This is a genomic window from Muricauda brasiliensis, from assembly GCF_003057865.1.
Taxonomy (GTDB): domain Bacteria; phylum Bacteroidota; class Bacteroidia; order Flavobacteriales; family Flavobacteriaceae; genus Flagellimonas; species Flagellimonas chongwuensis.
The window spans coordinates 57,672-115,342 of record NZ_QBTW01000015.1; the positions used below are offsets into that span (position 1 = coordinate 57,672).

Sequence of the window (57,671 nt, forward strand, 5' to 3'; positions counted from 1 at the left end):
TTTTCTTGCATTTGTTGACATTACTTCGGATGTGATACCCAATGCAGGCAACAATACGATATATACTTCGGGGTGACCCAAGAACCAGAACAAATGCTCGTACAATACGGGTGATCCACCTTGGTAGTGCAACACCTCTCCCTGAATAAAGATATCCGATAAAAAGAAAGAGGTTCCAAAGCTTCTATCCATGATCAGCAACAAAGCTGCTGATAACAATACAGGGAAAGAAATAACACCGATAATTGCCGTTACAAAGAAAGCCCAGATAGTCAATGGCAAACGTGTCATGGACATCCCTTTTGTTCTAAGGTTGATCACCGTTACAATGTAGTTCAATGAACCCAATAATGAAGAAGCGATAAAGATGGCCATGGATACCAACCAAAGCGTCATACCCATACCAGAACCTGGCTGCGCCATTGGAAGCGCACTCAATGGTGGATAAATGGTCCAACCTGCAGCTGCGGGGCCTGCCTCTACGAACAATGAAATAATCATGATGACAGATGATATAAAGAACATCCAGTAAGAAATCATGTTCATAAATCCGGAAGCCATATCCCTAGCGCCAATCTGCAATGGAATCAAAAGGTTACTAAAAGTACCACTCAATCCCTGTGTCAACACAAAGAATACCATTAAAGTACCGTGGATGGTCACCAATGCCAAATAAATATCGGCATCCATAACACCATCCGGAGCCCATTTTCCCAGAACAGCCTCAAAAATCCCGAAAGACTCGCCCGGCCATGCCAATTGCATTCTAAACAACAATGACATAGCAATACCAATGAATCCCATGATTAGACCGGTAATCAGATATTGCTTGGATATCATCTTATGGTCCTGACTGAAAATGTATTTTGTGATGAAAGTTTCCTTATGGTGATGTCCATGATCATCGTGGTGATCATCGTGACTTACATGGGCTACTTCAGACATATTCCAATTAATTTTTCGTTATTCTTTTAAGTTGTTTGTTACTCTTCCGAAGCGGATTCTTCTAATTCAACATCTGCCTCTTCATCTGTACTGGCTACTTGCTCTTCGGCTTCTGTTTCTGCTTCATCAACCATTACAGATTCTTTAAAGGTTTTCTGCTCGGCCATCCAAGCATTGAATTCCTCTTCGGTCTCCACTATAATCTTCATCTGCATGTTATAGTGAGATTTTCCGCATATTTTATTACACAACAATATGTAATCGAATTCCCATGGATCATCGCCTTTTTGAGCACGTATGGCATTGGTTCTTTTTACCTTATCCACAACATCAGGATTCAATCGCATCTCTTCTGTTGTCACTGTTGGTGTAAATGAAAATTGTGTAATCATACCAGGAACACAGTTCATCTGAGCTCTAAAATGAGGCATGTACGCAGAGTGCAATACATCTTGAGACCTCATTTTAAAGTTCACTTTTCTGCCAACTGGCAAGTGTAGTTCTTTTACAATGATATCGTCTTCCGCGTTAGGGTCAGATTCATCAATACCCAGAACATTGGCATTGGCAATATCAATCAACCGAACATTGGCCTCGCCCAAAACGTTGTCATCTCCTCCATATCTAGCTGTCCAGTTAAATTGCTGTGCATACAGTTCCACAATCAATGGGTCATCATCTTCGTTGATATCCATAATATTGGTCCATGTGTACAATCCCCAAAGGATTAGACCTGCCAATACTATCACCGGAATAATGGTCCAGATAAACTCCAATCTGTCATTATCTGCAAAGAAAAGTGCTTTTTTACCTGTTTCTCCCCTGTACTTGTAACCAAAGTAGTGCAACAATGCCTGTGTAATGGTCTGTACAAAAAAGATTATTGCGAAAGAGACCCACATTAACTGGTCGTAGTCACCACCATGTTCGGATGCCGCCTCTGGCAAAAGCATTTTATAATACTTGGCAAAGCTGAAAATTGTGATTCCGTAAATAAAAATGAGAAACGCAAACAACAAATAACCGTTGTTCTTGTTATCGGAATCGTTAGCTATCTCAGTGCGTTCTGTTTTAGTTTGCGATAGTTCAAAAATCTTGGTCATCTGCCAAATCGCAATCGCAACCAGTACTAAAACAGTAAATGTTAATAATGCAGTCATCGTATATCTATCTAAGACTTAAATCGTAATGTATTAATAATGAAAATGTCTACTCTCCTCTATAAATGGATTTCGTTTGGGCTGTAAAGGTGCCTTTGTCAAAGCGGTAAACACCCAGTAAACGAACAGACCTCCGAAGAACAAAATACCACCAATTTCTGGTAGACCAATAAACCATTGGTCACCAACCGTTGCAGGCATTATCATATTAAATATATCCAAATAGTGGCCAAAAAGCACCACAATACCGGTCATGATCACAAACCAGTTGATTCTCTTGTAATCACTGTTCATAAGCACCAATAACGGGAACACAAAGTTCAGTACCAACATTCCGAAGAATGGAAGTTTATAATCTTGGAACCGTGCCACATAATAGGTAACCTCCTCAGGAATGTTTGCATACCATATCAACATAAACTGTGCAAACCATAAATAGGTCCAGAAAATACTGATACCGAACATAAACTTGGCCAAATCGTGAATATGGCTGTTGTTTACATCCTCTAAATATCCTTTTGATTTAAGGTAAACGGTTACCATGGCAATCACCGTGATACCAGATACGAACATACTTGCGAACACGTACCATCCGAACAAGGTACTGAACCAGTGTGGATCAACACTCATAATCCAGTCCCAAGACATCATGGATTCGGTTACAAGATAGAATACCAAGAAACCGGCAGACCATCTAAAGTTTTTTACAAAGTTGGTATTGTCATTCGATTCATCTTGTGCCAAAGACAATTTTCTTGAATACTGACGGTAGAAAATCCATCCGCCCAAAAATATTGCCGCTCTGATCAAGAAGAAAGTTGGATTCAAATATCCTGCTTTTCCTTGCAATAACTCGTCATGGGCAACCACCTCAGAATCCATCCACACAAAAAGGTGGTTCATATGCATTGCTGAAAGCAATAGAATTACAAATACAATAATTCCTCCAGGCACCAAGTAAGCGGTAATCCCTTCCATAACCCTAAAGAGCAATGGGGACCATCCTGCTTGGGCTGCGCGCTGTATGGCATAGAAAGCCAAAACGCCAAGAGAAATCATAAAGAAAAAGAAGGCTGCTACATAAAGAGCGGACCATGGCCTGTTTTTCAACTGGCTCAACAAATGCTCATCGTGCGAAGAATCGTGTTCCTCACCGTGAGCGGCCTCTGCTCCATGTCCTTGATCACCATGGCTTTCGGCGGCTGCTTCTGCATGTCCTCCTCCATGACCATCATCGTGCACTGCTACCATGGCCTTGGCTTCTTCCACCGTTGAAGGGGCAGATATAAAACCAATTACAAGGAAAACGAATCCAAGCCCCATGGCGATGAAAGATCCTAGTCTAAGTTTGTTTGAAAAGGTATACATAGTTTCTTCTTATCCTATTATTTTGTTAGGTCTTCCTTTAACTTCATCACGTACTCGGACACTTGCCACATTTCTTCTTCGTTGGCAAATTGTGAGGCATAAGAGCCCATCGAGTTCAATCCATAATAAATAGTATGGTAAGTGGTTCCTACCGTAATATTTCTAGCTGGATCATCGTAGCTGGGAACACCCAATATTTTTTCGTTCTTAACAAGATTGCCTTGACCATCTCCTTTTGGTCCATGGCAAACGGCACAATAAATTGCGTATAGCTCCGCTCCTTTTACCAAATTTTCCTCATGTTTCAAGGAATCCAATGGACTTGTATTCAATCTTGCTAGTTCCTTACCTTCCGGAGTGTTTTCAAACTCATAGGGCATGTATCCTCTGGAAATGGTTCCTTCCGGTGGCAACATGGCTTCGGTCCCATCGGGGAACAATCCGTTATCCACACCTTGATAGGCCTCATATCCTACAGGTTCGTACATGTTTGGCATGAATTGGTAGTTTGGACTGTTCTTGTCCGCGCAAGATGCAGCGAAGATAACCAGTACCAAAACAACACTTATTTTACCTAATTGCTTCATATTATTAAGACTCCTTTTCTGTAACTTTTACTTCTACCGCTCCTGTTTCCCACAACAACTCGGCAAGTTCATTTTCGTTATCGTGTAAACCGATTTCCATCAAAAAGTGATCATCGGTCGTACGTTTATCAGGGTTCTCGGCTTTTTTGAACGGCCACATTCTACTTCTAAGGTAAAAAGTGATCACCATCAAGTGAGCTGCAAAAAACACCGTAAGCTCGAACATGATAGGAACAAAGGCTGGCATATTTTCCAAGTAACTGAAACTTGGTTTACCTCCAATATCCTGAGGCCAATCCTCAATCATGATAAAGTTCATCATAACTATGGCGACGGTTAGCCCCAAACATCCGTAAAGGAAGGATGTAATAGCGATTCGTGTATCCGCCAATCCCATAGCCTTGTCCAACCCGTGAACCGGGAAGGGAGTGTACACTTCTTCGATATGATGGTGCTCTGCCCTAACTTTTTTTACGGCATGCATCAACACATCATCGTCGTTGTAAAGTGCCTGTATAACTTTTGACGCCATAATTATTTTTTATCGTTTAACAACTTTGCTTGACCAGCCCAATCATCGCGTTGTGCACGCCCTGGGAACCTTCCAGTAATCGAGTCTAGCAAATCATATTCTCTTTCGGTCATTCTTGCGACCTGGGCATAGGTAAATATGCCAATTTCGTTCAAGGTACGCTCCATTTCCGGGCCTACTCCTTTAATCTTTTTAAGGTCGTCCGGTGTTTCCGTGGTGGAATCAAATGTTCCTACTGCACTAAGCAATTCATCAACCCCTACTTTATCTCCTACCATTGGTGCAGGTTCGCCCATTAAAACATCATCAGTTATTGGCTCGCTATAAGTAACTGTTCTATTCACACCTTGTGGCATTACGTATAACGGCTTACCTGAATCCCTAAGTGTCTTATATTTTTCTCCGGATGCTTTCAAGATTGACTTTACCTCTGCCTGAGCAATTACCGGGAATGTTCTGGAATACAACAGGAACAATACAAAGAAGAATCCGATGGTTCCCACAAAAATTCCGATATCTACAAATGTTGGGGAGAACATGGTCCATGAGGATGGCAGGTAATCCCTATGCAATGAGGTAACAATAATCACGAAACGCTCGAACCACATCCCTATGTTTACCACAATAGAGATAAAGAAAGAGAACATAATACTGGTACGTAATTTTTTGAACCACATGAACTGAGGCGAGAACACATTACAGGTCATCATGGACCAGTAAGCCCACCAGTAAGGCCCTGTAGCCCTGTTCAAGAAGGCGTACTGTTCGTACTCAACCCCAGAGTACCAAGCAATGAACAACTCCGTGATGTAGGCACATCCTACAATGGAACCTGTAATCATGATTACGATGTTCATCAACTCAATATGCTGTACTGTAATATAAGCTTCAAGACTACACACTTTTCTCATAATGATCAAAAGCGTGTTCACCATGGCAAATCCAGAGAAAATCGCACCGGCAACGAAGTACGGTGGGAAGATGGTAGTGTGCCATCCTGGAATTACAGAAGTAGCAAAGTCAAACGATACGATGGTGTGTACAGAAAGTACAAGTGGTGTTGCCAAACCGGCCAATACCAAGGAAACTTCCTCGAAACGCTGCCAGTCTTTAGCCCTACCTGTCCAACCGAAGCTCAACAAGCTATATATTTTCTTTTGAAATGGTTTTACCGCCCTGTCACGGATCATGGCAAAGTCAGGCAATAGACCTGTCCACCAGAACACCAATGATACAGAAAGATATGTTGAAATCGCAAATACGTCCCAAAGCAATGGTGAGTTGAAGTTCACCCACAAGGAACCAAATTGGTTAGGAATAGGAAGTACCCAGTACCCCAACCATGGACGACCCATGTGGATAATCGGGAATAAACCAGCCTGAACAACCGAGAAAATGGTCATCGCCTCTGCAGAACGGTTGATCGCCATTCTCCATTTTTGGCGGAAAAGCAAGAGTACAGCTGAAATCAGTGTACCTGCGTGACCAATACCTACCCACCATACAAAGTTGGTAATATCCCAGGCCCAGTTAACGGTTCGGTTAAGTCCCCAAACCCCAATACCCGTGGAAACGGTATAAATGATACATCCTAGACCCCAGAGGAATGCCACTAATGCGATGGAAAATACAATCCACCATTGCTTATTGGCCTTTCCCTCAACCGGACGGGCAATGTCCACTGTTACATCGTGGTATCCTTTGTCTCCGACCACTAAGGGCTTTCGAATAGGTGCTTCGTAATGCGACGCCATAATTTATCTTCTAGTTACTTCTTTTATTGATTAAGCCTCGTTGGTGTTTCTAACTTTAACATGGTAGAACACGTTTGGTTTTGTTCCTACATGCTCCAACAGATGGTACATTCTGTCATCGTTCTTCAACTCTGCCACTTTACTGTCATGATCATTGATATCTCCAAATACCATAGCTCCACTGCTACAAGCTGCAGAACATGCTGTCTGGAACTCACCATCTTTGATGACTCTTCCATCTCTCTTGGCATCCAAAATAGTCTTTTGGGTCATTTGGATACACATAGAGCATTTTTCCATTACACCTCTTGAACGTACGTTCACATCCGGGTTGATTACCATTTTACCCAAATCGTTGTTCATGTTGAAGTCGAACTCGTCGTTGTTATTGTACAAGAACCAGTTGAACCTACGAACTTTATACGGACAGTTGTTGGCACAATATCTCGTACCTACACAACGGTTATATGCCATATGGTTTTGACCTTGTCTACCGTGAGATGTTGCCGCAACCGGACAAACAGTTTCACAAGGAGCGTGGTTACAATGCTGACACATTACTGGCTGGAAAGCAACTTGTGGGTTGGCAGATGGGTCTTCCATCTCCCTGAAACCACCAAGAGAACCTTGATCACCCCAAAGGCCGTCCATGTTTTCCTTCTTCTCATTATCTTCTTCAAAGGTCTCCTCAGAAGAATAGTACCTATCAATTCGCAACCAGTGCATATCTCTGGAACGACGCATTTCGCGCTTTCCAACCACGGGAACGTTGTTCTCTGCATGACATGCTATAACACAGGCACCACAGCCGGTACATGCGTTCAAATCGATGGACAGGTTAAAGTGATGCCCAACGCTTCTATCAAATTCTTCCCAAAGGTCCGCATCCGGAGAAGTCACAGGTATTTCATTGTGATTCAAAGTTACGTGCGGCATCGGGTTCCACTCTGCGTGGTCTTTGGTATTGAAAATCTCCAAGGTAGTTTCCTTGATAATATCTCCTCTACCCATCAATGTTTTATGCGACTGGATACAAGCAAACTCATGCTCCCCTCCAGTTTTCTCAACGGTTACAGATTGCACATCGGAGAAATTGCTATACAAAGCGTAAGCATTAACTCCCGTTGCCATCTCTTCCTGCATACCGGCCTTCTTACCATAACCGTAAGACAGACCAACGGTACCAACAGCTTGACCCGGTTGAATGATCACTGGAACATTTTCCAACACTTTTCCATCCACGGTCAATTTAACGTAGCTACCATTTACTCCACCATCAGCCTCAATACTATTCTCAAGACCCCAAGCTTCGGCATCTGCTTTGGAAACGGTCAAATAGTTGTCCCAAGATACCCTAGAAATTGGGTCAGGGAATTCCTGCAACCAAGGGTTATTGGCCTGACGACCGTCACCCATACCCGTTTTAGAATACAGTACCAACTCGGTACCGGAACTTGTTGAATTCACCAAAGAGCGAATTGCAGAAGCAATTGGAACAATCTCTGGCTGAACCTCTTCGGTATCTTCCTGAGAAGTTGTTTGCGGTTCAGCTCCTTCCACTACAGCAACACTTGCCGAGGCAGCGTAAACACCATCCTGCAAAGCTTTGTTCCATGAACCACCTTGAAGCATATCCGTACTCCAAGTTTCTTTGATGTATTCGTAATATGTTTTCTCAATGCCCATCCAGGCCAAAAGTGCTGTTTGAAACTGTCTCGTATCAAACAACTCCCTAATGGCTGGCTGCATTAAGCTAAATTCTCCTTTTTTGAATTCGGCATCACCCCAAGATTCCAAATAATGCGAAGCTGCAGCAACATAAGTAGAAGCCTGAGCCGTTTCATCATTATTAAAAGCAAAGTCAACCGACACATCTACCCGCCCAAGTCCAGCGAGGAACTCATCGGCATTTGGCAACGTGTAGGCTGGGTTAACACCATCCATAATCAATGCACCAACACGACCCGCATTCATGTCCGCAATAAGCTTGTTCACTTTTGCAGCATCACCTTGACGCACATATTTTGGTTTGTCTGTATCGAAAGCCTCACTGCCCAACAATTTATTGATTGCCAACACAACGGTCTGTGCATTCTCATCATTAAGACCACTTACAACAACCGCCTTGCTACCAGCTTTTCTGATTTCCGCTGCAACTTTATCCACAGCTTCATCAACATCAGATGTTCCGCCACCAACATTGCTGCCGTTCAACTTACCGTACAATTTGGCAAGGGCAACTTTCTGCTGGGTCGGCGTCATTGGATATCTCTTGTCCGCATTGGCACCTGTCAAAGACATATTGGCCTCCAACTGCACATGTCTGGACATTTTTCCGTTTTTGGGAACACGACCTTTGGCATAACCAGAATCATATCCTCCTCCTTGCCAATCCCCAAGGAAATCAGCTCCGAAAGAAACGATTAAATCAGCTTTTTCAAAGTCGTAGTCGGCCAAGGCACGCTCACCGTAAGCTTTACTATATGCATTTAACGCGGCATCTTCGGAAATGGCATCGTAAACTACATGGTTTACATTCTCCCCGTAAGCCGCTTTAAACTCAGATATCAATTTTGTTGTTGAAGGACTGGCATAGGTCTGCGTTAACAGCACCACTTGCTTGCTAGAGCCTTTTAACCCATTCAATTTTGCCTTAACCGTAGCATCCAAGACCTTCCACTCAACAGGCTCACCATTGGCCATTGGCCCTTGAACTCTTTTGCTATCATACAAAGTCAAAACAGAAGCCTGCACTCTTGCATTGGCACCGCCATTAACTTTTGCATCGGTATTGTTTTCAATTTTGATAGGCCTTCCCTCCCTGGTCTTCACCAAGATGCTGGCAAAATCAAAACCGTCCGCAATAGTGGTAGCATAGTAGTTTGCCACACCCGGAACAATGTTGTCCGGCTGAACCACATACGGAATCGATTTATGAACCGGGCCTTCGCACGCCGCAACAGTTGCAGCAGCAGTACTGAAACCTACATATTTCAAGAAATCCCTACGCGATGTGTTCGATTGGGACAAATTCTCCTTGTCCCCCAAAAACTCATCAACGGGAATCTCTTCGGTAAACTCGTTGTTTCTTAGCGCCTCAACAATGGAATCGTTCGGATTCAACTCCGCTTCACTTTTCCAATATTTTTTGTTTGATGCCATACGATATATCTGAGATTATCTTCTTTTAATTCTTAATAGTGACACTTTCCACATTCCAGACCACCCATCATTGCAGCGGTCACTTCCTCAACTCCATACTTTTTAGCCAACTCTTCGTGGATTGCTTCGTAGTATGCGTTACCCTGAATCTTCACATTGGTTTCACGGTGACAGTTGATACACCATCCCATAGTTAATGGAGCATGCTGCTCAACGATTTCCATTTCCTGAACAGGACCGTGACATGTTTGACAGTCAACACCAGCTACGGAAACGTGCTGTGAGTGGTTAAAGTAGGCAAAGTCGGGAAGATTGTGAATCCTAACCCACTCCACTGGCTGGCTATTGCCGGTGTAGCTTTGGTTTTCTTCATCCCAACCCACTGCCTTGTATAGTTTTTTGATCTCTCCCGTGTAGAACTCGTTGGTATGACCGGCAGCCAAATCTTCGGCCGAAGGACCTTCAGCGGTTCCTGTGTATTCGTAGATAGATTTATGACAGTTCATACAAACATTCAAGGAAGGAATCCCAGAAGTTTTTGAAACTCGTGCAGAAGAGTGACAGTACTTACAATCCACACCATTGTCGCCAGCGTGAATCTTATGAGAGAAGTGAATTGGCTGAACAGGAGCATATCCTTGATCAACACCCACCTGCATTAAATAACCGTAAGCAAAATACGCACTGCCCAACAACAAGAAAACAACTGTCACCAAAACCAAGAACTGGTTTTGAACAAATGCTTTCCAAATGGGCAAACGCTTTTCTTTCTCTTGTTCCAGAACAACACCATTGGCCTCCGCAATTCTGCGCAAGGTCTTGTTCACCAAAATCAACATAACGACCAATAGAGCGAAAACCAATGCCAAAGCACCAAGGATCATCTCATTGGAAATACCGGAACTTGAACCACCTGAACCTTCACCGCCTGCTGGAGTTGCACCAGCCGCCTGGGCAGGAGCCTTTGGAGGGGCAGCGGTATAGGCCAAAATATTGTCAATATCCTCATTGGACAATGTTGGGAATGGCGTCATGGCCGCCTGATTGTACTCTGCGTAAATTTTGTTGGCATAGGCATCTCCAGATGCAATTACCGCTGGACTATTTTTAACCCATGCGTAAATCCATTCTTTGTCCAAACCTTCATCCTCGGCCAACCTAGCCTCCACATTTGCCAATGCGGGACCTGTCATTTTCCTGTCCAAGGAGTGACATGCAGCACAGTTCTGATTAAAGAGTTGTTTTCCTTTTACCGGATCACCATCAACAGCTTCTGCAGTCTGTTCTGTTGCAGCATCGGTCGTTGCCTCGGCTTCTTCCTGTGCATAAAAAGATGATGAGAATAATAGGAGAGTTAAACCTAAAACTTTTGAAAATAGATGGCGGTATAAAACCTTTTTCATATTCGTTAAATTTCTATCGAAATCTTTGGCACGATTCTTTCTATTGAGTTTGAGAGCAATAGCTTTTTACCCTACCAAGAATGGCAACAAAAGTAAGACATACAGTCATTTTTTGAAATCTTAAGGTATTCATAACTCTTAATTTATAAAGATTCTAAATAACTTGCGCTCGACTTGGTTAACCTTTAATAATCTACATTTGCAATAAGCATAAATCATACAACGAGTAAATAACATGAAAACGGCTGTTTATAGCGCAATTCTAATTGCTTTTACAACTCAGGTATTGGCCCAGGACGGACAGGTAACTATTCAGCAGGACCCGAAAATAAATGAGCTGGTAAAATTGTACACCAAGGTAAATGCCAACACGGGATATTATCAAATCCAAGTAGGTTTTGGCAATTATCAGAAAGCACAAGACCTATTAAGTCAAGTTGAAATTGATTTTCCTGATTGGTATTCCAAAATAGAGTTTGAATCCCCGACCTACCGCGTTAGATTGGGAAGGTTCAAAACCAAATTGGAGGCCGAAAGAAAATATTTAGAGGTTCGGAAAAAATATCCGGATGCCATGCTCCTAAAACCCGAGCAAAAGGCATTATAACCACAAAAAAAATCCCGCTCAACAGCGGGATTTTTTATTTATGATTATTATCATTTACAGTTTTTTCTTCACTGCAACTTCTTGGAAGGCTTCCACTATATCACCCTCCCTAATATCATTGTAGTTCTTGATCTGCAATCCACAGTCGTAACCTTTAGCTACTTCTTTGACATCGTCCTTGAATCTCTTTAACGAGGCCAATTCACCTGTGTAGACCACAACACCGTCACGAATCAACCTGATACGGGAGTTCCTGAATATTTTCCCACTGGTGACCATACAACCTGCAATTGTTCCAATTTTGGAAATCTTAAAGGTTTCCCTGATTTCTGCATTACCCGTAACCTCTTCTTTCATCTCTGGGGACAACATGCCTTCCATCGCATCTTTAAGGTCATTGATGGCATCATAGATAATGGAGTACATCCTGATATCGATTTCTTCCTTATCCGCAATGGATCTAGCGTTGCCCATAGGTCTTACGTTAAATCCGATAATGATAGCATCTGAGGCACTAGCCAACAGCACATCCGATTCGGTAATGGCACCTACACCCTTGTGTATGATGTTTACCTGTATCTCGTCAGTTGATAGTTTTTGGAACGAATCCGTCAAGGCTTCTACGGAACCGTCCACATCACCCTTAAGAATAATGTTAAGCTCTTGGAAGTCGCCCAATGCGATTCTTCGTCCAATTTCATCCAAGGTAATATGACGCTGTGTCCTTACAGACTGCTCACGCTGCAATTGAGAACGTTTGGCCGCAATCTGCTTTGCTTCACGCTCATCTTCCAGCACGTGGAATCTATCACCTGCCTGTGGCGCTCCATCCAATCCCAAAATGGAAATTGGCGTGGATGGACCAGCACTATCAATATTGTGCCCTCTTTCATCATGCATGGCCTTTACCTTACCACTGCAAGTTCCAGCAAGTACATAATCACCTATCTTAAGGGTACCTGTTTGCACCAAAATAGTGGCCACATACCCCCTACCTTTGTCCAAGAAGGCTTCTACAACTGTTCCCGATGCCAACCTGCCTGGATTTGCTTTCAACTCCAATAGCTCAGCTTCCAACAACACTTTTTCCAAAAGTTCCTTGACACCTTGCCCTGTTTTGGCAGAAATATCATGGGACTGCACTTTACCTCCCCAATCTTCCACCAATAAATTCATCTGGGCCAATCCTTCTTTGATTTTATCAGGGTTTGCCGTTGGTTTATCCACCTTGTTGATTGCAAACACTATTGGCACACCAGCTGCTTGCGCGTGACTGATTGCCTCTTTGGTCTGCGGCATGATATCATCATCCGCAGCAATTACAATAATGGCAATATCCGTAACCTGAGCACCACGGGCCCTCATCGCGGTAAACGCTTCGTGACCGGGTGTATCCAAGAAAGTAATTTTCTGTCCATCTTCCAAGGCAACCCCATAAGCACCGATGTGCTGTGTGATGCCCCCGCTTTCCCCTGCGATTACATTCTCTTGACGAACATAATCCAGTAAGGATGTTTTACCGTGGTCAACGTGTCCCATTACGGTAACAATCGGTGCACGGGCCTTCAAATCTTCTGGGCTATCCTCGACCTCCTCAATGGTTTCTTCGATTTCCGCAGTAACGAATTCCACCTCATAACCAAATTCATCGGCCACAATGGAAAGTGTTTCTGCATCCAAACGTTGGTTGAGCGTCACCATGATACCAAGGGACATACATGCCGAGATAATCTGTGTCGTAGAAACGTTCATCATGGTAGCAAGCTCGTTCACGGTAACAAATTCCGTCACCTTCAAAATCTTGCTGTCCAATTCCTGCTGTTCAAGATCCTTCTCCGTTTGCTGACGGTGCTGATCCCTTTTCTCCCTACGATATTTTGCTCCTCGACCTTTACTGGATTTACCTTGAAGTTTTTCAAGGGTCTCCCTTACTTGTTTTTGTACTTCTTCTTCTGTAGGCTCTACTTTAGGTGCATTGGAACGCTGTCCCTTTCTACCTTGTCCCGGCCTATTATTATTTCGATTACCACCACCCGCTTGAGGGCCGTTCTTTACAATTCTTCTACGTCGCTTTTTACGATCTCCTGCATCGGATGAAGCTCCAGCTTTATTTCCTTTTTGAGCCTCTTCCTTTTTCTTTTTTACTGGTTTTTTAAACTGCGAAAGGTCTATTTTATCCCCCGTAATCTTAGGTCCGGAAAGTTTTTGATAATTCGTCTTTATGGTACCGGATTCAGCACTTTCAACTTCTTCCTTAGGCTTTTCAGCTTCTGCCTTTTCCTCCTTGACCTCAGGCTTTTTAACTTCCTTCTCAACGGTCTTTTCAGGTTCAGCAGCTTTGGGTTTTTCAACCTCTTGAACCTTTTCTGGCTCAAGTTTTGGCGCTTCTTGCTTCTCTGGCTCTTCTTGCTTTGGCTCCTCCTTTTTGGGTTGCTCCGGCTTTTTGTCCAAGTCGATTTTACCCACGGTCTTAGGTCCGGCAAGCTCCGCCTTTGCTTTCACCACTTCTTGTTCGGCCTCTCTTTTCTCCTTGGCCAACCTGCGCTCTTCCTGCTCCTTCTCCATACGGATCCGGATAGCCTCCTTTTCTTTGCGCTTTTCTTCACCAACTTCCTTAGAAGCGACCTTTTTACTCTTATCCGTTTGGAACTCATCCAACAGAACTTGATACACCTCATTGGATATTTTAGTGGTAGGACGCGCCTCTACCTCATGCCCTTCCGAGGCTAGGTAATCGACTGCCCTATCCAGTGAAATGTTCAATTCTCTGAGAACTTTGTTAAGTCGTATTGTTGGATTTTCTGCCATAAATAATTTTACTTCCCTAAATTTTCGCTGCTAATATAAGCCTAATCTTCAAATTCTTCCTTGAGGATGCGAACGACTTCTTGAATTGTTTCAACTTCTAAATCGGTTCGCTTCGCCAAATCTTTTACATCTTGTTCCAGAACGCTGCGTGCGGTATCCAATCCTATTTTCTTGAACTCTTCGATTACCCAGCCTTCGATTTCATCAGAAAACTCGGTCAACTCCACATCCTCCTCAACACCTTCACGAAATACATCTATTTCATAACCAGTCAGTTGACCAGCCAAACGTATGTTATGCCCACCTCTACCAATTGCCTTGGAAACCTCCTCCGGCTTTAGGTATACTTGTGCTGTTTTTTTCTCATCGTTTAGTTTAACGGATGACACCCTCGCAGGACTTAGAGCCCTTGTGACCATCAATTGTGGATTGTTGGTCCAATTGATCACATCAATATTTTCATTGCCCAATTCCCGTACAATCCCATGGATTCTTGAACCCTTCATACCCACACAGGCACCAACAGGGTCAATCCTATCATCATAGGAATCCACCGCAACTTTCGCTTTTTCCCCTGGAATACGAACTGCTTTTTTTATGGTTATCAAGCCATCGAAAACTTCCGGAATTTCTTGGAAGAACAATTGCTCCAAGAAAATCGGCGATGTTCTGGACATGATAATGGCCGGTTTGTTCCCTTTAAGTTCCACACTTTCGATGATTCCTCGAACGTTATCTCCCTTTCGGAAAAAGTCGGAAGGTATCTGCTTTTCCTTTGGAAGGATGATTTCGTTTCCTTCATCATCCAACAAAATTACAGCACGATGTCTGATATGATGCACCTCAGCGGTGTATATCTCACCTTCCAAATCTTTAAATTGCTTGTAGATGGTGGTATTGTCGTGCTCATGTATCTTGGATATCAAGTTTTGGCGCAATGCCAGAATAGCTCTTCTCCCAAGATCAATAAGCTTTACCTCTTCGGATACATCCTCCCCTACTTCAAAATCGGGCTCGATTTTTCTAGCTTCGGACAAGGATATTTCCTCGTTGGGCTCTTCCACCTCCCCATCTTCAACCACCACACGGTTTCTCCATATTTCCAAATCCCCTTTATCGGGGTTGATAATGATATCAAAATTGTCGTCAGAACCAAACTTTTTCTTTAACGCACTTCGGAAGACTTCTTCCAAAATCGCCATAAGGGTCACCCTGTCAATAAACTTATCGTCCTTAAACTCCGAAAAGGATTCGATGAGCGCTAGGTTTTCCATTTTCTACTACAATTAAAATTTTAATTTAACTTTTGCCTCTTGAATGTCAGAAAAGGCGATTTCCTGCTTTTTCTGTACTGTAACTTTTCCTTTACCCACGGGTTTGGGCTCACGAGCCTTCCACTCCAAGGTAATGCTATCTGTCGAGGTCGCCACCAATGTACCTTCCAATTGCTCGGAGCCGGTCTTGACCTGTAATTTTCTTCCAACATTTTTATTGTACTGACGGGGCAACCTTAACGGCGAAGTAGCTCCGGCCGATGTAACCTCCAAGGAAAAATCCTCTTCCTCGCGATCCAAATTATGTTCAATGGCCCTACTAATGTTCATACAGTCTTGCAGACTCACCCCTTCATCACCATCCAAAACCACTTTGATACTGTTGTCGCCGCCCATTTTAAAATCTACCAAGAACAAGGAAGAGTGCTCTTCCAACGCCTTGCCCAGCAACGATTCCACTTTATCCTTCAACATAAAAATGAGAAATAAGTAATAAAAGAGGGGACTCAAGGTCCCCTCATGAATACTTTTATATCCGTTCAGTTTTGCAAATATACAATAAATAATATCGCATGTGCAACCCCATCCCGAACAAAAATAAGTTGCCCCCTATCTATTTTTCAATGAATTACCACAATCAAGAGAAAGAAAAGGAATTATCTATGGTCTACTATGTTGTGTCAAAAAGCCAATATCGCTACCCATTGGCACTCTATTCTCCAGATATGATCATGTTAACACTCCTTTTACAACCGTTCACAACAAATATTTTGAAGCCTCCGTGCACCAGTTAATTTTGTGCAACATTGAAATAAACACATGGGCACAACCTCGTTCTTCAATAAAAAGATGAATCATTTTCCCAGTGGATGGATGCTGATCTTGGCATTTTTCCTATTGGGAACCTTTCTTTCATTTTCACAGACCACCATATGGAGCGAAAATTTTAACAGCTACTCCGACAACATACAATCAGGAACGGCAACAGGCCCTTCCGCCACAGGATGGACCACAAACCTAGGAAATAGATTATCCGTAAACAACAATGCTTTAAGAGGAAGAAACCTTGACGCAGAAGGTATTTGGCAAGTGAACCCTATAGACATATCCAGCTACGATTTCGTATCCTTTAGAATGGAAACTCGGGTGAACGACCAAAGTCAGATGGATAATGGAAGTGACTATTTCATTGGCGAATATCGCATTGACGGAGGTTCTTGGCAACAATTTGTAAACGTATCCGGCTCCGCATCCAACCCATTGAGCCCATCTTATACAGTAAACATCCCTTCAACAGGCAGCTCGAGTCTACAAATTAGGGTCCGTATGATGAATCATGATAACGTGGAACAATATTTTATTGACAACGTTACGGTTCAGGCCGCTTCCGGACTCTGCAATGGTGAAGTCGATTTTGAGTTTTACGACAGCTCCCCATCGGGAAGCACCGTAGACAATATTCCGACAAGCGGCTTTCTTGGCTCGGGCACTTTTACCAGTTTTGACGTGGACGCCCTTCAAAATCAAGAGGACCCCGGGGATACCGACAATTTCAGTATCAGATATACAGGATTTATCCAAATCGATACACAGGGAACCTATACTTTCTACACTACTTCCGATGATGGCTCAAAGTTATACATCAACGGGACCCAAGTGGTTAATAACGATGGTGCACATGGCTCCCAAGAACGTTCGGGTACCATAACTTTATCTCCCGGACTTCACGATATCACCGTGCTATTCTTTGAAAACGGCGGAGGGGAAAATCTATCGGTAGCATATCAAGGGCCTTCTATAGGCAAACAAAACATTCCTTTTTCCAAATTATACTCCACTTGTAGTGTCGGGGCTTCCGACCTTGATGGTGACGGAATTGACGATGTAACCGATATCGATGATGACAATGATGGCATCCTCGACACCAACGAATGTGGAGGCGCCAGCGGAAACTTTGTTCAAACGGCGACCAATGTGCAATATTTTAGAGACCCATCCAATGCGGAAGGTAACCCAGGCATCTCATATGCCTATAACTCCACATCTACCTATGAAGGTCAATCCATTATATCATTTCAGTTTGCCAACCCAATTCCAATAGGAACCACAGTAAGTGTATTCTTATCTGCAGCCTCGGGCACTTGCGATATGCAGATTCAGTATTCGAACGGCAATTATTTGGCTGCCGCGAATGGGATTCCTTCGGGGTCCATTACAGAAATAACCTTTAATGTTTCGCAAAGTAATTTTCAATCCTTTAGGGTAATGGCATACCAAACAGGAGCTAGAGTTCACGGTGCCAGTTATGGCGGCACAGTTGATTGCACAACGGTTGATACAGATGGCGATGGTATTCCAAACTATCAAGACTTGGACAGTGATGGAGATGGCATACCGGACAATGTGGAGGCTCAAACATCTTTAAACTATATAGCACCTTCGGGGATAGATGCCAATAACAATGGTCTGGACGATGCCTACGAAAGTAGCGGAATCACCCCTGTAGATACCGATGGGGATGGAGTACCTGATTTTATGGATTTGGATTCTGACAATGACAGCACCCCGGACACAACGGAAGCTGCCCTAACCCTTTCAGGTTCTGACAGTGACGGTGATGGTTTGGATAATAATATCGACACTACAACCGGATACGCCGACCCAGGAGGAACCATAGACAATCCACTGAGCACCAATGGTGGCTCTTTGATATTGCCAGATTCTGATGGTGATGTTGCCTCAGGAGGGGATTTGGATTTTAGGGACGATACTTTTGACGATAACGACCCACCATCCATAACCGCAACCGGAAACCAAACATTTTGTCCAGGCGACCCAATTCCCGTGGTAGAAAGCGTAGAAATCACAGATACCGACAGCAGTACTTTGGACGCTGTTTACATCCAAGTAACTTCCAACTATGATGTTTCCGGGGATGTTTTGAGTTTAACCGGAACACACCCTAACATTACAGCCAGTTGGGACACTTCGGAAGGAAGACTTTTCTTGGAAGGCCCGGCAACATTGGCCGAATTTGAAGCTGCTATAAGCGATGTTGTATTTCAAACCACAGCTACGGTAAGCGGCGGCGACACTCGGACATTTTCCATAGTAATGAACGAGGCCAACTATTTGGAATCGACAGGACACTATTATGAATACGTGGCCGCAGAGGGAATCACATGGACAGCCGCCAGGGATGCGGCCGCGCTAAGAACATTCTATGGCCTACAGGGGTACTTGGCAACAATCTCTGTTCAGGACGAATCCGACCTCTTAGGCTCGCAGGCACCGGGAGCGGGATGGATAGGGGCCAGTGATGCCACAACCGAAGGAGATTGGTATTGGGTAACCGGACCTGAAGCAGGAACTCTGTTTTGGAGAGGCGGCGCAGGGGGCACAGCATTTGGATATGAATTCTGGAACTCAGGGGAACCCAATAATTCCGGAGATGAAGACTATGCACACATTACAGCGCCTGGCGTTGGATTACCTGGATCCTGGAACGACCTATCCAATACCGGTGCAGCCAGTGGCGATTATCAACCCAAAGGATATTTGGTAGAATATGGCGGTATGCCCGGCGACCCGCCATACCCAAATTTGGCGGCGACTACAACAATAACGGTAGAAACGGAAGCACCCACAGCTAGTGCTCCCTCGCCCATTGCAGTAAATTGTACCTCGGATATTCCAACACCAGATATAACTATAATCACAGATGAGGCCGATAATTGCGACCCGAACCCTACAGTTACATTTGTGAGCGATGTAAGCGATGGTGGAAGCAATCCTGAAATAATTACTCGAACATACAGGATTACGGATGAGGCAGGAAACACTTTTGATGTTGAACAGACAATCACCGTAACTCCATTTACCATTTCCAGCCAACCAACGGACCAAACCGTAGTTATCGGAAACAATGGTGCTTTTTCCGTTACCGCAAACAATGTTGACACCTACCAATGGCAGGTAAGTACGGACGGCGGAAGCAACTTTGCACCTATCGTTGACGGAGCTGAGTATTCGGGAACCCAGACAGCGAACCTTACTGTAACTGCTCCGGATTCCTCTAAAAACGGCTATGTCTACCGAGTACTTGTATCGAATTCTGCAGGAAGTTGCACACCGCTCGAATCAAACCAAGCAACCTTGACAATGAAAGCTGGCAGAGTGATAACCAACCGAGGCATTACCTATCGGGTGAACAACAATTAGCAAAGACAGAAACAATACTTTTTTAGACTGATTTTTGGCTTTTCTTCATGAAGAAGAAAACACCATATCTTTACCATATGGTACTTTTAAAAAATCCAAAGGTCAAGCACTACGTGAAACGCATACTGCCCTTTGGGATTATTTGGCTGGTCTTGAGCTGGTTTATACTGCTCATAGAGTCCATGGCCATGGGTTATGAAAATCAACGACCAGAAACGGACATCACCGTTACCTGGAACATTCTCCTTTTTGCCTCCATAGCCGTTTTTTTGGTAGGTATGGTAATGGGCACTGTGGAAGTATTTTGGCTGAGCAAGCTTTTTAAAAACAAAGCATTTTGGAAAAAAATCCTTTACAAAATGGGGTTTTATCTTCTTTTTATGCTTGTCATCAATTTAGTGACATTTCCTATTGCAGCGAGCATAGAGCTTGACTCCACCCTTATGGACGCGGAGGTATGGCAAAAATTTTCAAATTATATTGAGAGCCCTACCTTTTTAAGCACAATGGTCTCCCTAACATTTAGCATTTTTGTTTCCTTACTTTATTCAGGTATCAGCGAACATCTGGGACACAATGTCTTGCTCAACTTTTTTATGGGAAAGTACCATCGGCCCAAAGAAGAGTTCCGTGTTTTTATGTTTTTGGATATGAAATCTTCCACCTCCCTCGCTGAACAACTGGGACACAAAAAATATTTTCAATTTTTAAGCGATTATTACAATCAACTATCCAATGCGATAATTCAATGTAAAGGAGAAGTGTACCAATATGTGGGCGATGAGATTGTAGTTACTTGGGAGAAAAGCGATGGCTTACAGAACAACAACTGCATTCGCTGTTTTTATGCTATGAAACAGTCCCTGCTAAAAAAGTCGACCTATTTTAAAAATACCTACGGCATAACCCCCTCATTTAGGGCAGGACTGCATCTTGGACAAGTGACCACGGGAGAAATAGGGGCCCTTAAAAAAGAAATCTTCTTTACCGGCGATGTTCTAAATGTTACCGCACGTATCCAAAAACTGTGCAAACCCTTGAAACAGGATATTATCGTTTCCGAACAACTGGCCGAACAACTTAAGGGTAACGGACTGAGTTTTGAATCCTTGGGAAGCACGGAGCTAGAAGGTAGAAAAAAAACTGAAAAACTCTTTGCCCCTAAGTTTACTTCATGAAAAATATCGGGTCAGTTTTGGGTTAAAAACCAAAATTCCTCCAAATATTTAGAACTTGATTTTAACTCACCAGTTTCAAAGATCAATAATTTACCTTCATCCTGATTGTAACTGCTCCACTGTGGCAACCCTTCTCCATTGGGATTTCCCGTTTTGACAAAATTAATCCAGTAAGCAGACATTTGGTCCTCAAGCTTGCGTTCCTCGGTTTGCCACGACCTGTCCCATTGATCTAGCGTATGTAATGCGAACGGCACTTCAGAAGTATGGAAGGCTCCGTAATTTGGAAAACCCGGTTTATCAGTAGGGACATGGGTAAACTCATATAACCAAACATTCCTGTCCATATATGTTCCCAACAAGTAAGATGGCAATCCGGCAAAGCTCAGAAGGTTCATTTTTTGTTGTGATTGAAGTGCCTCTTCATTATTTCCGGCAGGAAACATTTTTAAAAACTCATCGGAATTTGCGCCAAATCTTTCATTGGCCATCGATGTGAAACTTTCCTGCGTCACCTCGCCCATAGGCAAAAGGTTGGCATCACCGGTCACCCAGCCAGTCAGCACTTCAACCTGATTTTGCTTGCCTGTTTTGAAATGTTCAAACAAATCTTTTGGCAAAAAATAGTCATCCAACACCACCCTGAAGCGACCTAAATTGTTGTTAATGCTCAACTCCTGTAATTGTGCCGCGGGCATTGCTCGTAATTCGTCAATAGAAGTAGCATTTACCGATTCCATAAACTTAACACCCTGTTCTTCCGCCGTTGCTAAATCTTGCATTAAACGACCACCCAAAATGCCCCCACTCTGACAAATGGCCTTGTTGAAATATCCGCTTGCCAATGGAGAAGCAATTTGAGCATTCACACTAAACGACCCCGCAGACTGGCCCGCAATCGTCACATTGTTCGGGTCGCCACCGAAAGCGGCAATGTTTTTCTGAATCCATTTCAGCCCTTCCAATTGATCCATAAAACCATAATTGCCCGATGCTCCGTGACCGGATTCTTCGCTCAATTCTGGATGGGCCATAAACCCGAGCACTCCTACCCTATAATTCAAACTCACGAACACTACGCCTTGTTCAGCCATTTGTTGCCCATCATAAATATCACAATTGGCACTTCCTGAACTTAATCCGCCTCCATAAATCCAGACAAACACAGGCAATTTTTCATCATGTGCCTTCGCTGGCGTCCATATATTGAGATAAAGACAATCTTCGCTCAATGGTTCGGGCTTGGCAATAAACTCTTCTGTCCAGCATAAAAAGGGCTCTGGTGTATTTTGAATGGGACTAGGCCCAAACTCTTTGGTTTGTTTTACACCTTTCCAATTTTGAACAGGCTGTGGAGCTTTCCACCGTAATGCCCCAACTGGCGGCTCTGCAAACGGAATTCCTTTGAATATGTGAATATCTTCATTTGAATATCCTTCCACTTTGCCATTTTGGGTCTCTACTATGTTTTGACCATAACCTGCAAAGGATACAGTAATGAATAGGAAAATTAGCTTTCTCATGAGGTTGAAATGATTTGTTCTCACTGCAAAAGATACTGCTTTAAGAATTATGGGGGAAATTTCAATGCTTGGACAAATACAATGAACCCCGTAAATTTAAATTTACGGGGTTTTTTATTGCTATTCAGATGCTTTGCCCTGCTAAGAGGTTATTTCAATATCGCCATAATATTCTTTTGACTTTTCGTCCTGCCAAACATAAAGGTTTAAAAAACAATCATAATTCCATGGTGGCTCAAAACCAAAAAAGCTTGGATAAAAATTAGGATCATCTCCATCCTCCCCTTGGTAGTATCGCGGCTTTCCAAAAAAGTATTCATCTGGAAGACTGCCAAGATGATCATATAAAGTGAAGCTTCCTGCTTCTTTTTGTAAAAGCCCCTCCAGCCTTTCCAGGATATCTGCTCCCATAATGGTGGCTAGATGGCAATCTGAATATTTATCTTTGGCTTTGATCCACCACCCAATAAGATCCTCCTGCATATAAAGTTCCTCACTCTTGCCTCTTAGGTCCATTACTTGAGACTTTCCATATTCATCCCCATTAGGGTATTCCCGTATTTTTAAATCATCAACAGGGCCGTCATAAAAAAACACCTCAGATTCCACACCGTCAACATCTACAAAAAAATAATAAATCCCAGAGTCTTTGGGAACCTCGTTAAAAATGTCATGTGGCTTAATTTCGGCTAGATTGAACTGGCCCGCAAATATCATATCCTCAGGAAACTCCAACGAATCCGGCAGATGCGGGAGCCCGTACAGTTTTGTGGTTCCCAATGGCACCTCTTCTTCAGAACCATACATTTCAAATTGTGGAACCAAATAATACTTCAACCAATTTTTAAGGTAGTCTTTGAGACTTTCGGAACTCAATTCGGTCCCGGCGCTTTCATTGAAGGCCTCAATGTTCGCTTCGTTAAAGTCAAAGCCATCTATCGCAGCTTTTGCTTTTGCCAATACATTCATGCGTTTTTGTATTATAAGTAGATTAATAAAAGATTTGGGGTAAATGCTGCATTTCTGAAATAAAAGAATGATTCAAGTACAGCTTTGATGAAGACCTCCCAGTTCAATCTTCTCAAGTTTTGATGGCAAACAAAAATTGAACACACATTCCTTTCGACCGCTATCACCGTCCTCGTCATCATCAAACTCGTCATCATCAAACTCGTCATCATCAAACTCGTCATCATCAAACTCGTCATCATCTGCATCATCCGCATCATTGAAACGGGATAAATTAACTGATAAAGAATCCGTAGAAAAGAGAACCGGTTCTCCATCATCCTCACCTTAATGGCACTGGGGACGACCAAAAAAGAATTCATCAGGTAATTGCCAATCATAATCACAAAAATTAAAATCGCCAAGTTCTTCTTTCATTGCCTCAACAAATCGATTACCATTATCTCCCAAAATTTCTTTTAAATTAAAATGGTGTTGATTAACAAAAAAAATGCTTTCAGATACCTTATTGAAATCAAAGACCTTAGATGAGTAACGATTCCCCCCTCCATTCGGAATTTCACGAATCTTTAGCTGGTCTGTTGGGACATTGGTATAATACACTTTTCCTACAACACGTAGATCGTCCCCGTGCTCAATCATGAAATCTTCATGGCCTTTTTCTCCCCAACCTATAGAATCCTTTACCCCGACTGGATGGCCTACATCCTGACCATCTGCAGATGTCACAAAAAAATAGCACATACCGGTATCAGCGGGAAGCACATTATAATGATCGAAAGGTTTTAGTTGTTGAAAATTGAACTGACCCAAAAAAATTTCATCTTCCAATGGTTCTATATCATCAGGAAGGTGAGGTGACCCATACAGTTTTGTAGTACCCAAGGGAACGTTTTCCTCTTTCCATTCAGTATACTTATCTATCAACAGATAAGAATTGGAATAAAACTCAATATCCTCTTTGAGATTTTCTAAATTAATTTTCTTTTTCCTGTTCTGATTATACTTGTTCAGAATTTCGTTGAAATCAAAGTTGTCCAATACAACTTTTAATTTTTCATTTGGGTTCATACGCTTTTGCATTTAATAGATTAATAAAAGATTTGGGGTAAATGCTGCGTATATTTTTCAAATATGTAATTATTTTTTGAATGGTACAACCTTAAATATCAAATTACTACCAACAAAGTACATTGACAGTTGTATAAATTTTGATTGCATGTTGAAGAAACCTTCAAATCCACATTCGTTTTAAAAAATAGTTTAAAAACGAATCAAAATAAGATTTAATTTCGGCCCCCAAATAATGACACTAGATCAGAAAGTTCGATTGGTTGAAACGTTATTCGACCAATTGGAGCTAGAGACCCAACAGTTTCAGGAAAAATCGAAACTTGGCTGTGTTTCTGGTTGTGGAAAATGTTGCACCTACCCCAACATTGATGCATCACCATTGGAGTTTTTACCATGGGCATTTCAACTATTTTTATCGGGCAAAGCGGAAGAGGCACTGGACACACTAAGTTCCTCTACCGGGCAAACTTGCTTTTTGCTGACACCTGTTTCCATCTTAAGCAAAGGGCACTGCGGCAGTTATCGCCACAGAGGGCTTATTTGCCGGCTATTTGGATACGCAGCAAGCAAAGACAAATACGGCAATTTGCGTTTGGCAACCTGTAAAGTCATCAAGGAGGAACAGGCTGACAATTATCAAAAAACAAATAAGGCCATTGCCGAAGGGCTATATGTTCCGGTTTTTACGGATTACTACATGCAGCTCAACCAAATCGATTTCCAATTGGGCTCTAGAATAATGCCTATTAACAAAGCACTAAAAATGGCTTTGGAGGAGGTATTGCAATATTATACCTACAGGCCTGTCCCCAATATGGACAGGCAAATTGTATAGATACATTAAACCAAGAAAAAAGCCCCTTAAATCATGCGATTTAAGGGGCTTTTTGTTGGCCTACAAGGACTCGAACCTTGAACGACTGAACCAAAATCAGCTGTGTTACCAATTACACCATAGGCCAGTACCATATAAAAGCTAAATTTGATTCAGCTTTTGAGCGTGCAAATTTAAAACAAACTTTGGTTTCAACAAATATTTTTGATAAGAATACTAGCTATTTTTATTGAACATGGGTGTTAAAGGTTTTCCAAAAAGGGCTAGGCTTCTGTTCTAGATTTACTAAATTCGCCACAATTCGGTTAATAACCAACTCTTATGTTTGCAAAAGACTTCAAAAAATGGGATACCATCCTTGGGTGGGTTTCCTTTGCTATCGCATTTATAGTATATGCCCTTACCGTTGAACCCACAGGAAGTTTTTGGGACGCGGGGGAATACATTTCCACCTCCGCAAAGTTGCAAGTAGGGCACCCGCCGGGAGCACCCCTATTACAGATGATCGGTGCCTTTTTTGCCATGTTCGCCTTTGGCGACCCCACCAAGATAGCACTTATGGTAAATGCCGTATCCATTGTATCCAGTGCTTTTGCTGTATTATTCACTTTCTGGACCATTACCAACTTAACAGGAAAGTTGGTTGCCAAAAAGAATGAAATGACCGATAGCAAGGCTATTGCCATCCTTGGCAGTGGATTGGTCGGAGCGCTTGCATTTACATTTTCGGATAGTTTTTGGTTCAATGCCGTAGAGACAGAAGTGTATGCCATGGCCAGTTTTATGATGGCGCTATTGCTCTGGTTGGGCCTAAAATGGACCGATAACTTGGGCGACCCCAGAGGCCACCGATGGCTCATGCTCATCTCTTTTGTGATAGGTCTTACCTTTGGTATACAGTTCATGGGCTTCTTGGCGATTCCTTCCATTGGATTGCTCTACTACTTCAAAAAATATAAAACCACGACGGTAAAAAACTTCTTGCTCGCGAACATCATCGTCGTAGCAGTACTCATCTTAGTCTACAAATTCTCCTTGACCTACGTTCTGGAACTATTTGGGTGGAGCGAGGTATTCTTTATCAATGAAATTGGGCTTCCATTTAACTCAGGGTCCATCATTATGGGACTTTTGTTTGTTGCGGCCTTCTATTTTGGTTTGAGGTACACCCGAAAACACAATTACTATAATGCCAACATTGTAGTGCTTTGCCTAATGTTCCTTATCCTAGGGTTCTCTTCTTGGTTGATGCTTCCCATACGAGCAAATGCAAAAACCGTGGTCAATGAGAACAACCCGGCTGATGCCCGTGCGCTTTTGGCCTACTACAATAGAGAGCAATACCCTGGCGTGGACAGTCCTATTTACGGAGCCTATTATTCGGATACCTTTGCAACTTCGGGAGAAGATAGGGATGATAGCCCGAAGTACGAAAAAGACTTGGAAACGGGTAAATATGTCATCGTAAACCATTACAAAGGAGCTATTCCAGGCCCCAACGAAAAGCACGTAGGATTTTTGCCCAGAATGTGGAGCGATCAACACGCCGAAAATTATATGAAATATTTTGGCGCCTTGGAATTCAAGATAAAATCGGAATATATATCCAATAATGATCTTCGCCAGGCGGTAAACCAATTCAAAACAGCCTATTCGCAAGGAGAACTGGATACAGAACAATATATACGTTTTTTAAGGGAATTCGGTGAATATATTGAGGTGCAGCCCCCTACCCTTTGGCAAAACGTAGAATACCTTTTCGATTTCCAGTTCAGCTATATGTACATGCGTTATTTCATGTGGAATTTTGTTGGGAAGCAAAACGATATGCAAGGTAGGTACGATGAAAATGGCAACTGGTTGAGCGGTATCAATTTTATAGATAGTATCCGGTTGGGCAGCCAAGACAACCTTCCGAGCGACTGGAAAAACAACAAGGGGCGAAACACCTATTTCTTCCTACCGCTATTGCTCGGAATTTTAGGTATTGTCTTCCAAGTTTCCAGAAATCCCAAACAGTTTTGGGTACTCTTCGTGTTCTTCATGTTCACAGGACTTGCCATTCAGTTTTATACCAACCCATACATCTTTCAACCTAGGGAAAGGGATTACTCCTTGGTAGGATCCTTCTATGTGTTCTGTATATGGATAGGTATCGGTGTATACGGGCTGTTTGAAGAATTCAAAAAATTGGTTTCGTCCAAAATAGCGGCCCCGGCAATCACAACTATATGCCTTTTGGCCGTGCCGTTGTTAATGGCCTTTCAAAACTGGGACGACCACGACCGGTCCCATAGGTACACTGCCCCAGCGACGGCAAAAGCTTATCTAGATTCCACGAAAGAAGATGCAGGGGCCATATTGTTCACCATTGGGGACAATGACACTTTCCCTATTTGGTACGCACAGGAAATCGAGAAATACAGAACCGATGTCCGCGTAGTGAACACAAGCCTTTTTGCAACAGATTGGTACATTGACCAGATGAAACGAAAGGCCTACGAAAGTGACCCTATACCATCGCAATTAACGCATGACAAGTATAGCTACGGAACCAGGGACGCCATATATTACCAGGGCATCACCGACAACAGGTGGGACATTAAGGACTTTATCGATTGGGTGGATAGTGATAAGCCCCAAACCAAGTTCAGGCATATACTCACAAATCAAGGAGCTGATTTAAGCAATTACTCAGAAAGCACTTTGGATATTGTGTACTATCCTACCAATAAGATTAGGATTCCCGTCAACAAACAAAATGTATTGGAAAGTGGCCTTGTCAAAGAGAAGGATTCTGCCTTGATCGTGGATTATATCGATATTGACCTGCCAACCGGTGCACTTCCCAAGAACAGGATATTAATGTTGGACCTCATTGCCAACAACGATTGGAAACGTCCCATCTATTTTTCAGGCGGTAGTTTTGATAGTGCCGAATACATTTGGATGAAGGATTATCTGCAACTCGATGGACTTGTGTACAAATTGGTACCCATCAAAACACCAAACCGAAATTCCTTTGAAATGGGCCGAATCGATTCCGATTTAATGTACGACATTGTCACGGATTGGGAATGGGGCAACTCGGGAAGCGATGACATTTACCACGACCCCCAAACGCGGTCACAGGGACTTTCTTTTAGAAGCAATTTGGCCCGCCTGATGGAAACCTTGATTGCAGAAAACAAGATTGACAATGCCAAGGATGTAATCAATATTGCCATGGAAAACATGCCTGTGGAGCATTATTATTTCTATGCCTTTGTGGAACCGTTCGTGGATGGCTATTATAAAGTAGGTGAAACGCAAAAGGCGCGTGAACTTTTTGGCAAGCTCAAAAAGGTCTATCAGGAACATTTGGAATACTACGCCAACATTCCTTTGGATGAGCAATACGATAAGATAGACGACATCCTATCCGATATGCAGGCCTACCGTAGAAACATTGATATCCTCATAGAAAATGGAGATAAAGAATTGGCAGAGTCGGAAACGATTATCTTCAACGAGTATATTGACAAATTCTCTCAATTTGTGGATGAAGAAGAGGATGTAATGGATGAATCAATTCCCCCGATAGACCCGGACATGGAAGGTTCCGTTCCAATCGATGCACCGGACAGTATTCCAGAGTCCATAATTCCAGAAGAAGAATAGCATAAAAAAAGCGAGGTAAAAACCTCGCTTTTTTTATTGAATATATTCATTTAAGATTCCAATCAGGGTATTGGCATCTTGCTCTCCGCTTTGCCGCCAGACCATCTCTCCTTTTTTGTATATCATCAAAGTGGGCAACCCTTTAATGCGGAGTGCCTGTGAAAGTTCCTTGTTCTTGTCCACATCAATTTTTATCACCTTTCCCTTATCGCCAAGAGCCGCAGCAACATCGCTCAACACTGGGTGCATAGAGGTGGACTGCTCGTTCCATTCCGCATAAAAGTCTAATAAAACTGGGACCTGTAAATCTATAAGTTCTCCGAATTTGGACATGTATTCTAAGGTTTACAGTCAAAAATAAGAAAAAAGTTGAATGTTTTACAGCCTTTCAATGCTTTGGACATTGCTCCACTCTAAATTGTGATGGGCGCCATCCTAATTCCATTACTCATTAAGTTCAAAATCGTCTTGGAAAACTACTTTTCCCTTTCCATCGGTAAGTTCAACAAAATCAATGGACCCGGTTCCCTCAAATACATAGGAAAGACCTACAATGTTTCCAAGGTCCTCCAGATAATTTTCAGAATAGGCTTCCTCCCCATTCAACAATATGGTGGCTTTCTTTCCCACAACCTTTATCTCCAAATCATTCCATTCATAGAGGTCGGTTCCCAATTTGGAGAGGTTATTATCCTTCCCGGACTTGTAAATTTCACCCAATTTATAGCTGGCCCCCGTTTCACATCCGTTTCGGACAAGCTTAGCCGAAAATACATGTTCGGTGGTAATCAATAAAACATTTACCCACGGACAATTGGATTCCAACGCCTTGTCCACTTTGATTTTTGTTTTGAATCCAAAGTTATTGGAAGAAACCCCATAATCATCGCTATGCGAAATGCGAGACATAAAATAGCGGGAAGTATCCAAACCTCGTTTTTTGAGAAGTTCCAATGAGAGGCTTAGCTTTCCTTCTACAATAAAGGTTTCCCCTTTAAAATCAATAAACCTGTCGTCAGACTCAGAATAATATACGTGGGGCTCCCAACCATCACTTAAAATATGGACCGCTTGGGTGGCGACCACCTCATCATTGGCAATCAATTTGGCTCGGTGGAAACCACTTTCATAATAGATTGAAGCATACACCTCCTTTTTGGGGTCGATTTTTTCCTTGCGCCAGGCATTCCAAGATTGTTGGATAAAAAAACTATCAGCTTCCACATGGCTCAAATCATACTCGAAAATAAACGTATTCGGAACACCTTTGGCAACCGTTTTGTCAGCACTAAAGCCCACGGGGCCCTCAATTTTTACGTTTGAAGCCCCACTTTCTCCAAAAGAAAACACCATCACGGTCAAAATAACCGCCACTACCGATACTGCCAAATAAAAGGGCCATTTGCTTCTTTTTGAACCCTTCTCTTCTTCAACCTTGGCTTTTTGATGCTGAATCTTAAAATCCTGCCAGTTTTTATAACCAAGCACTTCCACAAGGGCGTTCAAGGTAGCGATTTGAGGCTGTGTTTTATAAGTACCCTTCCACACCCGTTTTAAAGTGGACAAACTGATGTAGTACCCGGTATGCTCCTCAATATAAGATGAAAGCTGCTCCAAATCCTTCTGGGTATATCCATGTCCATTGCCGAAGGAAAATTTCTCTTCGAGCAATTTTATACACAATTCGATATGGTAATTATCAGGGCTTTTCATAGCATACTCGAAGATATTAATATTCGCCCAAAATTGTTCAGTTTTCGGTAAATGACCGAATTTTGAACTCGATTTGGTCTCCTTTTGCTTGCTATTGAAACTTGAAGCGAGGTTAGTTTTGAATTTCAATCAAAAAGCAAACACGATGAAATCTTTAAAAACATTTTTTTTACTCATTTTTTTCTGGACCATTTCTTTTTCAATTTTAGGACAGGTCAACAAAAAACTTGATGACCCTAAAAGTTGGGAAGTGCATAATAGAGAAGTTAGTTTTAACAACGGTGTTATCCACCTCAATAGTAATCCAGGGGACGGTATTTTATGGTTGAAAGGCTCCGATTTTCAGAACGGTACCATTGAACTCGACATCAAGGGAAAGAATAAAATCGGTGCAAGTTTCGTTGGAGTGGCCTTTAACGGTAAGGACAATTCAATTTTCGATGCCGTTTACTTTAGGCCCTTCAATTTTCAAAATCCAGAGAAAAAAGAACATATGGTACAATATATTGCCATGCCGCATTTAGACTGGAAAACCTTACGAGAAGGCCATCCTGGAAAGTACGAGACCCATATTGCCCCTGCTCCTGTTCCCAATGACTGGTTCCACGTAAAACTAGAAATCAATTATCCAAAAGTGGAAGTATATGTGAACCGTTCCCCAACACCGACCTTTACGATCGAAGAGCAAATCAATGTTAGTGGCCACGGAAAAATTGGATTGTGGGTAGGTGAAAGCAGTGAGGGGTGGTTCAAAAACATTTCCATAAAGCAGAAGAAGATGGAAAACTATACCCGTATATTAATGGATGTCGTCCATAATCAAGTGTTTTGGAACGACCCCAAATCCATGAAGTTGGAGAATGAAAAAATCGGGCGGGTATATATGATGACGGAGGAATTGTTCAAAACATCAAGAGCCATAAACGCTACCGTGGATTATGCGAAGGGCGAAATTGATTCAAACATGTTGTCGGACATCGACATTCTTTACATCCATATTCCCAAGAAACAGTACACCAAAAAGGAAGTCAAGGCCATTCACAGGTTTATCGATGATGGTGGAAGCCTATTTATCATAATGGACAGCGACTACTGGTCATCATTGAACGACACCAATGTTAATGATATTATTACCCCATATGGTATTCAATATGGAGGCGCCATTCCTGACAAACTAGCGGGCGGGCATACCATAAAAGGAGAAATTCATGACAAACCTTTGAAAATATCCTATCATGAAGCCAGAAAAGTAATTGGCGGAACACCTTTTGTCTATGGAGATGAATTGGGTAAGGCGTATCCTGCGGCTGCCTACGTAAAGACGAAAAAAGGAGGGAAACTAGTGGTCATGGGCGAAGCCATGGTTTCACTTTATATGACCAGCTGGCAAGGCGTGGACGATTATCAATGCCAAGAATTTATGCAAGATGTCTTTAGTTGGCTTAAGAAATAGCCGTTCTATACCACTCCCCTCTTCTTAAGGGTAATTACGGAAATCTCGGGCCAGATGCCAAATCGGCCCGGGTATCCTATAAATCCAAACCCTCTGTTCACGTTGATGAACTGCTCCATTTCCTTATAAATACCCGCCCAATATTTGTAGCGCCATTTAACGGGGCTCCATTTTACCCAACCTGGTATTTCCACGCCAAATTGCATGCCGTGGGTATGTCCGCTCAAGGTCAAATGAAAATGGTAATCGTCGTGTATCACAACATCTTCCCAATGCGAAGGATCGTGGCTCAACAATATCTTAAAATCATCCGGTGAAACACCTTGTTTCGCCTTTTGCAGGTCACCTGCCTTTTTAAAGCCACCCCTGCCCCAGTTCTCCACTCCTACCAAAGCAATTTTATGCCCATCTTTTTCCAAAAACCGATTCGAGTTCAATAGCAAATCAAAGCCCATTTCCTTTTGCATGGTTTTGAGATATTCCAAATTCTGCTCTTTTTCTGCTTCGGTATCCCAAACGGCATAATCTCCATAATCGTGGTTACCCAAAATGGAATACACCCCATCTTTGGCGTTCAAGCGGGAGAAAACCTCTTTCCAAGGCTCAAGCTCTTCAGATTTTAAATTCACGATATCTCCAGTAAAGAAAATCACGTCGCTTTTCTGCTCATTTACCAAGTTTACACCATACTCCACTTTCTGGTAATCGTCAAAACTACCACTATGCACATCGGAAATCTGGGTGATTTGATAATTGTGGAACGCATCTGGCAAATCATCAAACTCGAGCTCATATTTAAGCACTTGGTAATTGTATTTTCCTCGGTACATACCATACAACAATGCTCCGAAAGGCAAGGCTGCCAAACCAAGGGCAATGCCACTAATGAATTTCCTACGTGAGGGCAAATAACCAGCATCCGAGTTGGACACACCTGCAATTTTATTGTAGCCAAAAGCAAGCACACGGACAATATCCTCCAGCAACAAAAAGAAACCCAACACCAAGGCCAACAAAAAGAATGCGGCAAAAATGGTTCCCGCAACGGCCGCGGTTCCTTTGAAGCCATCCCCTGGATCATAGGTCAATACTTTGATGGTCAAAAATATCAAGGCTCCTAAAAAAAGTATGATATAGGTCCAATGCAACAACGGACTTTTGAAAAGGGTACGGAATGCTTGAAAGCCATAAATGGCCAAAACCAGGTACAAGATTGCCAAAACGATAAATCGGGACATACACTATTTTTTGCAAAATTAGAGCTAATCTACTACTTAGCAGTAGCTTTTAATATTATTTAACGGCGTGAACAGTGGAGGTCAGTGTTTTCAAATTCGAAACAGCCACCTCATCTTCCACTAAATGTTTGGCGGAGTTCATGCTGATTTTGCCTTCCAAATCCACTCGGTTTCCAAACGAGGTTCCAGAACAATGAATGGCTTGTAGGCCAATTTGTTTAAATTTTGATGCATTATTGGGCGACACTCCCCCCCCGGCCATAATCGTCATGGATGTTTCTTTTTGCCAAGTTGCCAATTTTTTGATTCCGTTCTCCGCCGAGGCCTCCCCACCCGATGTTAAAATGGTCTGCACTCCCATCGCTTCAAGCTGTTGGATGGCTTCCAAAGGTTCGGCCACCCAATCAAATGCTCGGTGAAACGTGAAATGCATCGGTTTTGCCAACTCCACCAAAACTTTTGTTCTTTCAACATCCACGGAGAAATCCTTCATCAAAATTCCGGAAACAATACCATGCACTCCCAAATTCTTGCAAGCCAAAATATCTGCCTTCATCACTTCAAATTCGGTTTCGGAATAGGTAAAATGTCCACCTCTTGGCCGTATCAAAACATGAACGGGAATGGACAATTCCCTTGTCACCAATTGAATCAACCCGGCAGATGGAGTTATACCCCCAACACCAAGTTCCGAACAAAGTTCAATCCTATCCGCTCCCGCCCTCTCCGCATTCTTTGCCGATTCCAAGGAATTGGCACAAACTTCTACCAGCATATTGTATATTTATAACCCCTAAAATTAAACATACCAACTCATGGAACGACGCAAATTCCTTAAAAATTCAAGTCTGTCCGCTGCAGGGCTTGTTTCCGCCACCACATTAGTGTCTTGTAAAACGGAACCTAAGCCAGAAGTAGCACCGGCTACCACAATTCCAAAACCAACAGCGATAAAGCCTATTGTGGTATGTACTTGGAATTTTTTCAACGCTTCCGAAAAGGCATGGGAAGTCTTAAAATCAGGGGGAAATGCACTGGATGCCGTAGAGCAAGGGGTTAGGGTCGAGGAAGCTGACGAAACCAATGAAACGGTAGGCAAGGGTGGGCGCCCGGACCGCGATGGCAATGTGACCTTGGATGCCTGCATTATGGACAAGGACGGTAATTGCGGGTCGGTGGTCTGTATGGAAAATATAGCCCATCCGGTTTCCGTGGCACGAAAGGTGATGGAAGAAACCCCACACATTATTTTAGCGGGCAAGGGTGCTGAGAAATTTGCTTATGAACAGGGTTTTAAGAAAGAGGACCTATTTACCGAAAGCACAAGAAAGCAATACGAAGAGTGGTTAAAAACCTCTAAATATGAGACCACCATCAACATTGAAAACCATGATACCATTGGCATGTTGGCCATTGATGACAATGGCGATATTGCTGGTGCGTGTACCACAAGCGGCATGGCCTACAAAGTTGCCGGTCGTGTCGGGGACTCCCCTATTATCGGTGCAGGACTGTTTATCGACAATGAAGTGGGGGGCGCTACTGCTACCGGTGTTGGCGAGGAAGTCATCCGTACGGTAGGCAGTTTTTTGATTGTGGAACTCATGCGTCAGGGAAAAAGTCCACAAGAAGCCTGTGAGGAAGGTGTTAAGCGCATCATGAAAAAAAATGAGGGCAGAAAAGATTTCCAGATTGGGTTCTTGGCCATCAACAAAAATGGAGAGACCGGTGGTTATTGTGTACATCCCGGATTTACGTATCGAGAGTATTCGGATAATGGTCACCACAATCGTGAGGTGACAAGCTTTTATGGATAGGCCTTAGACCCAAGACCGCTTCGCTGTTAGATTCAAGAAGCAGGACGGCTTGTTTCAACTATCTCGGCTCCTATTTCCCTTTTCTGAAATCTGATATCTCAATTCCCGCATCTTTTAATCGCAATTCGTACATTTAAAAATTCGTACTTCTAATTTTATACTTCAAAAAAAAATAAAATGTCTGACCAAAAAAGACTATTCCTACTAGACGCCTACGCGCTTATTTTTCGTGGTTACTACGCACTAATCAAAAACCCAAGGATAAACTCCAAGGGAATGGATACTTCCGCGATCATGGGGTTTATGAACTCTCTTTTTGATGTGATCAAACGCGAGCAGCCCGACCATTTGGCCGTTGCCTTTGATAAAGGAGGAAGTGTGGAGCGTACCGAAATGTTCGAGGACTATAAAGCGAACCGTGACGAAACGCCCGATGCCATCCGTATCGCCGTGCCCTATATCCAACAAATTTTACAGGCCATGAAGATTCCAATCGTGGAATTGGAAGGCTACGAAGCCGACGACCTCATCGGAACGGTCGCCAAACAGGCCGAAAAGGAAAACTATAAAGTTTTTATGGTGACGCCCGATAAGGATTTTGGACAGTTGGTAAGCGAAAACATTTTTATGTATCGCCCCGCAAGAATGGGCAACGGTATCGAAATCTGGGGCATACCTGAAGTACAAAAACGTTTTGGCGTTAAGCGCCCCGAACAGGTAATCGATTACTTGGGGATGATGGGCGATGCCAGTGATAACATTCCAGGCTTGCCCGGTGTTGGTGATAAAACGGCTAAAAAATTTATTGAGCAGTTCGATTCCATGGAAGGTTTGTTGGCCAATACCGACCAGCTTAAAGGCAAGATGAAGGAGAAAGTAGAAGAGAATGCCGAGTTGGGAAGATTGTCCAGAAAATTGGCCGAAATCAAAATTGATTGTGATGTTCAGTTCCATGCGGAAGATTACGAAATGTGTCCGCCCGATGCAGAAAAAGTTCAAGAGATTTTTGAGGAGCTTGAATTTCGTAGATTGAAAGACCAATTCATCAAACTATTTACCGAAGAGGCCGAAACCCCTACACAAGTCACCAGTACAAAAACGGCCAAAGAGGAAGCTCAAGTGGCCGGAAGCGGTCAATTTACCTTATTTGGCGGCGACCCTACCGAGGCCGCAGCAACCCTTAAGGATGTGAATAGCCGTATGACGATTGGTGACGTTCCCCATTTTTATCAGAATGTAAAAAATGGATTGGGTATGGAGCTCTTTTTGGACATGTTGATGAAACAGTCATCGGTATGTTTTGATACGGAGACCACCTCCCTCAATCCGTTGGAGGCCGAGTTGGTAGGAATTGCGTTTAGCTGGTCTCCCGGCAAAGGTTTTTATGTACCCTTTCCGGACAACAGGAACGATGCACAACCCTTGATTGAAAAACTACGTCCATTCTTTGAATCGGAAAATATTGAAAAAGTGGGCCAAAACTTAAAGTACGACATCAAAGTGATGAAAAACTATGGTGTGGAGGTCAAGGGCAAACTGTTCGATACCATGTTGGCCCACTACCTTATCAACCCGGATATGCGGCACAATATGGATGTGCTTTCCGAGACTTATCTCAATTACACACCCATTTCCATCACCGAACTCATAGGCAAAAAAGGCAAGAACCAACTCAGTATGCGCGATGTTCCATTGGAAAAACAGACCGAGTATGCCGTGGAAGATGCGGATGTCACTTTCCAACTTGGCCTAAAATTCACCCCGGAACTCAAAGATGCACATACCGACAAGCTGTTCTCCGATATCGAGATTCCTTTGCTTCGCGTATTGGCGGACATGGAACTGGAAGGTATCAATTTGAACGAAACTTATCTAAAAGACCTATCCACGGCGCTTGAAACCGACATTGCCGAACTGGAAAAGAAAATCTACGAAGATGCCGGTGAAGAATTCAATATAGCTTCACCCAAACAATTGGGCGATATCCTCTTTGGCAAACTAAAGCTGGTGGACAAACCCAAAAAGACCAAAACCGGTCAGTTTTCCACATCGGAAGATGTGCTGTCCTATTTGGCAAAAGATCATCCTATCATTCAAAATGTGTTGGATTACCGGGGATTGGCCAAACTAAAGAGTACCTACGTGGATGCGTTGCCGAACGAAGTCCAAAAAAAAACAGGACGGGTTCATACGGATTACATGCAGACCGTAGCCGCAACGGGCCGTTTGAGCAGCAACAATCCAAACCTTCAGAACATACCTATCCGAACCGAGCGCGGACGCCAAGTGCGAAAAGCGTTCATCCCTCGTGATGAAAATTACATATTACTGGCTGCGGATTACTCTCAGATCGAGTTGCGAATCATCGCTGCATTGAGCGAAGAGGACACAATGATCTCTGCTTTTAAAAATGGAGAGGACATTCATGCTTCCACCGCTTCCAGGGTATTTAACGTACCGATAGATGAAGTGACCCGCGAGCAGCGTAGCAATGCCAAAACAGTGAACTTCGGAATTATTTACGGGGTATCGGCTTTTGGATTGAGCAACCAAACAGATTTGAGCCGTGCCGAGGCCAAGGAACTTATTGATACATATTACAAAACCTACCCGAAGTTGCGCAATTACATGAGCGAACTTGTGGATTTTGCCCGCGATAACGGCTATGTGCAAACAGTATTGGGCCGCCGTAGATATCTAAAAGATATTAATGCTGGGAACCAAGTGGTACGAGGCGCGGCCGAACGCAATGCGGTGAACGCCCCCATCCAAGGGAGTGCGGCGGACATTATTAAAATTGCGATGATCAACATCCATAAAAAACTGGAAGAAGGCAAATACAAAACAAAAATGTTGCTGCAGGTGCATGATGAATTGGTGTTCGATTGCTACAAACCTGAACTGGAAGAAATGAAGGAACTCATTAAAACCGAAATGGAACACGCCTACGAGCTATCCGTGCCGTTGGATGTGGAAGTAGGTATTGGTGAGAATTGGCTGGAGGCTCACTGAGCCTTGGACTAATTAAGAAATACTTTTACAAAAAAGCTCTTAGAGTTATGAAAAAAATCCTTTTATCAATTTTGTTTTTGAGTGCAAACGTATTCGGACAAAACTCCCATAAAATGGGATTTCAAGAAAGTACTCCTTACATTTCGGACTATCCTGAAGGAATCTATTTAACTAAAGAAGATTTCATAAAAAAGACTCCAAGTCCAACTACCAAAGTTTATCCTGTTAGTTTATATGGCAGAGAAGAACTTCCCAAAATAATGAAAGTACACAACTGTTATTTTTTTGACAGAAGTAATTCTAAAAAAATTAAGAATGCATTTGCAATTTCATTTGAAGGTGGACTATATTTTCAAATCAAAGCAATTTTAAAGAATCGGAATAAAGAAGATAAAGCTCAAAGTTCAAACCAAGCAAATTCATTTGTTAGAACTATTATGGGTGGTGAAAATTATCTATACACCGAGGCGGAGTTAGAAAACAAATGGGCTGCAGGTGCTGCTGCTAACCTCGGTGCTGCGGGAGGAACAATTTACCCAGAATTAATTAACGGAAAAGGAATAGTATGGGACTTTAAAAATACTGAATTCAATATTTTCAAATCCTGTAAAGACTATAATGAATTTATTGGAGACAAGTTGCTAACTGCTGTACAAAATTGTGAAGAGCATCAACCGGACATGCTGGAAGTGAGGGAGGCCATTTCAGAAATTAAATAGTCTCATCTATGAACTAGATTGCTAAAACTAAGGTTTCTCAATTCCAAGAAAATCGTAAGACCATTTCTTAAATCATATATTCAATTAAGAAGTCAAAGTGAAACCCTCCAAACTCATCCTCCCCATCATCGTGGTATCTCAGTTTTGCTGCACTTCGCTTTGGTTTGCCGGCAATGGGGTCATAAGCGATTTGGTGGTCACATTTGGATTAAGTGATGGCGCTGTGGGACATTTAACCTCAGCGGTACAGTTCGGGTTTATCGTTGGCACGCTTATCTTCGCAGTTCTATCTATAGCCGATAGATTTTCACCATCCAAAGTATTTCTTTGTTGTGCTATTTTAGGAGCACTTTTTAATTTAGGGGCTATTTGGAACGGAAATACTATTACAAGCTTACTCATCTCCCGTTTTTGTACTGGATTTTTCCTTGCGGGCATCTACCCCGTAGGTATGAAGATTGCCGCAGACCATTTTGAGAAAGGTCTGGGAAAGTCGTTAGGGTTTTTGGTTGGCGCCTTAGTGGTCGGAACTGCATTTCCACATGTATTAAAGGAAATGACCCATACCTTTTCATGGAAGGCCGTTTTGATGGCTACTTCAGCACTTGCCATCTTGGGCGGTACCTTTATGCTCATCCTTGTCCCGAATGGGCCCTATCGTAAACATGGTCAACAGGTGCAATTATCTTCTTTTTTAAAAGTGTTTCAGAATAGTAGGTTTCGTTCTGCGGCCTTCGGGTATTTTGGACACATGTGGGAATTGTACACCTTTTGGGCTTTCGTCCCGATCATGTTGCAGTCCTATGCCCTGTTGCATCCGCAAACCATGTTCAACATTCCATTGCTGTCCTTCCTGATTATAGGAATTGGTGGTCTGGCCTGTGTTTTAAGTGGATATCTCTCTCAATCAATCGGGACCAAAAAAGTGGCTTTTGTGGCACTCCTACTTTCATGTATCTGTTGTTTGGTTTCCCCATTCCTATTTGGTCAACCCTCTACAATCCTATTTATTGCTTTTCTAATGTTTTGGGGCATGGTGGTAATAGCGGATTCGCCCCTGTTTTCTACTTTGGTCGCTCAGAACGCATCCGCGGAAATAAAAGGAACGGCGCTAACCATTGTAAACTGCATCGGGTTTGCCATCACCATAGTAAGTATTCAATTGCTCAACGAGCTTAGAATTGCGACAAGTTCCAATTGGGCGTACATGCTTTTAGCCTTGGGCCCCATTCTTGGACTTCTGGCCATGGCTTCAAAAGGAAAGAATTCCCTTAAAGGTTGAAGGCACATTATTTCATCAAATAAATTCCTATCTTGAAACGTCCTTTTCGACACATTTCAACATCATCAAACTCAACTGCACTACATGAAAACCATTCAACTTCTTTTGCTTTTGGCCCTAGGTGCCATTGCAAGCTGTGAGAATCCGGCATCGGAGGCCGAAGAAACCACCGAATCCTCGGAAACTATAGAGAATTCTCAATCCGAACGTGAGTTTTATCAAATTAAAATCTACTCCTTCGACACCGAAGAGCAAGTAGCCACCGTGGACGAATATTTGAAAAATGCCTTTATGCCCGCCGTAAAAAAACAGGGTATCGACAAAGTCGGGGTGTTCAAATCCCGAATCTCAGAAACGGACACGGTTCAAAAAACTTTTGTTCTTCTACCCTTTAAGAGCTTAGAGCAATTCCAAGAATTGGATACCGAACTTTTGAAAGATTCAACATACACTACGGCAGGTACTGCCTACATTGACGCCAATTTTGACAATCCACCATACGCCCGCATCCAATCCATTATCCTGAAAGCCTTCCCCAACATGCCCAAAATGGAGGTGCCCGATTTGGACAGTCCCAGATCGGAACGCGTTTATGAACTTCGGAGTTACGAGTCCGCAACAGAAAAATACTACCGCAACAAGGTAGATATGTTCAACGCCGGAGACGAAATCCCGCTGTTTGACCGATTGGACTTTCAGGCCGTGTTTTACGGAGAAGTACTTTCGGGCGCCAACATGCCCAACCTAATGTACATGACCACTCATGCAGATATGGAAACCAGAAATCAACACTGGGATGCCTTTGTGAATGCTCCCGAATGGAAAGAATTGATCGCCATGCCCAAATACAAAAATAATATGTCGCATATAGATATGTGGTTCCTCTACCCTACCGATTATTCAGACTATTAGAACACCAAATGGTAGAACTGATTTACTTCACTGGTAAGCATTGCGGTGTCTGTAAGGTATTAAAACCAAAACTGTTGGGGGCTGTTCAAGAAAATTTCCCAGCAGTCCAAATTCGGGTAGTTGATGTTGAAGAGGAAATCGAATTTACAGGACAGTCCATGGTCTTTACTTTGCCCGTTGTGATACTTAAATCAAACGGTAGGGAAATGTATCGGTTTGCCCGTAGTTTTTCGGTGTACGAGGTATTGGATAAACTTAGAAAACCAACATCATATAATTCTAATAATCAATTAATTGACAATTATTTCTAACCTGATAAATTTTCCATCAACGAATCGAACAATTTTATACCTTCAATCCTCTTTTTAAAAGGTTTATAATGATTCATCCAGATACAGAACTTAGATTTATCAGTAATGAAATTGGTTATGGTGTTGTCGCTACAAAGCTCATTCCAGCCGGTACCATTACGTGGGTCCATGATAAGTTGGACCAAGAATTTTCTCCACTGCAATTACAACAAATGGAGCCCATTTATCAACAAATCCTAGATACCTATACATTTAGAAACAACAAGGGCAATTACATTCTCTGTTGGGACAATGGCAGGTATGTTAACCATAGCTTCAACTCTAACTGCCTCACTACGGCCTACGATTTTGAAATAGCCATCCGGAACATTCAACCCGGAGAACAATTGACAGACGATTATGGCTACCTTAACATTCCGTTGCCTTTCCGGGCGGCCGATGAAGGAACCCGCAGAAAAATTGTTTACCCCGATGACCTATTAAAATACTATAAGGTCTGGGACAACAAAATCAAGAAAGTCTTTGGGAACATCACCAAACAGCAACAACCCCTTAGACCTTTACTCGATGATGAACTGTGGAACAGAATAAGCCGTATTGTAGAAGGAAAGGAGGAAATGGAATCCATTTTGAGCAATTTTTATCATAGCACTCCCGCAGAAAGTACGGTATAAAACTAAAAAAGGCACCGATCGGTGCCTTTTTCATTCTTCTTCATAGCATTGATATTCAATTGCCAAAACTATTGGCCAATCGTGGTTTTTGACTTTTGCTCCCAATAAACAAATCCGTAAGCGGTTTAAAGTGTCGCTTCCACTGGTAGGGAGCAAAGTCAAACCACAATTTAACTTCGGGTGCATTGTTCTCCTCCACAACAAAACCATCTTCGATATTAAAATCCAATCGGTTAAAGGTGTTGGCGGATTCCTCCATCCCATCTTGGTAAATAAATTTATTGCCCCATTGCGCCATATAAAAACGAAACGCAGTGTATTTACCTTTGGGCAAGGAAAGAACGCTCTTGGAACGTATAAAGTTCCCAGATGCGATACCCTTGAACGTTACCGGGTTTTGACCGGGAAAATCTATTATAAAATGTTCTTTACCTTGTTCATCTATTGCTGAAAACCTGGTAATATTCAATGTCATTTCTGAAACATGATAAGCTGTTGCGGCCTCATTGGACAAAATCAACTCTGCGCCTTTGTTCTCCGAACCATACCAATCGGCAAGGACATTCGGGGTGTAAGGTGCTGTTGACCATATTGTTGGATAAAACATATTCTTTTTCATAGCAATTGTATATCAAAAGTTATACAGGTACAAAGTTGCGGCAGTTTTCCTACCCTAACGTCCAATAGATTATCCAGTTTATATGCTCCATTAACCCAAAAACCTAATTTTAAGATTATTTTTAGTTAAAATGACATAAAATCTGTATTCAAATAAATTACCAGGCTATCTTTCAGAGGTATGAAAGTCAATTACATTTTTCTGCTCTTGGCCTTGGTCGCGGAAATTGTTGGGACCATTGGTGGCTTTGGCTCTTCGGTGTTTTTTGTGCCGATAGGGAATTTTTATTTTGATTTTTACTCGGTTCTTGGCATGACGGCCATATTTCACCTCTCCAGTAACATCAGCAAAATATTTCTATTCAAAAAAGGGCTGGACAAAAAACTGTTGCTCTATATCGGTGTTCCATCGGTGCTATTTGTCGTTATTGGGGGGTTTCTATCAAAAATAGCCGATAGTGCTATCCTTGAAATTGTATTGGGTGTTTTTCTTGTTATTTTCAGTTTGTTGTTCCTCATCAAAAGTGAGATTATTGTACTGCCCAATAAAAAAAACTCGATAATCGGAGGTGCGCTATCAGGCTTCTCGGCAGGACTTTTGGGGACGGGCGGTGCCATTCGAGGGTTGACCATGGCCGCCTTCAATTTGGAGAAAAGTGCCTTTATCGCCACCTCGGCTTTTATCGATTTTATGATTGATTTCTCCCGAACCTTCGTCTACTACGGGAATGGCTACATAGGAAAGCAAGAGCTGATGTACCTGCCATTTTTGTTCGCGATTGGATTGATTGGCACCTATTTGGGAAAAAAGATACTTCATTATATTCCCCAAGAAAAATTCCGCAAACTCAGTTTGATTTTTATCTTCCTCATCGGTTTGGCGACCATCATCAAACTGGTGTTCGATTATTGGGGTTGATCCTCTTCGTAGTTATCCCCAATTTTATCCAAGACCTTTAAAAATATTTCAAATTCTGTTGGATCCACATCTTTTACGGCCAATTTTCTTAAGGCCAATGCACTGGGAAGTGTGAGGTCAAGAATCTCGTGTCCTTTTGGGGTCAGTTCCAGTTTAAAACGTTTTTGATCTCCATCAAACCGGGTCTTGGAAATCCAACCTTTTTTTTCCAATCCGCCAATAACACGGGATGTAGTGGCACGGTTACGAAAGTTTTCATTTACAATATCACGCTGGCTGGCATCATCCCCCATTTGATATATCTGGTAGAGAATCACCCATTGCTCAATGGTCGTATCCACCCCAAGTTCATCGAACTTTCGCAGATATGCCTTTTGAATTTTTCGGAGCACCAAATCCAAATGGAACCCCATTCCCTGTATTTCATCGATACGACTGAGCATTTATTTATTTGGAATAGTCACAAAAATAGGGAATCAGATTTTTTTATGTCCAACAAAGATGGTCCTGTCAATTTTAACTCAATTTTCAGCCTTCAAAATCAATTTGGTATCCCAAAATTATTATTTTTGTTGTAGATGCAACAATAATTTAAACTAAACAATAAAATATAGATATCATGGAAACATCCACTATTCCCAAGGGAGTAAATACTACCGAAGATTTTATGCCCATAAACGGAACGGACTACATCGAACTATATGTAGGCAATTCCAAACAAGCGGCACACTTTTACAAAACTGCCTTTGGATTCCAATCCTATGCGCAAGCCGGTTTGGAAACCGGACTTAAAGACAGGGAGAGCTACGTAGTGGTTCAGGACAAAATCCGTTTGGTGCTTACTTCACCCTTAAAAAGTGGAACAGAAATAGGCAAGCATATCGACAAGCACGGTGACGGTGTCAAAGTGGTCGCCCTCTGGGTGGATGACGCTACAGTTGCCTACAACAATGCCATGGAACGCGGCGCCAAATCGTATATGGAACCCAAGGTTGAAGAAGACAAAAATGGAAAAGTAGTCCGAGCTGGAATTTACACCTATGGTGAAACCGTACATATTTTTGTAGAGCGCAAGGATTATAACGGAACTTTTCTTCCCGGATTTAAAAAATGGGAAACACCCGACTACAATCCAGAGCCAACAGGTCTAAAATTCGTGGACCACATGGTGGGCAATGTAGGATGGAACAAAATGGACCATTGGGTGAAGTTCTACGAAGACGTATTGGGGTTCAAGAACATCCTTTCTTTTGATGACAAGGACATTTCCACCGAATACACCGCTTTGATGAGCAAGGTGATGAGCAACGGAAACGGAAGAATCAAATTCCCTATTAACGAGCCAGCCGAAGGTCAAAAGAAATCACAGGTAGAAGAATACTTGGATTTTTATGAAGATGAAGGCGTTCAGCACATTGCCGTGGCCACGGATGACATCATCCAGACCGTTCGAGACCTTAGAAGTCGTGGGGTGGAGTTTCTAAGGGTTCCAGCAACTTATTATGATGCGGTAACCGACCGAGTCGGTGAAATCGATGAGGACATTGCTCCGTTAAAGGAATTGGGAATCTTGGTAGACCGTGATGACGAAGGGTATCTGTTACAAATCTTTACCAAGCCCGTAGAACCAAGACCAACCATGTTCTTCGAAATTATCCAAAGAAAAGGCGCACAATCCTTTGGAAAAGGTAACTTTAAAGCATTGTTCGAAGCCATAGAGCGCGAGCAAGAGCTTCGTGGCACATTGCATTAATCATAGTTAAGAGTGATGAGTTATGGGTTATTGAATTTCAGACTCATAACTCATAACTTTAAACTCAAAACTGAGAAAAAATGCCTATATATCATAAACTCGGGAAAATTCCGCAAAAAAGGCATACCCAATTCAAAAAACCCGATGGCAGCCTCTATTACGAGCAGCTTTTTGGCACTATCGGATTTGATGGCATGTCCTCACTGTCCTACCATGTTCATAGACCAACACAGGTCAAGGAAATTGGAAAGGCTTTGGACGTAAGTCCCAAAATTGCGGTAGAAAAAAATATTACCAGTCGCAAGTTCATTGGTTTTGATGTAGCTCCCAAAGATGACTTTTTGGAATCGCGAGAAACGCTTTTAGCGAACAACGACGTTCATGTAGGTTTGGCGGCACCAAAAAAATCGGTTACGGACTATTTCTATAAAAATGCCGATGCGGACGAAATGCTCTTTATCCACAAAGGGTCCGGAACATTAAAAACCTTTTTGGGAAATATTCCGTTTGAATACGGGGACTACCTCATCATTCCTCGCGGGATGATCTATCAAATCGAATTTGACATGGAGGACAACCGCATTTTGTATGCCGAGTCTTTCCACCCTATTTATACTCCAAAACGATATCGAAACTGGTTCGGACAACTGTTGGAGCACTCCCCTTTCTGCGAGCGGGACTATAAGCTGCCACAAGACCTTCAAACTTTTGACGAAAAGGGAGAGTTTTTGATGAAAATCAAAAAACAGGGCATGTTGCACCAATTGGTCTATGCCACACATCCTTTTGATGTAGTCGGTTGGGATGGTTATAATTTCCCTTATGGATTTTCAATTCATAATTTTGAACCGATTACGGGCCGCGTGCATCAACCGCCACCAGTACATCAAACTTTTGAGACCGGTGCGTTTGTGGTGTGTTCCTTCTGTCCAAGACTTTATGATTATCATCCAAAATCCATTCCCGCACCTTACAATCACTCCAATATTGATTCTGATGAAGTACTGTATTACGTGGACGGTGATTTTATGAGCCGAAAAGGCATAGGGCCCGGTCATATCTCTTTACACCCCGCGGGCATTCCGCACGGGCCACACCCAGGCACTTACGAGGCAAGCATCGGCAAAAAGGGCACAGAAGAATTGGCAGTGATGATAGACACCTTCAAGCCTTTACAGGTTACGGAAAACGCCCTCAAAATTGATGATGGCAAGTATTATAAATCGTGGTTGGAGTAAATTTGATTGTTTTACAAGTCATTTCGAAATGAGCAGAGTGATTGAGAAATCTAAAATTCAGATTTCTCACATTCGTTCGAAATGACCAAAAAATAGATTCTTGCAGGAGCAGGAATGATGCAAACAACATGCAATGATCATAGAAATACCTGAAAACTCAGATTTTTCAATTCACAATATTCCCTTCGGGATTTTTTCCACCAAGGATAGAAGTCCGCGAGTAGGTGTTGCCGTTGGCGAACATATTTTGGATTTGGCCGCTGTCGCCGAATTGGAAGTGTTCGACTTCAATACGGCGTTACTGGAAAAGGATACCTTAAACGACTTTATTTCCCTTGGGAAGGAAATCACCTCACGGGTACGCAAAAAGATTCAATATTGGTTAAAGGATGACGAATCTGTTTTGGCAGGAAAGCCCGAACTCTTTGTGAAGAGATCGGAAGCCCAAATGCATATGCCCGTCACGGTGGGGGACTACACCGATTTTTATTCCAGTTTGGAGCACGCCACCAATGTGGGCAAAATGTTCCGCGATCCCGAACATGCCCTATTGCCCAATTGGAAACATATTCCCGTAGGGTATCACGGCAGGGCAAGTTCCATTATTGTCAGTGGACAACCCATTCATCGCCCTAAAGGACAGACTATGGCCAACGGTGCGGATACCCCAGTTTTTGGTCCCACCAAACGTTTGGATTTTGAATTGGAAATGGGTTTTATCTGTGGAAGGGAAACCCAATTGGGCGAATCTGTATCTACTAAAGATGCTGAAAATTATATTTTTGGATTGGTATTGTTCAACGATTGGTCGGCTCGCGATATTCAAAAGTGGGAATATGTACCTCTAGGACCGTTCTTGGCCAAGAATTTTGCATCGTCCATTTCACCGTGGGTGGTTACGCTGGAAGCTTTGGAACCTTTCAGGACCAATGGTCCCAAACAGGAACCCGAAGTACTTCCCTATCTTCAATATGAGGGAGAAAAGAATTATGATATCGACTTGGAAGTAGGCATCAAACCGGAACAAGGCGGAGAAACCACTGTTTGCTTTAGCAATTTTAAACATATGTACTGGAACATGGCCCAGCAACTGGCCCATCATACGGTAAACGGGTGCAACATCAATATTGGTGATATGATGGCCTCCGGAACTATATCAGGTAAAGAGGAAAACAGTTTTGGCTCCATGCTCGAATTGTCTTGGGGAGGCTCTGACCCTATCAAACTAAAAGATGACAGTGAACGAAAATTCATAGAAGATGGTGACACGGTAACCATGCGAGGTTACGCTCAAAATGGCGATATTAGAGTCGGATTTGGCGAAGTGACGACCAAAGTGCTTCCCGCTAAAGAATAAATACAGTTTCAGATGTCACATGGAGCGCAGTTGAAATGTCATCTGAAATTCAACCATATCTCGACTGCGCTCGATATGACAAAACAAAATCAATCTAAATGATCAAAACCTTAGACCCAACTACCATACCTCAACCCGAATTGTACAGTATTCTATCGACAGCGGTGGCACCCAGGCCCATTTGCTTTGCCAGCACCGTGGATGCCGAAGGCAACGTCAACCTGAGTCCGTACAGCTTTTTCAATGTATTCAGTTCCAATCCGCCTGTGATGGTATTTTCCCCGACACGAAGCGGCAGGGACAATTCCTTAAAACATACCCATCAAAATGTGGTGGAAGTGCCCGAAGTGGTCATTAATGTAGTGAACCATAAAATGGCGGAGCAGATGTCGCTCTCCAGCACGGCCTACGACAAAGGCGTGAACGAATTTGTGAAGGCAGGTTTTACCGAAGTGCCCAGCGTGAAAGTTAAGCCGCCACGTGTGGGCGAGGCTCCCGTATCTTTCGAGTGCAGCGTTCTAGAAGTGGTTGAGATTGCCCAAACTCCGGGAGCAGGAAACTTGATTATCGCCCAAGTAGATATGATTCACATCAATGATGAGTACCTTACAGATGATGTACTGGATACCGAAAAATTGGATTTGGTGGGTCGTATGGGTGGCAATTGGTATATCCGGGCCATTAAAGAATCCTTGTTTGAGATTCCGAAGCCCATCCGTACCCACGGCATTGGCGTGGATGCTCTGCCCAAGGGCATTAGAGAAAGCGATGTGCTCACTGGAAACAATCTGGGAAGGTTGGGGAATTTGGAACAATTGCCTTCCTCAAATGACATTAAGACAATTGTTGAGTCCGAGGGAATACAAGATAAATCAAAAACTGAACTCCATACCTTAGCCAAACAACTATTGGAAGATGGCGGTGATACGTTAAAGGCGATGGCTTATTTATTGTTTGGGGAAAATATGTAGTATAGAAATGTCCATTTTTGCTAAATATGGACATTTTATATATTTTTGAAGAATCAATAATAGGTTTGCCATGAACATCAGTTTCACAAAAAAACAGGAAGAATATATTGCCCAACAAGTTGCGACTGGAGAATATCAGAACAACAGCGAAGTTATTCGCGACGCTTTACGTTTGCATAAAGTGTATAGGGACAAGGTTATCAATGATCTTAGAAATGAGATAGAGAAAGGTTGGAATGCACCTGACAGCCCTAGAACAATGGAGCAAATCATTGCGGCAAAAAAGAATAGATGACAGCCAACTACGTTCTGTCCCAAGAAGCAGATAATGATATCGAGGATATTTTCGAATATGGTGAACTCAAATTCGGGACTCCCCAAGCCATTGAATATTTAATCGACATGAACAGTCACTTCGAAGTGATAGCCAAAAATCCAAATATTGGAATAGAAAGAAAGGAAATCAGGAATGAATTGTTCAGTTTTCCCTATAAATCACACGTAATTTTCTATCGTAGGATGCGCGGATATGTACGTATCATCCGAGTATTATACGGTGGAAGGGATTTAATAAAAATCTTGACTTGATGTCAAATCAAAAAATGAAAAACGACATAACATCCATTTTTAAACCTCATTTAGTACCCAAAGAGGTGTATAAAGGTGGAAAAAACATTCCACCGACCGATAAAAAAATATATAAGCTATCCTCCAACGAGAATCCACTGGGTGCATCGCCAAAGGCGGTGGCCGCGATGAAAGCTGCTTTGGAAAAGATTGATATCTACCCCGACCAGACCGATATTCGTTTACGGGAAGCTTTGGTCAAAGATTTTGATGTCCAATTGACCACCGACCAATTTTTGTGTGGGAATAGCGGGTCAGAGGTCATTGATATAGTACTCCGGGCCTTTATCAACGAAGGGGACGAAGTGATTTTTTCCAACCCCTGCTTCCTGCCCTACTCCGTTTTTTCGAGATGGTATGGCGCCCATCAAGTCGATGTGCCTCTCTTGGCTCCCAACTACGATTTGGATGTGGAAAGTATCTTGAACGCCATCACGGAGAAGACCAAAATCATTTTCTTGACCAGTCCCAACAATCCTACGGGAACTTACATTCCCAAGCCGGTCATGGACGATTTTATTTCCCGTGTTCCCAAGGATATTGTGGTGGTGTTCGATGAAGTGTACCGCCATTTTGCGGATGCTGACGATTATGTTACTGCATTGCCCTATGTCTTGGAAGGTCATAACGTAATCGGGCTCAATAGTTTTTCCAAAACGTACGGATTGGCTGGCCAACGTATCGGGTACGGGTATACCACGGCAACCATTGCCAATTATGTACGCTTGATTCACAAGCCTTTTTTACTACCATTAACCTCTATTGAGGCTGCTATTGGAGCTTTAAACGACACCGAATTCATTGAAAAAACCGTAAAAACGGTTTTGGAAGGTAGAATATATGTTTCCAAGGCTTTTGATGAATTGGGTATCGAGTATTGGCCAAGTCAAGCCAATTTTTTCATTATTGATCCGCCATTACCCGAAATGGAATTCACAGATAAAATGATGGAACAAGGAATCATGGTTCGACCTGTTTCACAATTTGGTGCTCCCGGTAAGGTGCGAATCACTATAGGTGACAAGGAGGCAAATGAAGCTTTGGTTACGGCACTCAAAAAAATAATTGAAGATGATCACACTTCTTTATGAGACGTCTCGACTGCGCTCGATGTCACAATTACAATACAAATCGATAGGTCGCCTTCAATAAGAAAATGTTTTGTGGTTTTTGCCCAAAAATATTGTCACCTAAACCGGGCAGCAGACCTGCCGTCGGGTCACCGCTTCGCGATACATCCTGCGACCATACCAAGAATATCTCAGAGCCAGGGATGTACTCCCATCGAATCACCAAATTGGAGCGAAACTGCACAAAGGAAAAATCAGGGTTATCAAAACTAAAATCGGTCACCCCGTCCAGATCTTCATCAATGGCATAAGTGCCATCCGTTAAACTGGTTTGTTCTGATGTGTACTGCACAAACCTATCCTCAAAAACTTTAGCAACAGGGTCGGTGATGTGCTTAAATTCAGAATAGCGGCCACGGGAAATAAACGGTTGCCCCCAATATTGAATGGTCAGGTTGGGGTTGATGGTGTAGTTCAGCCTAACGGACATACTCAATGTCCGTTGATCTATTTTTCCATTCAGATATCTTGGTGAGCCATTTACATCATCAAAATTATCAATGAATTGTAGTTTATCATGATTGATGTCCAAAGAAGGGAATACAGAAACCCGCAGGGCATTTATGGGCTGATACACAAAACCTCCTTCCATGTAATAATTCTTGATGGAATTGTCCAATGCCTTTCTACCTTGGTGGTAAAAGGAAAAACGTAATTTTTTCCGGTAATCGGTGCTGATGTTATTCCAAAAACTCACCCATGGAGACTGCCTTAACCTAGGGCCGCCCCGCAAGGCGAAGTTGGAATATTCAATAGGGGCTATATTGAAACCAATGTTGGATTGATAATTGTTTTTCCAGTTTTGCCAGCTGTTGGTGTTGAACTGTAAATAATTATGGTTGCCCTGAAAATCCCATGCGGTCCAGTGGTTGTAATTGATGCCTACCCGCCTAAAGGTACTGTCCGGTTTTAGGGTCTGGTACCCTATCCATGTGTAGTGACGGATATCATCGGCCTGGCGTTGAAAGCCAATATCGTTGAGTTCCAATTCAGGTGAACGCCATGTAGCCCCAGATTCAAACTTCCAGTGCCCGTTCCCTACCTTACCTATTTGCATGTTGCCCCCGGTCCCTGTCAATGATGTTCGGGTAGTATCTACGGCAACGTGGTCGGCACCTACCCTTCCGAACAAATGCGTTATAGATTCTTGAGTGTTTGCTATAGCCTCTTCACTACCACGAACATGGCTCATATTTATATTTCCGCCAACATACCAATCACGATTGGCCCATTGGTGTTTAAAATCCAACCCGCCTGTGTAGGCTGCATCATGAAGAAAGTTGAGCTGCTCAGGAATCTGCTCTCGGTTGGTCGCCGTGAAAATCCCTCCTATATATGAATTTCTTTCGTTGAAATCCTTTTGCAGTCGTCCCACAAAATAGTTGGTCAGTGGCTCCACCATTTCTTTACGGGTACCGCCTTCATCATTAATTATAGTAGCCGTCCGCTGCGCAGTTACACTTTCCAGCACGCCAATGGCCCACCCATCCTTGGTTTTTCCGCTAAACTTGGCAGCACCAATAATCGGAGTGTTATCGGGCTGGTCCACAAATTCATCATCTGAAGTATCCGGGTACCCTTGTGGGCTTCTGCCTATTCTACGCGAATAAAAAATATTATCGGACCCAAAGGTATTGCCTGCTTCGGATTGGGAGACACTAAAATCAAAAATGTTCTTGTTCTCCACAAAAAAGGGACGACGCTCCTGAAAAAATATTTGAAAACCATCCAATGCAATGGCAGAAGGGTCGGCATCCACTTGTCCAAAATCAGGGTTGACGGTCAAATCCAACGTAAGGTCATTGGTGATTCCTATCTTGGCATCGAGTCCGGCAGTGATATTATTCTCGCTCCCATCCCTAAAAGGGTTTCCTTCCTCGGCTTCGTAAGTTTCGGTTTTGGCCACGGTATAGGGCTGGATTTCCAACTGCTTTTGAGGTTCAATATTCTTCAATCCATGTAATTCTCCAAACTCGCTCACCCAACCGGGCTGGTCCACTGGTTTTCGTTGCCAAAGGGAACGCTCCTCGTTCCTAAAAAAACGTCGTGTGGACTGTAGCCCCCAGACCTGTTCCTCAGCATTTCCAAATTTTAATTGACTTAACGGAATACGAAGCTCGGCCGTCCATCCTTTAGCATCAATGTTGGTCTTGGCATACCAAATGGGATTCCAGCTGGGGTCCCAATTGTTGCCATTGTTGGAGATAAACTCATCTCCTTTTACACCTGCAGCGGTAATCGTAAAGGAAAAAGCAGTGCGTTTATCAAAATAGCTATCTATATTGAACTCCACCCAATCCCCATCAAAACCATCTCTTCGAGAAAGCCGTTTCACGATTTTATCCGGTTCATCATCAAAACAGCGTACTCCTATATATAGGTTCTTGCTGTCGTAAAGTATCTTAAATTGGGTTTGATACGAGGGCGGAGTATTCTCATCGGGCTGCCACTCAATATAGTCACCGCCCCATTCAACCAGGTTCCACGCCTCGTCTTCCAATATACCATTAATAGTTGGCGCCGCATAAGCGCCCAAAGATTGGGTAGTATACTTCTTTTTGATGATGACTTCGGTTGAATCTTGTGCTTGTAGGGAAAAAATGAGGAATAGGGTCAGGAAAACCAGCGCTGCGTTTCTCACGTGTTCGTTTTTTGGTTGATTGATACAACAAAGACCACAGAAAATCTGAAGAGTTACAGTTACGCATTTTTTTAACTCTTTTTAACATTTTATACTACTATATTTAGACTGATTTCTACCGAAGAAGATTGAATTTGAAAAAAGTAAAAAAATATTACCGATCAACCGTTTGTAATTCAATCTAATAATTGTACATTTGCAGCCCGTTAATCGGGATAGGTTATTTAAATCAATAATATTCGAGAAGTGGATACATTAAGTTATAAAACTATTTCCGCCAATAAATCTACTGTTGACAAGCAATGGTTATTGGTTGATGCTGAAGGACAGACCTTAGGAAGATTGGCGTCTAAAGTAGCCAAAATACTTAGAGGGAAATATAAGACCAACTTTACCCCTCATGTTGATTGTGGAGACAATGTGATTGTCATCAATGCTGAGAAAATCGACATGACCGGAAACAAGTGGGACGAGAAGGAATATCAAAGATATACTGGTTATCCAGGTGGACAACGTTCCGCTTCTGCGAAAGAAGTATTGGAAAAACACCCAGAGCGCATCATTGAGAACTCTGTAAAAGGAATGCTTCCAAAGAACAAACTTGGGGCCGACCTTTTTAGAAACCTTAAGGTATATGCCGGTGTAGAGCACGGGCAAGAGGCTCAAAAACCAAAAGCAATAAACTTAAACGACTACAAATAATGGAAGTGGTTCATAAGATAGGCAGAAGAAAAACAGCTGTGGCCAGAGTTTATGTTTCCGAAGGTTCTGGAAACATCACAGTAAACAAGAGAGACCTTAACGATTACTTTACCACAGGTACATTGCAGTACAAAGTAAAACAACCTTTTACTTTAACTGAGACCGAAGGAAACTATGACGTAAAAGTAAATGTTTACGGTGGTGGCATCACAGGTCAGGCAGAGGCAGTTCGCCTGGCTTTGTCCAGAGCAATGTGCGAAATAGATGCGGAAAACAGAAGCGTTCTTAAACCAGAAGGTCTGTTGACAAGAGACCCAAGAATGGTGGAAAGAAAGAAATTCGGTCAGAAGAAAGCCCGTAAGAAATTCCAATTCTCCAAACGTTAATATACATTGGGTCTCGAGCCCAACTATATATAAGTTCATTGAAAACCCTGAAAATATCCAAGTTTCAGGGTTAAATTTTTAACCAAAGTTGTCGTTGTTCCAAAAGGGATAAAATTATCGACTTTTTGGAAACTAGTTTAGCATCTAAATGAACAGGGCGAACAAAATTTGTGACCACCTGTACATTGCTACTTACAACGGAACGTAAACTAAGTACAAAAAATGGCAAGTAAAATTGAAGTAAAAGACTTACTGGAAGCAGGTGTGCATTTTGGACACCTTACTAGAAAGTGGAACCCTAACATGGCGCCCTACATCTACATGGAGCGTAACGGGATTCACGTAATCAACCTGTACAAAACGGTTGCAAAACTTGAGGAAGCCAACGAGGCACTTAAGAAAATTGCTGCTTCAGGAAGAAAAATCCTTTTCGTAGCTACAAAAAAACAAGCAAAAGACATTGTTGCGGACAAAGTATCCAAAGTAAACATGCCTTACATCACAGAAAGATGGCCAGGTGGTATGTTGACCAACTTTGTGACTATTCGTAAAGCTGTAAAGAAAATGGCAGCTATCGACCGCATGAAGAAGGACGGCACCTTCAACACTCTTTCCAAAAAAGAAAGATTGCAAGTTGACCGTCTTCGTGCCAAGTTGGACAAAAACTTGGGTTCAATCGCGGACATGACCCGTTTGCCAGGTGCACTTTTTATCGTGGATACTATGCGTGAGCACATTGCGGTAAAAGAAGCCCAAAAATTGAACATCCCGATTTTTGCAATGGTGGATACCAACTCCGATCCTCGTGATGTTGATTACGCCATCCCATCCAACGACGATGCCGGTAAATCCATAGAAGCTATCTTGGAATCCGTAACCAGTGCAGTAGCCGAAGGTTTGGAAGAGCGCAAGAGCGAAAAAGGCAGTGGAAAAGATAAAGACGAGGACACTCCAAAAAAGGAGAAAAAATCAACTGAAGAAAAACCGGCCAAAAAAGCTGAAGCCGCTCCTAAAAAAGAAGCAAAAGCAGATGACCTTACCAAAATTGAAGGCATAGGACCCAAAGCTGCCGAGGCTTTGGTAGAAAGTGGAATAACCACTTACGCTGAATTGGCAAAAACTGACGCTGACGACATCAAAGAAACTTTGACAGAAGCTAGCTCAACTTTGGCTCACCTTGACCCAACATCTTGGCCAAAACAAGCAAAAATGGCTGCCGATGGTGAATGGGACGAACTAAAAGAATGGCAAGACAGCGTAAAAGGTGGAGTTGAATAAACCCACTGATTTAACATTGTCCTAAACAAAAACACTTTTTTAGTGTTTTACTTTACATAAAATTTTAAAAGAAAACAAAATGGCAAAGATTACTGCCGCAGAGGTAAATAAATTAAGAAAGGCTACTGGAGCTGGTATGATGGATTGTAAAAAAGCTTTGGTCGAAGCTGATGGAGATTTTGACCAAGCCATTGAAATCCTAAGAAAAAAAGGTCAAAAAGTCGCTGCTAAAAGAGCTGACAGAGAATCTTCAGAAGGTGCCGCCATCGCAAAAGTGAACGATGACAACACTCAAGGAGTTGTAATCTCCCTTAACTGTGAGACCGACTTCGTTGCCAAAAACGATAGCTTTGTAAAACTTGCAAACGATTTGGCTGATTTGGCCCTTGGTTTTGACAGCAAAGATGATTTCCTTGCTGCTTCTTTTGAAGGAATGACCGTTGCCGAAAAATTAACAGAGCAAACCGGTGTTATTGGTGAAAAAATCGAAATCGGAAGCTTTGACAAATTGAGTGCTCCGTTCGTTGGTTCATACATTCACGCTGGCAACAAAATTGCTACATTGGTAGGATTGTCCGCTAATGTTGATGGTGCTGCCGAAGCTGCAAAAGACGTAGCCATGCAAGCTGCCGCAATGAACCCAGTTGCACTTAATGAAGAAGGCGTTGATCAATCCATCATCGACAAAGAAATCGAGATCGCCAAAGATCAATTGCGTCAAGAAGGAAAGCCAGAAGCCATGTTGGACAACATCGCAAAAGGTAAATTGAACCGTTTCTTTAAAGACAACACTTTGGTGAACCAAGCTTTCATTAAAGACAGCAAGCAAAGTGTAGCTGAGTACGTTAAATCTGTGGATTCCAGCTTGGAAGTTACAGGTTTTGCAAGAGTTGCACTAGGCTAATTCGCCAACAGAATAATATAAAAAACCGCTTCCCTTACGAAGCGGTTTTTTTATGCCCAGATCTAACCCACAATTCTTCATTTGCCATAAATAATTTTGATTATTTTTGTCCGGACTTCAAGAAACTCTCAATGCATTACAAAAGAATTTTATTAAAACTAAGTGGAGAAGCCCTTATGGGCGAACAACAATATGGTATAGATGCCAAGCGATTGGACGAATATGCCGAAGAAATAAAAGCTGTAATCGAAAAGGGTGTTGAAGTCGCCATAGTTATAGGTGGAGGGAACATTTTTAGAGGTCTGGCCGGTGCCAGTCAAGGAATGGACCGCGTTCAAGGAGACCACATGGGAATGCTTGCAACAGTAATCAACGGTCTTGCCCTACAAAGCGCATTGGAACTCAAGGGAGTTCAGACCCGATTACAATCTGCCATCAAAATCAATGAGGTGGCCGAACCTTTTATCAGAAGAAGAGCAATTCGTCACCTAGAGAAAGGAAGAGTGGTAATCTTTGGCGGTGGAACGGGAAACCCTTACTTCACTACGGATTCAGCCGCCGTTTTAAGGGCCATCGAAATTAAGGCAGATGTTATCTTAAAGGGAACCCGCGTAGATGGCATTTACACTTCTGATCCTGAAAAGGACAAGAACGCCACCAAGTTCGATTCCATTTCCTTTAACGAAGTACTTTCCAAAGGACTTAAGGTGATGGACACCACGGCATTTACCTTGAGCCAGGAAAATGAACTGCCAATTGTTGTATTCGACATGAACACACAAGGCAACTTAATGAAACTAGTATCTGGAGAAAATATAGGAACAGTGGTCAACGTATAAGTTGACATATACTTTGGTTTCAATTTTATAAATTTGAAAGTTATGGACGAAGAAGTAAAATTTATTCTTGATAGCACAAAAGAAAGTATGGAAGCAAGTATTGAGCACTTGCAAAAG

49 protein-coding genes and 1 tRNA gene (2 of these 50 cut by a window edge) are annotated in these 57,671 nt (G+C 42.6%); 27 read left to right on the forward strand and 23 right to left on the reverse strand.

What is annotated here, in order from left to right; genetic code table 11:
- The 8 genes in view from DCK90_RS11180 to DCK90_RS11215 are tightly spaced (at most 38 nt apart) and all read right to left on the reverse strand, a layout consistent with a single transcriptional unit that may run on beyond the window.
- A protein-coding gene (locus tag DCK90_RS11180; RefSeq protein ID WP_108246301.1) for a cytochrome c oxidase subunit I crosses the window boundary here: on the reverse strand, positions 1 to 945 show its 5' portion. Its footprint begins 879 nt before the window's first position; 945 of the gene's 1,824 nt are visible here — the first part of the coding sequence; it begins with the start codon at positions 943 to 945; its stop codon lies beyond the left edge, outside the window.
- 38 nt (positions 946 to 983) lie between these two features.
- Entirely contained in the window at positions 984 to 2,105 is a 1,122-nt protein-coding gene (locus DCK90_RS11185) for a cytochrome c oxidase subunit II (RefSeq protein WP_108246302.1), read from the reverse strand.
- Positions 2,106 to 2,138: 33 nt separating this feature from the next.
- Positions 2,139 to 3,473 carry a quinol:cytochrome C oxidoreductase gene (locus DCK90_RS11190; RefSeq protein WP_108246303.1) on the reverse strand — a complete coding sequence of 445 codons (1,335 nt, stop codon included), beginning with the start codon at positions 3,471 to 3,473 and terminating at the stop codon, positions 2,139 to 2,141.
- 17 nt (positions 3,474 to 3,490) lie between these two features.
- Positions 3,491 to 4,060 (reverse strand): c-type cytochrome, encoded by a 570-nt coding sequence (locus DCK90_RS11195; protein WP_108246304.1) that lies wholly within the window; start codon positions 4,058 to 4,060, stop codon positions 3,491 to 3,493.
- 4 nt (positions 4,061 to 4,064) lie between these two features.
- Complete coding sequence (locus DCK90_RS11200; RefSeq protein ID WP_108246305.1) at positions 4,065 to 4,592, reverse strand: DUF3341 domain-containing protein; 528 nt, start codon at positions 4,590 to 4,592, stop codon at positions 4,065 to 4,067.
- 2 nt (positions 4,593 to 4,594) lie between these two features.
- The gene (nrfD, locus tag DCK90_RS11205; RefSeq protein WP_108246306.1) at positions 4,595 to 6,346 is read right to left on the reverse strand and encodes an NrfD/PsrC family molybdoenzyme membrane anchor subunit; all 1,752 of its coding nucleotides are present in this window, start codon (positions 6,344 to 6,346) and stop codon (positions 4,595 to 4,597) included.
- Between the two features lie 30 nt (positions 6,347 to 6,376).
- A complete protein-coding gene (locus DCK90_RS11210) occupies positions 6,377 to 9,508 on the reverse strand; it encodes a TAT-variant-translocated molybdopterin oxidoreductase (protein ID WP_108246307.1) in 3,132 nt (1,043 codons plus the stop codon).
- Between the two features lie 32 nt (positions 9,509 to 9,540).
- A complete protein-coding gene (locus DCK90_RS11215) occupies positions 9,541 to 10,911 on the reverse strand; it encodes a c-type cytochrome (RefSeq protein ID WP_108246308.1) in 1,371 nt (456 codons plus the stop codon).
- Between the two features lie 235 nt (positions 10,912 to 11,146).
- Between DCK90_RS11215 and DCK90_RS11220 the strand changes: the two genes are divergently transcribed.
- Entirely contained in the window at positions 11,147 to 11,518 is a 372-nt protein-coding gene (locus tag DCK90_RS11220; RefSeq protein WP_108246309.1) for an SPOR domain-containing protein, read from the forward strand.
- Between the two features lie 54 nt (positions 11,519 to 11,572).
- Here DCK90_RS11220 and infB read toward each other — a convergent pair whose 3' ends face one another.
- From infB to rimP, 3 genes are read right to left on the reverse strand one after another with little or no spacing between them, the layout of a single operon-like run.
- Positions 11,573 to 14,326, reverse strand: a complete 2,754-nt coding sequence (infB, locus tag DCK90_RS11225) for a translation initiation factor IF-2 (protein ID WP_108246310.1) — start codon at positions 14,324 to 14,326, stop codon at positions 11,573 to 11,575.
- Positions 14,327 to 14,367: 41 nt separating this feature from the next.
- Positions 14,368 to 15,600 (reverse strand): transcription termination factor NusA, encoded by a 1,233-nt coding sequence (nusA, locus tag DCK90_RS11230; protein ID WP_108246311.1) that lies wholly within the window; start codon positions 15,598 to 15,600, stop codon positions 14,368 to 14,370.
- A gap of 12 nt (positions 15,601 to 15,612) precedes the next feature.
- The gene (gene rimP / locus DCK90_RS11235) at positions 15,613 to 16,074 is read right to left on the reverse strand and encodes a ribosome assembly cofactor RimP (protein ID WP_108246312.1); all 462 of its coding nucleotides are present in this window, start codon (positions 16,072 to 16,074) and stop codon (positions 15,613 to 15,615) included.
- A gap of 345 nt (positions 16,075 to 16,419) precedes the next feature.
- On the opposite strand from rimP, the gene DCK90_RS11240 reads away from it, so the two are divergent.
- Positions 16,420 to 19,821 carry a PA14 domain-containing protein gene (locus tag DCK90_RS11240; RefSeq protein WP_108246313.1) on the forward strand — a complete coding sequence of 1,134 codons (3,402 nt, stop codon included), beginning with the start codon at positions 16,420 to 16,422 and terminating at the stop codon, positions 19,819 to 19,821.
- 47 nt (positions 19,822 to 19,868) lie between these two features.
- Complete coding sequence (locus DCK90_RS11245; protein WP_234414750.1) at positions 19,869 to 20,999, forward strand: adenylate/guanylate cyclase domain-containing protein; 1,131 nt, start codon at positions 19,869 to 19,871, stop codon at positions 20,997 to 20,999.
- Between the two features lie 11 nt (positions 21,000 to 21,010).
- Here the strand turns inward: DCK90_RS11245 and DCK90_RS11250 are convergent, their stop codons facing one another.
- The 4 genes from DCK90_RS11250 to DCK90_RS11265 all read right to left on the reverse strand — a co-directional run bounded on the left by DCK90_RS11250 (position 21,011) and on the right by DCK90_RS11265 (position 24,562).
- Positions 21,011 to 22,522: a carboxylesterase/lipase family protein gene (locus DCK90_RS11250; protein ID WP_108246314.1), complete on the reverse strand. Its 1,512-nt coding sequence runs from the start codon at positions 22,520 to 22,522 to the stop codon at positions 21,011 to 21,013.
- A gap of 141 nt (positions 22,523 to 22,663) precedes the next feature.
- Positions 22,664 to 23,491 carry a YwqG family protein gene (locus DCK90_RS11255; protein WP_108246315.1) on the reverse strand — a complete coding sequence of 276 codons (828 nt, stop codon included), beginning with the start codon at positions 23,489 to 23,491 and terminating at the stop codon, positions 22,664 to 22,666.
- 11 nt (positions 23,492 to 23,502) lie between these two features.
- Positions 23,503 to 23,853, reverse strand: coding sequence for a hypothetical protein (locus DCK90_RS17000; protein ID WP_159075820.1), 351 nt, complete (start codon positions 23,851 to 23,853; stop codon positions 23,503 to 23,505).
- A complete protein-coding gene (locus DCK90_RS11265; protein WP_159075821.1) occupies positions 23,819 to 24,562 on the reverse strand; it encodes a hypothetical protein in 744 nt (247 codons plus the stop codon). The genes DCK90_RS17000 and DCK90_RS11265 overlap by 35 nt, the downstream gene beginning before the upstream one ends.
- A 235-nt stretch (positions 24,563 to 24,797) precedes the next feature.
- Here DCK90_RS11265 and DCK90_RS11270 point away from each other — a divergent pair, with 235 nt between their 5' ends.
- Entirely contained in the window at positions 24,798 to 25,400 is a 603-nt protein-coding gene (locus DCK90_RS11270) for a YkgJ family cysteine cluster protein (RefSeq protein WP_108246318.1), read from the forward strand.
- A gap of 55 nt (positions 25,401 to 25,455) precedes the next feature.
- On the opposite strand, the gene DCK90_RS11275 is transcribed toward DCK90_RS11270, so the two are convergent.
- Positions 25,456 to 25,527 (reverse strand) — tRNA-Gln (locus tag DCK90_RS11275).
- A 194-nt stretch (positions 25,528 to 25,721) separates the two neighbouring features.
- On the opposite strand from DCK90_RS11275, the gene DCK90_RS11280 reads away from it, so the two are divergent.
- The gene (locus DCK90_RS11280; RefSeq protein WP_108246319.1) at positions 25,722 to 29,060 is read left to right on the forward strand and encodes a glycosyltransferase family 117 protein; all 3,339 of its coding nucleotides are present in this window, start codon (positions 25,722 to 25,724) and stop codon (positions 29,058 to 29,060) included.
- Between the two features lie 33 nt (positions 29,061 to 29,093).
- Here DCK90_RS11280 and DCK90_RS11285 read toward each other — a convergent pair whose 3' ends face one another.
- Positions 29,094 to 29,393 (reverse strand): thioredoxin family protein, encoded by a 300-nt coding sequence (locus tag DCK90_RS11285; RefSeq protein ID WP_100817192.1) that lies wholly within the window; start codon positions 29,391 to 29,393, stop codon positions 29,094 to 29,096.
- A 111-nt stretch (positions 29,394 to 29,504) separates the two neighbouring features.
- A complete protein-coding gene (locus DCK90_RS11290) occupies positions 29,505 to 30,773 on the reverse strand; it encodes a LamG domain-containing protein (RefSeq protein WP_108246320.1) in 1,269 nt (422 codons plus the stop codon).
- Positions 30,774 to 30,918: 145 nt separating this feature from the next.
- Here DCK90_RS11290 and DCK90_RS11295 point away from each other — a divergent pair, with 145 nt between their 5' ends.
- Complete coding sequence (locus DCK90_RS11295; protein WP_108246321.1) at positions 30,919 to 32,226, forward strand: family 16 glycoside hydrolase; 1,308 nt, start codon at positions 30,919 to 30,921, stop codon at positions 32,224 to 32,226.
- A gap of 5 nt (positions 32,227 to 32,231) precedes the next feature.
- Here the strand turns inward: DCK90_RS11295 and DCK90_RS11300 are convergent, their stop codons facing one another.
- Positions 32,232 to 33,464 carry a metallophosphoesterase gene (locus DCK90_RS11300; protein WP_108246322.1) on the reverse strand — a complete coding sequence of 411 codons (1,233 nt, stop codon included), beginning with the start codon at positions 33,462 to 33,464 and terminating at the stop codon, positions 32,232 to 32,234.
- Positions 33,465 to 33,519: 55 nt separating this feature from the next.
- On the reverse strand, positions 33,520 to 34,239 hold the full coding sequence (locus DCK90_RS11305) for a copper homeostasis protein CutC (protein WP_108246323.1): 720 nt from the start codon (positions 34,237 to 34,239) through the stop codon (positions 33,520 to 33,522).
- A gap of 40 nt (positions 34,240 to 34,279) precedes the next feature.
- Between DCK90_RS11305 and DCK90_RS11310 the strand changes: the two genes are divergently transcribed.
- From DCK90_RS11310 to DCK90_RS11340, 7 genes are all read left to right on the forward strand, one after another.
- Positions 34,280 to 35,281 (forward strand): isoaspartyl peptidase/L-asparaginase family protein, encoded by a 1,002-nt coding sequence (locus tag DCK90_RS11310; RefSeq protein ID WP_108246324.1) that lies wholly within the window; start codon positions 34,280 to 34,282, stop codon positions 35,279 to 35,281.
- Positions 35,282 to 35,458: 177 nt separating this feature from the next.
- The gene (gene polA, locus DCK90_RS11315; RefSeq protein ID WP_108246325.1) at positions 35,459 to 38,293 is read left to right on the forward strand and encodes a DNA polymerase I; all 2,835 of its coding nucleotides are present in this window, start codon (positions 35,459 to 35,461) and stop codon (positions 38,291 to 38,293) included.
- Positions 38,294 to 38,340: 47 nt separating this feature from the next.
- Positions 38,341 to 39,012 carry a hypothetical protein gene (locus tag DCK90_RS11320; protein WP_108246326.1) on the forward strand — a complete coding sequence of 224 codons (672 nt, stop codon included), beginning with the start codon at positions 38,341 to 38,343 and terminating at the stop codon, positions 39,010 to 39,012.
- 97 nt (positions 39,013 to 39,109) lie between these two features.
- Positions 39,110 to 40,294, forward strand: a complete 1,185-nt coding sequence (locus DCK90_RS11325; RefSeq protein WP_108246327.1) for an MFS transporter — start codon at positions 39,110 to 39,112, stop codon at positions 40,292 to 40,294.
- A gap of 84 nt (positions 40,295 to 40,378) precedes the next feature.
- Positions 40,379 to 41,206: an NIPSNAP family protein gene (locus DCK90_RS11330; protein WP_108246328.1), complete on the forward strand. Its 828-nt coding sequence runs from the start codon at positions 40,379 to 40,381 to the stop codon at positions 41,204 to 41,206.
- An 8-nt stretch (positions 41,207 to 41,214) separates the two neighbouring features.
- Positions 41,215 to 41,517: a thioredoxin family protein gene (locus tag DCK90_RS11335; protein ID WP_108246329.1), complete on the forward strand. Its 303-nt coding sequence runs from the start codon at positions 41,215 to 41,217 to the stop codon at positions 41,515 to 41,517.
- 68 nt (positions 41,518 to 41,585) lie between these two features.
- The gene (locus tag DCK90_RS11340) at positions 41,586 to 42,191 is read left to right on the forward strand and encodes an SET domain-containing protein (RefSeq protein WP_108246330.1); all 606 of its coding nucleotides are present in this window, start codon (positions 41,586 to 41,588) and stop codon (positions 42,189 to 42,191) included.
- A 55-nt stretch (positions 42,192 to 42,246) separates the two neighbouring features.
- Here the strand turns inward: DCK90_RS11340 and DCK90_RS11345 are convergent, their stop codons facing one another.
- The gene (locus tag DCK90_RS11345) at positions 42,247 to 42,810 is read right to left on the reverse strand and encodes a hypothetical protein (protein ID WP_108246331.1); all 564 of its coding nucleotides are present in this window, start codon (positions 42,808 to 42,810) and stop codon (positions 42,247 to 42,249) included.
- A 180-nt stretch (positions 42,811 to 42,990) separates the two neighbouring features.
- Here DCK90_RS11345 and DCK90_RS11350 point away from each other — a divergent pair, with 180 nt between their 5' ends.
- Positions 42,991 to 43,728, forward strand: a complete 738-nt coding sequence (locus tag DCK90_RS11350; protein WP_108246332.1) for a sulfite exporter TauE/SafE family protein — start codon at positions 42,991 to 42,993, stop codon at positions 43,726 to 43,728.
- Here DCK90_RS11350 and DCK90_RS11355 read toward each other — a convergent pair.
- Positions 43,716 to 44,171 (reverse strand): MarR family winged helix-turn-helix transcriptional regulator, encoded by a 456-nt coding sequence (locus DCK90_RS11355; protein WP_108246333.1) that lies wholly within the window; start codon positions 44,169 to 44,171, stop codon positions 43,716 to 43,718. The genes DCK90_RS11350 and DCK90_RS11355 overlap by 13 nt on opposite strands.
- A gap of 176 nt (positions 44,172 to 44,347) precedes the next feature.
- On the opposite strand from DCK90_RS11355, the gene hppD reads away from it, so the two are divergent.
- From hppD to DCK90_RS11390, 7 genes are all read left to right on the forward strand, one after another.
- On the forward strand, positions 44,348 to 45,481 hold the full coding sequence (gene hppD / locus DCK90_RS11360) for a 4-hydroxyphenylpyruvate dioxygenase (protein ID WP_108246334.1): 1,134 nt from the start codon (positions 44,348 to 44,350) through the stop codon (positions 45,479 to 45,481).
- A gap of 80 nt (positions 45,482 to 45,561) precedes the next feature.
- Positions 45,562 to 46,719: a homogentisate 1,2-dioxygenase gene (locus tag DCK90_RS11365; RefSeq protein WP_108246335.1), complete on the forward strand. Its 1,158-nt coding sequence runs from the start codon at positions 45,562 to 45,564 to the stop codon at positions 46,717 to 46,719.
- A gap of 133 nt (positions 46,720 to 46,852) precedes the next feature.
- Positions 46,853 to 48,076 (forward strand): fumarylacetoacetase, encoded by a 1,224-nt coding sequence (gene fahA / locus DCK90_RS11370; protein ID WP_108246336.1) that lies wholly within the window; start codon positions 46,853 to 46,855, stop codon positions 48,074 to 48,076.
- Positions 48,077 to 48,174: 98 nt separating this feature from the next.
- On the forward strand, positions 48,175 to 49,047 hold the full coding sequence (locus DCK90_RS11375; RefSeq protein ID WP_108246337.1) for a flavin reductase family protein: 873 nt from the start codon (positions 48,175 to 48,177) through the stop codon (positions 49,045 to 49,047).
- A gap of 70 nt (positions 49,048 to 49,117) precedes the next feature.
- Complete coding sequence (locus tag DCK90_RS11380) at positions 49,118 to 49,342, forward strand: type II toxin-antitoxin system ParD family antitoxin (RefSeq protein WP_108246338.1); 225 nt, start codon at positions 49,118 to 49,120, stop codon at positions 49,340 to 49,342.
- Complete coding sequence (locus tag DCK90_RS11385; protein ID WP_108246339.1) at positions 49,339 to 49,635, forward strand: type II toxin-antitoxin system RelE/ParE family toxin; 297 nt, start codon at positions 49,339 to 49,341, stop codon at positions 49,633 to 49,635. Before DCK90_RS11380 ends, DCK90_RS11385 begins: the two co-directional genes overlap by 4 nt.
- 14 nt (positions 49,636 to 49,649) lie before the next feature.
- Positions 49,650 to 50,765 carry a pyridoxal phosphate-dependent aminotransferase gene (locus DCK90_RS11390; protein ID WP_108246448.1) on the forward strand — a complete coding sequence of 372 codons (1,116 nt, stop codon included), beginning with the start codon at positions 49,650 to 49,652 and terminating at the stop codon, positions 50,763 to 50,765.
- 28 nt (positions 50,766 to 50,793) lie between these two features.
- Here the strand turns inward: DCK90_RS11390 and DCK90_RS11395 are convergent, their stop codons facing one another.
- Positions 50,794 to 53,445 carry a DUF5916 domain-containing protein gene (locus DCK90_RS11395; RefSeq protein ID WP_108246340.1) on the reverse strand — a complete coding sequence of 884 codons (2,652 nt, stop codon included), beginning with the start codon at positions 53,443 to 53,445 and terminating at the stop codon, positions 50,794 to 50,796.
- 246 nt (positions 53,446 to 53,691) lie between these two features.
- On the opposite strand from DCK90_RS11395, the gene rplM reads away from it, so the two are divergent.
- The 6 genes from rplM to frr all read left to right on the forward strand — a co-directional run.
- The gene (gene rplM, locus DCK90_RS11400) at positions 53,692 to 54,147 is read left to right on the forward strand and encodes a 50S ribosomal protein L13 (RefSeq protein WP_108246341.1); all 456 of its coding nucleotides are present in this window, start codon (positions 53,692 to 53,694) and stop codon (positions 54,145 to 54,147) included.
- Positions 54,147 to 54,533: a 30S ribosomal protein S9 gene (gene rpsI, locus DCK90_RS11405; RefSeq protein ID WP_108246342.1), complete on the forward strand. Its 387-nt coding sequence runs from the start codon at positions 54,147 to 54,149 to the stop codon at positions 54,531 to 54,533. Before rplM ends, rpsI begins: the two co-directional genes overlap by 1 nt.
- A 222-nt stretch (positions 54,534 to 54,755) precedes the next feature.
- Positions 54,756 to 55,811, forward strand: coding sequence for a 30S ribosomal protein S2 (rpsB, locus tag DCK90_RS11410; RefSeq protein ID WP_108246343.1), 1,056 nt, complete (start codon positions 54,756 to 54,758; stop codon positions 55,809 to 55,811).
- A gap of 79 nt (positions 55,812 to 55,890) precedes the next feature.
- Positions 55,891 to 56,715 carry a translation elongation factor Ts gene (gene tsf / locus DCK90_RS11415; protein ID WP_108246344.1) on the forward strand — a complete coding sequence of 275 codons (825 nt, stop codon included), beginning with the start codon at positions 55,891 to 55,893 and terminating at the stop codon, positions 56,713 to 56,715.
- 131 nt (positions 56,716 to 56,846) lie between these two features.
- Positions 56,847 to 57,554, forward strand: coding sequence for a UMP kinase (gene pyrH / locus DCK90_RS11420; RefSeq protein WP_108246345.1), 708 nt, complete (start codon positions 56,847 to 56,849; stop codon positions 57,552 to 57,554).
- A 42-nt stretch (positions 57,555 to 57,596) separates the two neighbouring features.
- On the forward strand, positions 57,597 to 57,671 hold the start of the coding sequence (gene frr, locus DCK90_RS11425) for a ribosome recycling factor (protein WP_108246346.1). The gene runs 480 nt beyond the window's last position; only the first 75 of its 555 coding nucleotides appear in the window; its start codon is at positions 57,597 to 57,599; the stop codon falls past the right edge of the window.

What these genes read in the sequence shown, in the direction of transcription:
- DCK90_RS11245 (WP_234414750.1), top strand. Translation starts at nt 19,869, where the DNA reads ATGAAGAAGAAAACACCATATCTTTACCATATGGTACTTTTAAAAAAT.
- DCK90_RS11220 (WP_108246309.1), top strand. Translation starts at nt 11,147, where the DNA reads ATGAAAACGGCTGTTTATAGCGCAATTCTAATTGCTTTTACAACTCAG.
- DCK90_RS11255 (WP_108246315.1), bottom strand. Translation starts at nt 23,491, where the DNA reads ATGAATGTATTGGCAAAAGCAAAAGCTGCGATAGATGGCTTTGACTTT.
- DCK90_RS11210 (WP_108246307.1), bottom strand. Translation starts at nt 9,508, where the DNA reads ATGGCATCAAACAAAAAATATTGGAAAAGTGAAGCGGAGTTGAATCCG.
- DCK90_RS11285 (WP_100817192.1), bottom strand. Translation starts at nt 29,393, where the DNA reads ATGTCCAAATTCGGAGAACTTATAGATTTACAGGTCCCAGTTTTATTA.
- DCK90_RS11365 (WP_108246335.1), top strand. Translation starts at nt 45,562, where the DNA reads ATGCCTATATATCATAAACTCGGGAAAATTCCGCAAAAAAGGCATACC.
- DCK90_RS11350 (WP_108246332.1), top strand. Translation starts at nt 42,991, where the DNA reads ATGAAAGTCAATTACATTTTTCTGCTCTTGGCCTTGGTCGCGGAAATT.
- DCK90_RS11335 (WP_108246329.1), top strand. Translation starts at nt 41,215, where the DNA reads ATGGTAGAACTGATTTACTTCACTGGTAAGCATTGCGGTGTCTGTAAG.
- DCK90_RS11345 (WP_108246331.1), bottom strand. Translation starts at nt 42,810, where the DNA reads ATGAAAAAGAATATGTTTTATCCAACAATATGGTCAACAGCACCTTAC.
- DCK90_RS11310 (WP_108246324.1), top strand. Translation starts at nt 34,280, where the DNA reads ATGGAACGACGCAAATTCCTTAAAAATTCAAGTCTGTCCGCTGCAGGG.
- DCK90_RS11390 (WP_108246448.1), top strand. Translation starts at nt 49,650, where the DNA reads ATGAAAAACGACATAACATCCATTTTTAAACCTCATTTAGTACCCAAA.
- DCK90_RS11190 (WP_108246303.1), bottom strand. Translation starts at nt 3,473, where the DNA reads ATGTATACCTTTTCAAACAAACTTAGACTAGGATCTTTCATCGCCATG.
- DCK90_RS11185 (WP_108246302.1), bottom strand. Translation starts at nt 2,105, where the DNA reads ATGACTGCATTATTAACATTTACTGTTTTAGTACTGGTTGCGATTGCG.
- DCK90_RS11195 (WP_108246304.1), bottom strand. Translation starts at nt 4,060, where the DNA reads ATGAAGCAATTAGGTAAAATAAGTGTTGTTTTGGTACTGGTTATCTTC.
- DCK90_RS11240 (WP_108246313.1), top strand. Translation starts at nt 16,420, where the DNA reads ATGGGCACAACCTCGTTCTTCAATAAAAAGATGAATCATTTTCCCAGT.
- DCK90_RS11270 (WP_108246318.1), top strand. Translation starts at nt 24,798, where the DNA reads ATGACACTAGATCAGAAAGTTCGATTGGTTGAAACGTTATTCGACCAA.
- DCK90_RS11265 (WP_159075821.1), bottom strand. Translation starts at nt 24,562, where the DNA reads ATGAACCCAAATGAAAAATTAAAAGTTGTATTGGACAACTTTGATTTC.
- DCK90_RS11295 (WP_108246321.1), top strand. Translation starts at nt 30,919, where the DNA reads ATGAAATCTTTAAAAACATTTTTTTTACTCATTTTTTTCTGGACCATT.
- nrfD (WP_108246306.1), bottom strand. Translation starts at nt 6,346, where the DNA reads ATGGCGTCGCATTACGAAGCACCTATTCGAAAGCCCTTAGTGGTCGGA.
- DCK90_RS11300 (WP_108246322.1), bottom strand. Translation starts at nt 33,464, where the DNA reads ATGTCCCGATTTATCGTTTTGGCAATCTTGTACCTGGTTTTGGCCATT.
- DCK90_RS11385 (WP_108246339.1), top strand. Translation starts at nt 49,339, where the DNA reads ATGACAGCCAACTACGTTCTGTCCCAAGAAGCAGATAATGATATCGAG.
- DCK90_RS11250 (WP_108246314.1), bottom strand. Translation starts at nt 22,522, where the DNA reads ATGAGAAAGCTAATTTTCCTATTCATTACTGTATCCTTTGCAGGTTAT.
- rpsB (WP_108246343.1), top strand. Translation starts at nt 54,756, where the DNA reads ATGGCAAGTAAAATTGAAGTAAAAGACTTACTGGAAGCAGGTGTGCAT.
- DCK90_RS11280 (WP_108246319.1), top strand. Translation starts at nt 25,722, where the DNA reads ATGTTTGCAAAAGACTTCAAAAAATGGGATACCATCCTTGGGTGGGTT.
- DCK90_RS11290 (WP_108246320.1), bottom strand. Translation starts at nt 30,773, where the DNA reads ATGAAAAGCCCTGATAATTACCATATCGAATTGTGTATAAAATTGCTC.
- rpsI (WP_108246342.1), top strand. Translation starts at nt 54,147, where the DNA reads ATGGAAGTGGTTCATAAGATAGGCAGAAGAAAAACAGCTGTGGCCAGA.
- DCK90_RS11375 (WP_108246337.1), top strand. Translation starts at nt 48,175, where the DNA reads ATGATCAAAACCTTAGACCCAACTACCATACCTCAACCCGAATTGTAC.
- DCK90_RS17000 (WP_159075820.1), bottom strand. Translation starts at nt 23,853, where the DNA reads ATGAATTCTTTTTTGGTCGTCCCCAGTGCCATTAAGGTGAGGATGATG.
- nusA (WP_108246311.1), bottom strand. Translation starts at nt 15,600, where the DNA reads ATGGAAAACCTAGCGCTCATCGAATCCTTTTCGGAGTTTAAGGACGAT.
- pyrH (WP_108246345.1), top strand. Translation starts at nt 56,847, where the DNA reads ATGCATTACAAAAGAATTTTATTAAAACTAAGTGGAGAAGCCCTTATG.
- DCK90_RS11380 (WP_108246338.1), top strand. Translation starts at nt 49,118, where the DNA reads ATGAACATCAGTTTCACAAAAAAACAGGAAGAATATATTGCCCAACAA.
- DCK90_RS11215 (WP_108246308.1), bottom strand. Translation starts at nt 10,911, where the DNA reads ATGAAAAAGGTTTTATACCGCCATCTATTTTCAAAAGTTTTAGGTTTA.
- fahA (WP_108246336.1), top strand. Translation starts at nt 46,853, where the DNA reads ATGATCATAGAAATACCTGAAAACTCAGATTTTTCAATTCACAATATT.
- DCK90_RS11340 (WP_108246330.1), top strand. Translation starts at nt 41,586, where the DNA reads ATGATTCATCCAGATACAGAACTTAGATTTATCAGTAATGAAATTGGT.
- DCK90_RS11305 (WP_108246323.1), bottom strand. Translation starts at nt 34,239, where the DNA reads ATGCTGGTAGAAGTTTGTGCCAATTCCTTGGAATCGGCAAAGAATGCG.
- infB (WP_108246310.1), bottom strand. Translation starts at nt 14,326, where the DNA reads ATGGCAGAAAATCCAACAATACGACTTAACAAAGTTCTCAGAGAATTG.
- DCK90_RS11200 (WP_108246305.1), bottom strand. Translation starts at nt 4,592, where the DNA reads ATGGCGTCAAAAGTTATACAGGCACTTTACAACGACGATGATGTGTTG.
- DCK90_RS11330 (WP_108246328.1), top strand. Translation starts at nt 40,379, where the DNA reads ATGAAAACCATTCAACTTCTTTTGCTTTTGGCCCTAGGTGCCATTGCA.
- polA (WP_108246325.1), top strand. Translation starts at nt 35,459, where the DNA reads ATGTCTGACCAAAAAAGACTATTCCTACTAGACGCCTACGCGCTTATT.
- hppD (WP_108246334.1), top strand. Translation starts at nt 44,348, where the DNA reads ATGGAAACATCCACTATTCCCAAGGGAGTAAATACTACCGAAGATTTT.
- DCK90_RS11320 (WP_108246326.1), top strand. Translation starts at nt 38,341, where the DNA reads ATGAAAAAAATCCTTTTATCAATTTTGTTTTTGAGTGCAAACGTATTC.
- DCK90_RS11355 (WP_108246333.1), bottom strand. Translation starts at nt 44,171, where the DNA reads ATGCTCAGTCGTATCGATGAAATACAGGGAATGGGGTTCCATTTGGAT.
- rimP (WP_108246312.1), bottom strand. Translation starts at nt 16,074, where the DNA reads ATGTTGAAGGATAAAGTGGAATCGTTGCTGGGCAAGGCGTTGGAAGAG.
- tsf (WP_108246344.1), top strand. Translation starts at nt 55,891, where the DNA reads ATGGCAAAGATTACTGCCGCAGAGGTAAATAAATTAAGAAAGGCTACT.